The sequence below is a fragment of the Rahnella sp. BCC 1045 genome (genome assembly GCF_019049615.1).
In the GTDB taxonomy this organism is placed as follows: Bacteria; Pseudomonadota; Gammaproteobacteria; order Enterobacterales; family Enterobacteriaceae; genus Rahnella; species Rahnella contaminans.
Genome location: NZ_JAFMOZ010000104.1, coordinates 1 through 45,072 on the forward strand (window position 1 = coordinate 1; position 45,072 = coordinate 45,072).

Below are 45,072 nucleotides of genomic sequence, written 5' to 3' on the forward strand. Positions count from 1 at the left end.
TTATGATTCTGTGCAGACCCTTGCCTGGCAGGCTCTGCAGCGGAGTTTTAAGGCGTGGTAATCCGCTAAATCCCACGTGGTGAAGGGTTTTTCAGGATATTGACCATATTTATTTTTGTGAAAATCGTTAAGGTGCATTTTTAGGGTGAATATTTTACTTAGTGGTTTAGTTTCTTACATTATGCAATGTGTTGGTTAAAAGTATTTATTTATCGGAAACTGTTTTGATGGATAACAGGGGGAATAGGCATGCACCAAATGTTTATTTATTTGATGCAGATCAACGGGAGTTATTCGGTATTCATTGATAAGAATTATGCATTATCGTGTATGATTTCTGTATGTGATAATTGCGGGGCGCGCTGAGAGTAAAAGGCGATACTTCGTTATATCGTTGTTTAGGATTTACGTCGTACTATGGGTTTCTGTTCTGCTATGTTTGGACTATCCCTTTGAGCCCTGATAGACGCTTTTTAACCCAAAAGAGACCTGCCATCAAATTGAAAAAGCCTGTTTTCAGTGTCAGGAGGATCGTGATGTTCGTCCTTTTCCTGCTCATCTGTATCGGTCTGTACTTGCTTGCCCTCAACAGCTATTGCGATCAGGGCGGCAACTTTGACCTTGGTGTTTGCTCTATCACCTCCTTTATTCCTTTCTGAGTAATGCCTGCCAGACGAATCTGCGAGCTTTGGGATTTGCAAACCGGTAAGAAAACCCTGTTTTTTTGTGAATGGCTTCCCTGACCTGCCGGGGATGGTAAGATGCTTGCTCTGAACATTCAGTGGTAGGGTAGTCAATGTTTGATTTCGCAGTGGGCCAAAGCAGCCTGGCTTCATTGGTGCTGTGTGCACTCTCAGTGCTGTTATTCCTTCTGGTCTGGTTTTTCGTGAGCCGCGCCAGCGTCAGGGCAAATGAGCAAATTGCTTTGTTGCGCGAGATAGCTGAGCTGCAACGCCAGCAAACCGAGTTGCTCAAGGTTCTGGCTGCACAGGCAAGAGGCAATGCGCCCTCCGTTGAGGCAGACGATGATTCTGCTCTCAGCCTGCGCGGATTTATTCCTGAACGATAATTCCGTTTTGTTAACCCGCCAATTGGCGGGTTTTTCATTTACGCCATTCATTCACAAAAGTGTCTTATTCTTCCGGTAGTCTCCACGCATGTGCCCTGCAGGATGGAAGAACAGATGATCAAATGGTCTGAAGAAAACGACAGTGAAGTAAACCACAACATTGCCTTATTGACCGGAGAGGAGCCTGAGAAGTGGTATCCCTATGGCGGCATGAAAGGCAAAGATTATTGCAACAACCCCTCCGATGCGTGGCCGATTATTTGCGCCAACAAAATCAGCATAAATTTTAAAGAGTTGCAGAGCGATCCCCTCTGGCTGGCAGAAATCAGCAGCCCGCACGGTCAGTGGCAGGCGCAGAGCAAACGGCCGCTTCGTGCAGCAATGGTATGTTTCCTGCTTAGTAAAACTTGCGCATAATTAAAAGCGCAGAGATACTCAGATTGTGACAAGGTTTTGCAGAGAAGTGATTCGAATAAGCATCGCATAAAGCGATGCGTATCAAGTGATTAATGTTTCCTCATTTTGACAGTTGTGTCTAAGGCGGAGTCCATTATGAAGCGCATCATTAAAGGTGATAAAAATCTTTCCCATCTGGTGGTTGCTCATGCAGCTATCGACAGTCATGAAAAAGCCTACGGCAAACGTCGTCAGGGCTGGCCTTCTACCTACCTCATTAAATACAAAGATGCGCGTGTTGCGGTCGAAGTCGTGACCCGCAGACAATCCTATGTGGCAACTCTCATGATCGGCGCCAGAAATCTGACCAAACTTTGTGGTATGCCTGCCTGATAAGCAGAGCGACGAGTCTCAAACTTAAAACCGTGCCGGATTCTCCGACACGGTTTTTCTTTATACCGCCTTCGCTGGCAGGCGAACCTGATGCAAGCTGCCGCGAGGGAAGGGGCGTTTTATCAGCCTGAGCATCAGGGAGATGAGATCCATCATCAGCAGCAATGTGCCCGTAATAGCCAGAATCATAAACCCGGCCAATGTCAGGATGATGAGCTTTAGCGCCGGTGGCAGAGTGAACCGGCGAAAGCGAGAGCGCAGCCATAGACGTCCATATTGTGTTTGGATCTGCATAATGTGCGTCAGCCGCGCAGTAAACGACTTGCGGTTTTTCGTTGTGTTCATTGTCATAAAGCGTCTCCTTTCAGAACATCTTTAGTACAACATAGAGTTATTAAGATTTTCTTAATGTCCGCTAAACGCTCATTTGCCACATTATTTTGCACTTTCTGTCTGTGGTGTGACCGGCAATTATGATAATTATTCAATATTGCAGGCCTGAACTGCTCTCCGGAACCGTCGTCATCTCACAGGAGCCTTATGCCAGGTAAAAATCCCTATTACGATCCTTCAAAAGCACATCATACGCCTGAGGGGTTCACCAATGCCGAACCGCAAAACCGGCAGGAAGGCGACCTAAAACGCTGGAGGAAAGAACGCAAAGCGCAGGGTTTGCCGGTTCCTCCTGAAAAAGGGTATGAACATTTTGCCAGCCAGTGGTGGCAGGCGGCTGATTTCAGTGGAACCGATGACCGGTTATGGTTTTTAGGCCACGCCTGCCTGTTGCTTAGGGTGTCGGGTCGCTACATTCTGACCGATCCGGCGCTTTCTGACCGTGCTTCGCCGCTGAGTTTTTACGGACCGAAAAGGAAAACGCCCGTCGCGGCCTCCGTCGATAAGCTGCCAAAAATAGACGTCGTGCTGTTTTCGCACAACCACTACGATCATCTGGATCGTATGACGGTTCGTCGTCTCCTGCGCCGCTTCCCCGATGTGCAATTTATGGTGCCGCTGGGAATGAAATCCTGGCTGACGCGGCGTGGCGCAAAGCATGTTGAGGAACTCGACTGGTGGGAAGAACGAACGTTCGGCGAAATCACGATTTCTGCAGTACCGGCGCGTCACTGGAGTATGCGCACGCTATGGGATCGCAACCGGTCTCTGTGGTGCGGCTGGGTGGTGGCTCATCCTTTATTAAAATTCTACTTCTCCGGGGACAGTGGTTACAGCGACCAGTTTGAAAAAATTGGGCAGCGTCTGGGGCCATTTGATTTGGCAGCGATTCCGGTTGGCGCGTATGCACCAAGATGGTTCATGAGTGCGCAGCACATGGACCCGCAGCAGGCTGTCGAAGTGTTTAAAGAATTGCGTTGTCACAAAGCGGTGCCCATTCACTGGGGCGTTTTTGAATTAGCGGATGAATCACTCGATGAGCCTTTACGCGAATTATCTCAGGCTGTGAGTCAGAGCGACTTGCCTGAAATGGAATTCAAACCTTTAAAAATAGGTGCAAGCATATCTAAAGGTTGAATTTCATTTTTCAGGGCGCGAACAGAGGGTGAAAGTAAATGGCACGCCATTAAATGAGAAGTATTATCAGTTAAAGTGAATAATCCCTCTTAACACTCACAAAGATGAGGGGTTATAAAGTTGTTAATTACAATCCCGCTGACGCTTAATTCTCCTGTCAGCAGCGTGCATTTGTTCAGAATAATGGCTCGTCAGAATATCGCAAATGCGCTGTTTTGAGCGTTAACTGCAATTTTTTCAGGTTATACAGTGGATTATAGGGCGCTATACCAGAGACCCGCGTGCAGGAATCAGTAACCCTTTTTGTCGTTTTCCTGATGAAAGATCTAAAGAGTTATGTGACTCATATCTTTAAGTGATAAATCTAAGATGAGATTTCGATCACGGAATTTAATATTTATTTTTTATATCGATATTTAATATTTGAATAAGGCTGGGGGCGGATGTTTATTAACTGTTATCTCGGTTTAACCAACTCGCAAACTTTAATTCATTATAATGTCAAAATCGGGAATGTCGAAAAAATGGCTTTATATAGGTACCGGTGTGGAATTGAATTCTCCCGGGCTGCTGTGTTTCGTTGTATTATCTCCCGGAGATAAAGGCGCACAGTTTAGGTGCATTTATTCCTTTATCCTCCTTTGTTTTGCACCATTTTATCCGTCTATGGCGTAATTGATTATTGCATAACCAGTCATACCGTTCGGATATGTTCTTGTCGGGGTGCCCGTTCTGTCTGACAAGTGTGCAACTCACCCGCCAGACAGGCTATCACCCAAGTGTTGCCTGCCGGGAGGTGCCCGACTGTCACGAAGAATCCCTGCTTCCTGAAGAAGTCTGGAATGCGCACCGCAATAAAAATTCAAATAAACATGTGTTTTACGCTTACGGTTCTGCATTAAATGATCAATAATCGAAACAGGTCGTTATTGTTTTGTTTGATATGCAGGTAAAACTGCAAAGCAGAAAAAAGCATGTCTATCAACATATTTCAGCATAACTGAACACGAAGTGCCTTTAACCGGCTCAAATATGTGCGACATGTCCATCACTGATTAAAAATGGCTTGCCATCGAATTCAGAGTATGTGATAACGCATCTGGGTAAAACGAGGTACAGTTCTGTATATGTGTGGCATTTTCAGTATAGAAGTTCTGAGTAAAGACGTTCACGTTGAATACCGCTTCTCTGCCGATTCTAATCTTAGTGCCTCAAGCAGTAACGACTCTAGTTTGTCTATGTAACGCCCTCGGGCGGTTTAAACAATCCAAAGGAAATACTCAAGATGGCAAAGATCAAAGGTCAAGTTAAGTGGTTCAACGAGTCTAAAGGTTTCGGTTTCATTACTCCTGCTGACGGCAGCAAAGACGTGTTCGTACACTTCTCTGCAATCCAGGGTAACGGCTTCAAAACTCTGGCTGAAGGCCAGAACGTAGAGTTCGAAATCCAAGACGGCCAGAAAGGCCCGTCAGCAGTTAACGTAACTGCAATCTAAGCAGCGCTTAGCTGTAAAAAAACCCGCCATGCGCGGGTTTTTTTGTGCCTGTATATCCGGTGTTTCTCAGGTTTATAAGATCATAATGCCCGATTGTTGGTTGCGGCCACTGATCCCCGGATGCGTCGGGTCTTTCGCGCGCTGATGACTGTTGCGTCGAAAACTGGTGTATTTGAACCCGTTTCCGCCAGGCGCTTCGGTACAGATTGTACAACTACCGGCATGATCAATGCCCGCAAAGCCGAGGGAATATAGTTTGGTACTGGCGATTGCCGCCAGATCGAGATGCCGGTGCCGGGGCGAAATCAGTGAAGCAGGCAAATCGAGGCGTTGCATAAAATCATCGACCAATTCCTGGCTGACTTCATAACAGCAGTTTCCTGCCGCCGGACCAATCGCCGCAAACCAGTCTGACGTATCGCCGTTCTCATTAATCCGCTCAGCCATTTTTTCAAGAATGCCGTCGATAAGCCCGCGCCAGCCGGCATGTATCGCCGCGACTTGCTTACCATCCTTGCGGCAAAAAATAACCGGTAAACAGTCAGCCGTGAAAACCGCCAGCAGAATTCCGGGCGTTGACGTGATAAAACCATCGGCCTCGCCGCAGTCTTGTCCGGGCTGTACGACATCGACAATATGTGTGCCGTGAACCTGTTTCTTTTCAGGGCGGGTAGATTCATAAGCTTGCAGGTGTACGGGGAGCAGATTTTCTTTGTCGCCGAATCCATACAGGATCCCGGGGATAGGGCTGAGTAAAGCTGAGTTGTCACTCATCTCGTTTCTCGGTTAGAAAAATGTTATCGACTCAGTGTAGCCGTCTTTGAACCGGATTTTCCAGCAGTTGCAACAACAGTACGCCTTCTTTAGACTTAGCCTTGTTGCGAATTTTCGCCCTTTTCAGACTTTCCTTGCAGGTTTTCCGCATGACTTATCAATGTCCACTTTGTTTCCAGCCGCTTGAGCTGACAGGCCAGCAATGGCGGTGTGCCGCGAATCATCAGTTTGATAACGCCAGAGAAGGCTACGTTAATCTGATGCCGGTGCAGCATAAACGCTCGAAACAGCCCGGGGACAGCACTGAAATGATGGTTTCGCGCCGTGCATTTCTCGACGCCGGGCATTACCAGCCATTACGTGACCGGCTGGCGGATATTTTGGATAACGCACTGCCGGAAACCGCGGAAACGCTACTTGATATCGGCTGCGGAGAAGGGTATTACACAACCGCGCTGGCGGAACGCCTGTCTCAGCATCGCAAGATGAATGTCTTCGGGCTGGACGTGGCGAAAGTGGCGATCCGCTACGCGGCAAAACGCTATCACAATGCGTCATTTTGCGTCGCCTCCAGCCATCGTTTGCCGTTCGCCGACAACTCTCTGGACGCGGTGGTACGCATCTATGCGCCATGCAAAGCGCAGGAGCTTTACCGTGCTATTAAGCCCGGCGGCGTGGTGCTGACCGTCGCACCTGGTCCGCGTCATTTATATCAGCTGAAGGGCATGATTTATCAGGATGTTCAGCTCCATGCTGAACTGGATGAACAGCTTGAAGGTTTTGAGCGCGTCAGTACAGAAACGCTGGCTTACAATATGCGCCTGTCAGGCGCTGAAGCGTTTGATTTGCTGCAAATGACGCCGTTTGCATGGCGGGCGACGGAAGAGGTGATGGCGAATTTAAAATCTCAGCCTGCGTTCGAATGTGAGACTGATTTTGTGATCAGACTGCACCAGCGCCAGTCTGACTAACAGAGCCGGTTTTTGCTAAATCAGCCTAAGTAACCGAGATGTTCTAGCAGGATACTCAGGCCAATACCGATCAACACCACGCCTCCCAGCATTTCGGCCCATTTACCCAGCAACGGGCCGATAAACCGCCCCAGCATCATTCCCAGCGTAGACATGATCATCGTCGCCATACCGATAAAGATCGCGGTATGGATGATGTTCACTTCCAGAAACGCAAGACCGACCCCGATGGCTAACGCGTCCAGACTGGTGCCTACGGCCGTGGCTGCGAGGATCCAGAAACTGTGGCGGCTGGCCAAAGTGGTCTCTTCTTCAGGTTTTTTTTCCAGGCCCTGAATAATCATTCGTGAGCCGAGAATGAACAGCAGAATAAAGGCGACCCAGTGGTCCCATTCCATGATGTATCGGGTGGCAAATAAGCCCAGACACCAGCCAATAAGCGGGGTGATGGCTTCAATGACACCGAAAATGAGACCGGTACGCAAGGCTTCGCGAAAGCGCGGGCGATGAAGGGTTGCCCCTTTACCGATGGATGCGGCAAAAGCGTCCATAGACATGCCGAAAGCAAGAATCAGTGTGGCGGATAAGTTCACGAGAAGAGTCCCGGCCGGGTATTCCATATACACGTAACCCACCCCCAACCTCCCGGCAGCGCTACGTGTCTATGGTCTCGCCAACCTTACGGATGCCCGCACCACGTTTCAGAATATAAAACGAGTATGTTGATACGGGCGTTTTTGAATACACATTATTAAAACTGATTCAAAAACCGGCTACTCCCCAAATGACGGCGCAACCTTATCATAATATTTTTATTCGGGACAACAACAAATAAAATAAGGGTTTCAAATGGAGCCGAGAATTATTCCCACAAAGAATAAATAATTATCAATCTGACTGAAATAACAACGGCGTTGATGTGGAATTAAACAACATTGTTATTAATAAGGTTAAGCAATGTTATCGTCAATATGCATCAGGCTATAACTAATATACGAGTGTCAAAGATCAACTTACTGATTATTAACCATTAAATTATAAATTCTTTCAAGATCGTCCAGTTCATTGACGCGAATGAGTAACTTTTTCTGCTCTAACTCAAATACCAGTACCCCATCTTCGGAAAGATTCATGCTTCTGATCCTGTCGTAGGTGATGAATGTATTGGCGAAATAAAACCCCTGCGGTTTGAACAGCATTTTTGGCCAGCGAATAAACGACAAATAGAAGGCAATCAGGCCTAAACCAATTAATAGATAATTTGTTATCACCGTGCCGTTTGAATGGATATTGTTGTACAGAAGGATCGCCAGCAGGCCAATGAAAATGATGGAATCCAGTCTGTTGCGGCGTCGCAGGTTCACCCGCAGCTGTGTTTTGCCATTCCGGGTACCCATGATGAATTCGTCGTAGATGGCGTAGGCAAGCAACAGAAAGGTAAACAGGGCGAGGACAATATCGGTGACAGACATGAAAAACTCCAGCAAACAGCCATCAGGCAAAACAAGATAGAAACACAGCAACCGGCAAGCGACAGCGATAAAAAAACCGGGGGGTTGCTCCCCCGGTTTTCAAGGTTATCAGAGACCTAACAGCCCAATCCAGTAACCGAAGATTCCGATGGCGAAGAAGCCAACGATAATCCACAAGGCATTCACTTTCTTACGCAGCAGCCACATACAGCCGAAGGTCAGCAGTAATGGCACCAGACCTGGCATCAGCTGGTCCAGAATCGTCTGTACCGTAGTAACCGTGGTATGGCCCGTCTGGTCGGTGATTTTGGAGACCACCAGCGGAATGTTTACGTGCGTCCACTTGTTAACCAGGGCCCCCATGACAAAGAGGCCGAGAATTGACGCCCCCTCAGTCAGTTTTTGCAGGAAGCCGCCGCCCATATCGTTAACGATATCGACACCTTTTTTGTAGCCATAAGACACGCCGTAGTAACGGGTCAGCAGACGTACAAGGTTAAACAGAACGAAGAACAGCAGTGGCCCCAGCAGGCTGCCGGTCATCGCGATACCTGCGCCAAGTGCCGCAAATACAGGACGAACAGTACCCCAGAAAATCGGGTCACCCACACCGGCCAGCGGCCCCATCAGACCGACTTTCAGGCCGTTGATGGCCGCGTCGTCGATAGGTGCGCCGTTAGCACGCTGTTCTTCCATCGCCAGCGTTACACCCAGAACAGGCGCTGCAACGTAAGGATGGGTGTTGAAGAATTCCAGGTGGCGTTTGATAGCCGCTTTGCGATCGTCGTTATTTTCAGGATAGAGACGACGAATTGCAGGCACCATACAGAAGCAGAAGCCCAGAGCCTGCATACGTTCGAAGTTCCATGACCCCTGGAAAAGGTTGGAGCGCATAAACACACCGCGAATATCGCTGGCCGTGAGTTTTTTAACTGCAGTTTGATCAACCATGTCCTTCACCCTTAATCCAATTCGTTGTCGAGATCGTTAACACCCGGTGCAGCCGCTGCTTGCGCAGACTTGTTGTATTTCGGGCTCAACTGGATGTAAAGAACCGCCATCACCACACCAATCACACCCAGTGCAACCAGGTTGAAGTTGGTGAATGCAGCAGTTACGAAACCAAGGTAGAAGAACGGCATCAGGTAGCCAGCGCGCATCATGTTGATGACCATGGCGTAACCGACAACGACGATCATACCGCCGGCGATGTTCAGGCCGTTGGTGACCACTTCAGGGATAGACGCCAGCAAATCATGAACGATGGCAGTGCCCACAGAAACCGCAACGATGACGGCAGGGATTGCGATACGCATTGCCTGCAGAACCAGCGCTGAAACGTGGATCCAGCTGATCGCGTTCAGGTTACCTTTTTCAGCGGCCTTATCGGCAGCATGCTGGAAGGCAACGGTGATGGTACGAACGATGATAGTTAATACCTGGCCGGCCGCAGCCAACGGGATTGCCAGTGCGATACCTGCACCAACAGACTGTCCGCCTGCGATAACCAGAATGGTGGAAATAATGGAAGCCAGAGCGGCATCGGGTGCAACAGCAGCACCGATGTTCATCCAACCCAGAGCGATCATTTCCAGAGTACCCCCGATGATGATCCCGGTTTTAACATCACCCAGAACAAAACCGATTAAGGTACAAGCAACTAACGGACGGTGAAACTGGAATTCATCCAGGATCGAACCCATCCCCGCAATACATGCAACAATAAATATCAGCACAATTTGTAGTGTGGTGATCTCCATTGCACTTCTCCTATGACCAAAGGACGCTGAGTATAAACAGGCGCATCAGGCAGATAACGTTGAGGGAATCTGCACAAATTCGATGTGCTTATTAATTCATCTTATTAATGAGATCCATCATCTTGAGGCGCGAGTCAGTAGAGACTTTACGCACTTCAAGCTCGATACCTTTTTCATTCAATTTCTTGAATGCTTCGATATCTTTTTCGTCGACGGACACGGCGTTATTCACCTGCGTTTTGCCCTGACGGAAAGCCATACCACCGATGTTTACGGTCGTGATTTTCACGCCAGCCTCAACCAGACGCAACACGTCAGTTGGGTTGGTGAACAACAGCATGACGCGGTCGTTGGCATATTTCGGGTTGTCCCAGACGCGAATGGCTTTCGCGACGTCGACAACGTGTGCGGTAACACCAGGAGGAGCAACCTGAGTCAGTAGCGTTTTACGCACGGTATCGGCAGCGACTTCATCGCTGACAACAATAATGCGGGTTACGTTGGTTTCTTTGGTCCAGCGGGTCGCTACCTGGCCATGAATCAAACGGTCATCGATACGGGCAAGGCCGATTTTCATATGGTCGTTCGGACCGGCAGGTTTCGCCGGGGCTGCTGCTTTTGGCACAGGCGCGGCAGCAGGGGCTTGAGGCGCAGCTTCCGGCGCTTTCAGTGCTTTCACACCGATTCGGCCAGTTTCTACTGCGATGGCAACCAACTCTGCGAAAGAGGGGTTATCATCACGTGCCATGAAAGTCTCTGCCAGCATCGGGATGTTAACACCGGTGACAACTTCGTAATTTTCTTTATCGACAACAATGCGGCTGGCGGCGTTGAACGGGCTGCCGCCCCATGTATCGACCAGGAAAAGAACGCCGCTGCTGGTGTCTAAACCACCCAACTTTGCCGTGTACTTTTCGATCAGGGTTTCGGCGTTTTCGCCGGGAACGAAATCAATGAAGGCGACATTATCCTGTTCACCTAAAATCATTTCCGCTGTTTTCAGCAACTGCTCAGCTGCTGACCCGTGCGTGCCGATGATAATAGCAATACTCACTCGCTACCTCCTCTGTTAACTCTGGGAAAGAGTTATGCACATAAGTAATGGTGCTGATGATGTCCGCCCGTTTTTATTCCTGAGGCGAACAGGGCACTCCCTGCGTAACTAATCTTTCCTTAATTTCTGATAAGACTGCTAAACAGTAAAACAGCAGAACCTCAACAGGTTGTGCGACGTGATTTATTTTAGTGTGCGAAAAAATAATTTTTGTGACGACTGTCCGTTATTCAACGACGTAATGTGAATACGCTTTCACGTGGGCAATAAAACAGCATAGTTGTTACAGGATGATGCTGAAGGTAAAAAATCATACTTTCTTCATATAATCATTCCTGATAGAGTAATTTTCCCAATAATTGAACAGGAGTACCGGGCCTCAGCCCTCCCTATGGACTGTCACCGACGTCACTATTCTTCGCTTTTTCACCTCATGATCACCGGCAAATCCGCCCCAATGGGCCTGATTTTTGCCGCACTGAAACCGCTTTCATCTGTTAATTTTGCAGTAAAAAAAGTTTGCCGGGCCCCTGAAAGCTCAGCGAATTGCGTTTCTTTGCGTCTTTTTTCTTTAACTCATTGCGGAGTCTGACATGGAATTTCTGATGGACCCTTCAATATGGGTCGGTTTATTGACGCTTGTTGTCCTGGAAATTGTTCTGGGTATCGACAACCTTGTTTTTATCGCCATCCTTGCCGATAAACTGCCGCCTAAACAGCGAGATAAAGCCCGAATCATCGGCCTGTCGCTGGCGCTGATTATGCGTTTAGGCCTGCTGTCGTTGATCTCGTGGATGGTCAAACTGACCACGCCGCTGTTTAGCATCGCACAGTTCAGTTTCTCGGGGCGTGACCTGATCCTGCTGGTCGGTGGCCTGTTCCTGCTGTTTAAAGCCACAACCGAGCTGCATGAAAGGCTGGAAGGGCACGATGAACAGGGAGCGCCAAACCGCGGCTACGCCAGTTTCTGGTCAGTAGTGGCGCAGATTGTTGTACTTGATGCGGTATTCTCGCTCGATGCGGTGATTACGGCAGTCGGCATGGTGAACAACCTGGCTGTCATGATGACGGCGGTGGTAATCGCCATGGGTGTGATGTTGCTGGCGTCTAAATCGCTGACGCGTTTCGTGAATAACCATCCGACGGTTGTCGTCCTGTGTCTGAGCTTCCTGCTGATGATCGGCCTGAGCCTGATTGCAGAAGGATTTGGCTTCCATATTCCGAAAGGCTATCTGTACGCTGCGATTGGTTTCTCGATTCTGATTGAGTTGTTCAACCAGATTGCGCGCCGCAACTTCCTGAAAAGCCAGTCGAACCGTCCTATGCGTGAACGTACCGCCGAGGCGATTCAGCGTCTGATGGGCGGGAAACGTCAGAGTCAGAATGAAGATGAACCGGCGGGCGATGTGTTACCGGCGGGTGAGACGTTTGCTGAAGAAGAACGGCATATGATCACCGGCGTACTGACGCTGGCCTCGCGTACGCTGCGCAGTGTAATGACGCCGCGAACTGAAATTTCCTGGGTCGATTGTGAAAAGTCACCCACCGAAATTCGCAGCCAGCTGCTCGACACGCCGCACAGTTTATTCCCTATCTGCCGCCATTCTCTGGATGATGTCATCGGGGTCGTTCGTGCGAAGGACCTGCTGGTTGCGCTGGAAAACGGTGAAAACATCGTGGCGTTTGCAGAAAAAACGCCGCCGATTGTGGTGCCTGAAACCATGGACGTCATCAATCTGCTTGCCGTTCTGCGTAAAGCGAAAGGCCGCCTGGTCGTGGTGAGTAATGAATTTGGTGTGATTCAGGGACTGGTGACGCCGCTCGACGTGCTCGAAGCCATTGCTGGCGAGTTCCCGGACGAAGATGAAACGCCGGACGTTATTGCTGACGGTGAATCATGGATAGCCAAAGGCGGGACGGATTTGCATTTGCTACAGCAAATTCTCGACGTGAACACGCTGGTCAGCACTGACGATGATTTCGCTTCGCTGGCGGGGTTACTGCTGTCGAAGTCCGGGCAGATGCCGGTGGCGGGTGAGGTGATTGAAATGGCTTCGCTGCGCTTTGAAATTCTGGACGTGTCGGAATACCGCATCGAGCGCGTTCGCATTACACGGTTGAAGTCAGAGAATGACTGGGAACAGGAACAGTAACCGGTTCTGCTTCAGTGAAAACGGCGACTCCGGTCGCCGTTTTTTATGGTTTGAATTCAGTGGCAGGCTATCAGGCCGGTTTGGTTTCGTTCGGCGGCGTGATGATTTGAGTCGATTTTTTATAGCGCTCAAGCCAGACAGGGAACACTTCAATCGGCATTGGCCGGGCAAAATAGTAACCCTGCAAAGAATCAACCTTGCGCTGCCGCAGGTATTCCACCTGTTCACGCGTTTCCACCCCTTCGGCAATCAGCTTCAGATTCAGGCGTTGCGCCAGCGTAATGATGGTGTCGGTGACCGTCGCGTTAATCGCGTCCGTACCAATCGACGCTGTGAAGGCCTGATCAATTTTGAGTACGTCAGGGTTCAGTGTCTTGAGATAACTCAGCGAACTGTGACCGGTGCCGAAATCGTCAATGGCCAGCAGGATCCCCATTTCTTTCAGCTGTGAAATTTCTGCCGCGCGTAATTCCTGCAAACGTGTTCGTTCGGTCAGTTCCAGCATCAGGGATACCGAAGGCTGCGCCGGAAGCCAGATTTTGCGGATGTCATCCACAATTTCCATGTTATTAAAATGCTGCGCTGCGACATTAATACTGACGTAAAAACCCGGTGTGGCAGGGAACACTTCCAGGTTATTCGCAACCGTCTGAATCAGATATCGCGTGAGCGAAATGATCAACCCGTGCTGTTCAGCAAGCGGAATAAAGACATCGGGCGACACCCATTCCTGACGGCGATTTTTCCAGCGCATCAGGGTTTCTACGCCGATACAGCGGCCATCGGTACTGTTAATGATGGGCTGGCAGTAGACCTTAAATTCGCGGTGCGAAATCCCGTGACTGATCGGATAAGCCAGACTGATCCGGCTGCCGGAAAGCAGATAAACCGCGGTGGCGGTCAGCAGGCTGATTAATACAGAAAGGGGCAGATGAGATAACAGTTCACTCCAGGCTAAATCGCTGGCTTCTTCGCCATAGAGCGATACGGAAAAATCGTATTTATCAGAACTGACGCTCAGCAAAGCGGGCTGCGGGAGGTGGCTGCTTTCCACAATCTCGTCACTGCCGTATTCGAGATTTTGTCTTCCGACATTTAATACGATGTGGCTGGCGTAGGGGGGTTGCGGCTCAAGCAGAAAGTTCGAGAGGACACCGATGTTATAAACAAACAGCTCGCCGTTGAGATTATCCGGCGTGGTCGGTTGCCAGAGAACCAGCGTGGGCGCATCCACCTTGCTCCATTTTGACGCACGCAGATCTAGCTGAGTTTTACCCTGAGCCAGATTAGGCAGTGTTTTGTTGAAATTAAGATCTAAAGCCCCGATCAGGCTCGAACAGATGATGGTGCCATTACTGACCAGGCTGATGGATCGCAGCGTTTGCATACGGGCGACAGTTTGTTGCATGACCGGTTGCAGCGCGTTGCAGCTTAGCGTCTGGTCGATAGGAATCGCTCTTCCTGCGGGTGACGCAGGTTCAAGTAATTTCTCCAATTTTTCAACGGTGTGGATAGCCACGCGTTGTTGATCTTCTGCGATGACCTGAGCTTGTTCGTAAATGCGAATGCCAAGAGTCAGAAGCAATGTACATATCCCCATTGCGCAGGCAAGCGCAATGCGATAGTAACGATACTTCGCAAGACCGGTCTGGGAGAACAGCATCGTTCTAATCCTTTTATCCCGTGTTAAATGCAGGCTCAAAATTATTATTATTAAAGGTTTACCGATGCGTAACAGCCGTGTTGTTATTATTGATAGTAGCTGTAAATCGCCGGACGCTCTCCCTGAGTTATGGAAAACTCCCTATTTTTCCCGGCAAAAATCAAAGAAAATCCGTATCGGTGACGTTGTCACGTATGTTTTTCTGTACATTTTTGCATGTATCTTCAGTGTATAAAGAGGTTCTCTGAACGGGAAAATCAGGCGGAAATCAGCATGCCGTACCTGCAGGGTATAATGCAAGTGTCACTACCATTATGTATTGATAATACAACAGGTTGTTGTTAGCGAAGGTTTTATTGCTACCGGCTCCCACCGGAGTGGTATTTCCTGCGGCAAGCGGGCCAAAAATGATGCAACCCGCCAGCCGCCTGGAGACGAAAAATCCTGCAAATGATTAGTCGCACTGAACCTTAATGGCTAAACCGCCGCGGGACGTTTCGCGGTACTTCGAGTTCATATCTTTGCCCGTTTCGTACATGGTCTCGATCACTTTATCCAGCGAAACGCGTGGCTCACTGGTCCGGCGCAAGGCCATGCGTGCGGCGTTGATGGCTTTTACGGAAGCAATCGCGTTACGTTCGATGCACGGAACCTGAACCTGCCCGGCAACCGGGTCGCAGGTTAAGCCCAGATTGTGTTCCATGCCAATTTCCGCTGCCACGCACACCTGCTCCGGGCTGCCGCCCAGCAGTTCTGTCAGGCCCGCCGCGGCCATAGAACAGGCCACCCCGACTTCGCCCTGACAGCCGACTTCCGCACCCGAAATCGACGCATTCATCTTGTAAAGAATGCCAATCGCGCCGGAGGTCAGGAAATAACGCAGGTAAATATCCGGGCTGACTGACTGAATAAACTGGTCATAATACGCCAGCACCGCCGGAACAATCCCGCAGGCGCCGTTCGTCGGCGCCGTCACCACACGCCCGCCGGCCGCATTTTCTTCGTTCACGGCCAGGGCAAACATGTTCACCCAGTCGATCACGTTCATCGGGTCATTAGACAGTTTATCGTTGGACACCAGCATTCTGCGCAAGGCAGACGCTCGACGCGGAACGCGAAGCGGGCCAGGCAGAACGCCTTCCGTATTCAGACCACGGTCGATACAGGCCTGCATGGTGTGCCAGATTTTCTCGAAATACTGTTCGATGTCCTGTTTGCTGTGCTGGGCGAGCTCATTTTTCATCATCAAACCTGACAACGAAAGGCCGGTTTCCTTGCATTTGGCCAGCATTTCACTCGCGGAATTGAAGCTGTAAGGGACCGTCACTTCATCAAGTACCGGCTGACCGAAATGCTCGTCATCGACAATAAAACCCCCACCGACGGAGTAGTAGGTTTTGCTGTAAATCATTTTGTCGCCCGCAAAGGCATGAATTTGCATCGCATTTTCATGGCGCGGTAAATTCTCACCGCGAAACACCATGCCGGTGTCACGGGGGAAATCGACTTCATGCTGAGTTTCACCCAGCGGCAGGCGCTGACGCTGCTCAACGTCGCGAATAAAATGGGGAATGCCGTCGATGTCGACGGTATCTGGCTGGTTACCCGCCAGACCTAAAATAATGGCGATATCTGTGTGGTGGCCCTTGCCTGTGAGAGACAGGGAACCAAAAACGTCCACGGCGACACGCGTAACGGCAGGCATCATGCCCTTTTCGAGCAGGTCATCAGCGAACTGTTTCCCGGCTTTCATCGGGCCCAAAGTATGGGAACTGGAAGGGCCAATCCCGACCTTGAACATGTCGAAAACGCTAATCACGTCGAATACTCCTGTAATGAATTACGGCAGGGAACGGGATCCCTGACAGCCACAACTCAACTTGTGGCTCAATCTATAGTTTAAAAGGCCTGAGGGGCAAAAGTTTCATTTTTCGCATGAAATAAACTTATTTGATGCAAAAGTGTGATCGGAATGTAATCAGCGGGCTCAAGCTTCAACCTGCCGGGCGAGCTGGCGGATGATCGCCGCCGTGAGTCCCCAGACAAATTGCTGCTGATACCAGGATAAATACACCCGGTGATGGATGCCTCTGCGATGAATATCCAGAGTGTGATAGCGGGCAAGATCAAACGCTTCCTGCAAGGGCATTTCAAACAGCTCGGCGACTTCATCCTCAGCCGGATGGAACGTCACATCGACCGGCAACAGCCCGACAACCGGCGTCACCTGAAAACCGCTGCTGCTGTCCTGCGGTGAAAGCGTGCCTAAAACGTGTACCTGTTCCGGCTCAATGGCGACTTCTTCCTGAGCTTCCCGCAATGCGGTGGCAATAATTGAGGTATCCGTTGCATCGGCCGCACCGCCGGGAAAGGCGACCTGACCGGGGTGTTTGCGCAGCTGATCGGAACGGCGCGTCAGTAAGATTGTCGGCTCTTTCCGGCAGATAATCGGAATTAAGACGGCGGCGTGACGGGTTCCGCGCAATGCGGGGGCAGGCATACGCGGTTGCTGCAACTGAAAGCGCAGGATGAAATCTTCCACCGCGGGGGAAAAAGTCTGCACGGGTGCGTGTTGTTCCAGCAAAGTCACGGCTGAACGTCTCCTAACTGAGGCAGTATGCGGGCAATTTTATCGAACGTTTCCTGATATTCTGCCTGTTCCTGGCTGTCGGCCACAATCCCGCCGCCTGCCCAGCAGTAAATTTTCCCTTTCGCCGTCAGCAGCGTGCGGATGGTGATATTACTGTCCATCGTGCCGCAGCAACTGATGTATGCAATGCTGCCGCAGTAACCGTTGCGTCGCTGTGGCTCAAGCTCTTCGATGATTTCCATTGCGCGGACTTTAGGTGCACCGGTAATTGAGCCGCCAGGAAAACAGGCGCGCAGCAACGCACTGGCGTGGCACGCTTCCGGCAGTTCTGCGGTGATGGTACTTACAAGATGATGAACCGCAGGGAAAGGCTCGACTTTGAATAATTCGGGAACGCGCACGCTGCCCGGCGTGGCAACGCGGCCAATGTCATTTCGCAATAAATCGACGATCATCAGATTTTCCGCACGATCTTTTTCCGATGCCGCCAGACGCTCAGCCTGACGCACATCTTCTGCGGGATCCTCGCTGCGCGGCAACGTCCCTTTAATCGGGCGCGTCTGGATCTGATGGTCTTTCAGCCAGATGAAGCGTTCAGGCGACAGACTGATCACCGTATTTTCAGGTAAACGCAGAAACGCCGAGAAGGGGGCTCGATTTGCACTATTCAGCTGCAAAAATGCCTGCCACTCGTCGCCGGAATAGTGTGTCGAAAATCGCTGCGCGAGGTTAATCTGATAGCAATCACCACTGTGAATGTATTCCTGAATCTGGCGGAATTTTTCACCGTATGCCCCGCGGCTCATGTTGGACTGCCACGGCGCTTTCAGCCGGAAAGGTTGCGCGGCGGTGGCCTTCTGTTGAGCCAGCCAGTGCAGGCGGACGGAAACGTCATGGTGGCAAATCAGCGTCACACGTTGCAGATGGTGATCGGCGATCAGTGCCCAGTCATAAATACCCACCGCCATATCCGGCAGGGCGATGTCCTGTTCTGCCGTGTCGGGCAGTGCCTCAATACGCCGTCCTAAATCATAGCCAAACAACCCGAGCGCGCCGCCCAGAAACGGAAAATCAGGCGAGCTTTCCGCCTGCAAACCGGATGCCGATAGGTATTCCTCCAGCAGGGCAAACGGATCTTCTTTGCGCAACGTCACTTCACCGTTTTGCTCAACCTGCGTGATCTCATCGCGCGTCGTCAGTGTGATCAGCGGATCCGCCACCAGAATATCAAAGCGGTTATGCTGATGCTGCGCAGAGCCGGAATGCAAAAGCATGGCCCACGGCAAAGCTGAGAGCGCAGAAAATTGTTCGGACAGCGCATCGGGATGATAAGGCAAAGTATGAAAATTTACGGAACGGGTGGGTTGCATGGCAGGTAAGAGCTTCCGGGCGCAATTAAAACGTATTATAGCGCCGATCCTAACATAGATTCGGCTGCCTGAAAGCAGCACAGGCGATTTGCAGCAATAAGGCGTATACTGTGCAACCCCGCAGCCTGCGGGCCGATTTAACGTACAACAGGAATCTCCCATGCTGACAGGTATGCCTTCATTATCACATTCCGAACAAGAACAGGCCGCCGATCGTATCCGCCAGTTAATGGAAACCGGAATGAGCAGCGGCGAAGCCATTGCAACCGTTGCGGAAGAAATCCGTGAAACGCACAAAGGCGATCGCGTGACCGTTATCTTTGATGACGAAGACGAGTAAATTTCCGCCCTGATAAGCACATATCAGGCATAAAAAACCGGACCCTTTGCGGAGTCCGGTTTTTTTTCATCTTTATTCAGGCTTCAGCCTTGAACGGTAACCGCCGCTGCGGCTTGTTTCGCCTGCTCAACCGCGTCTTCAACGTTCTCGGCAATCGCCAGCGCCACGCCCAGACGGCGTTTGCCGCTGATTTCCGGTTTACCGAACAGACGGATCTGATTGAAACCCGTCAGCGCGTTTTCCAGCCCGCTGAAAGAAACGTTGTTGCTGGTCAGTTCCGGCAGGATAACCGCGGAAGCCGACGGGCCGAACTGGCGGATTTTCCCGACCGGCAGACCTAAGAATGCGCGAACGTGCAGGGCGAACTCGGACAGATCCTGAGAAATCAGTGTGACCATTCCGGTATCGTGCGGACGCGGTGACACTTCGCTGAAAATCACTTCATCGCCACAGACAAACAGCTCAACGCCAAACAGCCCTTTGCCGCCCAGCGCCTTCACCACTTTTTCTGCGATATCTTTCGCGCGCTGCAATGCCAGTTCGGTCATTTGCTGTGGCTGCCAGGATTCACGGTAATCGCCATCTTCCTGACGGTGCCCGATTGGCGCGCAGAAATGAATGCCGTCAATGGCGCTGATAGTCAGCAGCGTAATTTCAAAATCAAACTTCACCAGACCTTCAACAATGACGCGTCCGCCACCGGCACGGCCACCTTGCTGGGCATAATCCCAGGCTGTCTGTAACTGCTCAGCGCTGCGGATCAGGCTCTGGCCTTTACCGGATGAACTCATCACCGGTTTGATGATGCACGGGTAACCGATTGCGTCTACGGCCTGACGGAAAGACGCTTCGTCGTCAGCAAACTGATACGTCGATGTCGGAAGCTTGAGGGTTTCCGCGGCCAGACGACGGATGCCTTCACGGTTCATGGTCAGACGCGTCGCTTCGGCGCACGGCACCACGTTATGGCCCTGTTTTTCCAGCTCGACCAGCATGCTGGTGGCAATAGCTTCAATTTCCGGCACGATAAAATCAGGGCGTTCGTTTTCAATAACGGCTTTCAGGGCATCGCCATCGAGCATGTTAATAACATGGCTGCGGTGAGCGACCTGCATGGCGGGTGCATCCGCGTAGCGATCGATAGCGATCACTTCCAGACCCAGGCGCTGACATTCGATCGCCACTTCCTTACCCAGCTCGCCAGAGCCTAACAACATGACGCGGGTGGCGCCGGTGCGCAGTGCAGTACCAATGGTTAACATAGCTTCGTACCCAGATCTTTGATGAAGGAAAGTAAGAATTTCGGGCCGCAGTATATCTGAAATTATCGGGGACGAAAACGATTGCGCAGTGTGTTTGAAAAATTCCCTGCGTACGTCAGAAGGGGATTTACAGGATTTTTTAAGCCGGTTTTCTGCTGTTTAAGGCAGTCTGCGGGCGTCTCTGTTATCATTTAGCAAACCATGGCGCCAGATCTTCTGCCGCTGCCCCGATTTTTGCCTCACATAAAGAGTTATCGCCTTGAGCACGCATTCCTTTTCTGTCCTGACATTGCCCGCTGAGCAACTTTCCAACCTGAATGAACTGGGTTACACCGAAATGACCCCGATTCAGGAAGCCTCTTTGCCCGCTATCCTGCAAGGTCAGGACGTCCGCGCCAAAGCCAAAACCGGCAGTGGTAAAACAGCCGCTTTCGGCATTGGTTTGCTGAACAGCATCACCGTTTCACAGTTTGTGGCGCAGGCGCTGGTGCTTTGTCCGACGCGCGAACTGGCCGATCAGGTCAGTAAAGAATTACGTCGTCTGGCGCGTTTTACCCAGAACATCAAAATCCTGACCCTTTGCGGTGGCCAGTCAATCGGCCCTCAGAACGAATCGCTGGTCCGTCAGCCACACATCGTGGTCGGCACGCCGGGCCGTATTCAGGAACACCTGCGCAAAGGCACGCTGAAGCTGGATGATCTGAAAGTGCTGGTACTCGATGAAGCCGACCGCATGCTGGACATGGGTTTTAGTGAAGATATCGAAGATGTGGTCAGCTATACGCCGCAAACACGCCAGACGCTGCTGTTCTCCGCGACGTATCCGGACGGCATTGAACGCATCAGCTCCAAATTCCAGCGCGAACCGCTGAAAGTGGAAATTGAAGGCGAAGATGATGTGGCAGACATCAAGCAGGTGTTTATCGAAGCGGATAAACATCAGCGTTTATCCCTGCTGGCGGCGGTATTGTACCAGCATCAGCCGACATCGTGCGTGGTGTTCTGTAATACCAAGCGTGACTGCCAGGAAGTGTGTGACGCGCTGGCGGCCAAAGGGATCAGTGCGCTGGCGCTGAACGGCGACCTCGAGCAGCGTGACCGTGACCGTGTACTGGTGCGTTTCTCCAATGGCAGCTGCCGTGTGCTGGTCGCAACCGACGTTGCGGCGCGCGGGCTGGACATCAAACAGTTAGGTCTGGTCATCAACTATGAACTGTCTTTCGACCCGGAAGTTCACGTTCACCGTGTAGGCCGTACAGGGCGTGCGGGAACCAGCGGTCTGGCGGTCAGTCTGGTGACTCCGCAGGAAATGCCACGTGTGACGGCGCTGGAAGATTACACCCGTCAGCGGTTCACCTGGCAACCTGCCGCGCAGGCGCTGGCGGCAACGCCGGTGGCGCTGGATGCTGAAATGGCCACGCTGTGTATCGACGGTGGTCGTAAAGCCAAAATCCGTCCCGGCGATATTCTCGGCGCGCTGACCGGCGATGCCGGGCTGACCGCGGCAGAAGTCGGTAAAATTGATATGTTCCCGATCCACGCTTACGTTGCTATCCGTCAGAAGAGTGCGAAGAAAGCCCTGCAACGCCTGCTGGAAGGGAAAATTAAAGGCAAAAACTGCAAAGCGATTATTTTACGCTAAAACAGTTATGTCGCGTTTTACATTGTTCGTCTGATTGTTAATGTTGTGTTATTGGCTTGTTGATGATTATATTGTCTGACACAAGTGATGACCTTTCGGTGTGTGTGGTTATTGTTCCGGCAAGGTCAGCGTAATAAAAGACAAAGACTGGGAAGACGAACGATGAAAAAGATAATCTTGAGCGCGGTAATGGCAGTCGCAGGAATGAGCGGTCTGGTCCAGACTGCTCAGGCCGATGAGCCTGAAGTGAGAACGGCGACGGTCACACCTTGCGCGAATGCGACGAAAGATGAACTCGCGGCGCTGGTGAAACGCGATTTTCTGCAAAACCGCATTCCGCGCTGGGATGCTGATAAAAAAGCGCTCGGCACCTCAACGCCGGTTGCATGGGTTGATGCCGGCAGCATCACCGGTGATAACAAGAAATGGGATATCCCGCTGAAAGTCCGCGGTGATCATGCCGACAAGACGTACGACGTCACGCTTAACTGCCAGCTCGGTGAAATCAGTTACAGCACGCCGGTCTGAGTTTTTCCCCTGCGCCCGTAACCCCTGACGGGCGCACATTCCCGCTAATTCCCGCACATTCCGTCTCTTGGTTTCCCCGTCTAAACCTGTCACTCTTGTCACACCATAAAGAGGACAAAGAGATCCGAGATGATGACACCTCCAAAGGCTGAAAAACGCCCGCAAACACTGAGCGTACACGGGGATGACCGTGTCGATAATTACTATTGGCTGCGTGACGATGACCGCGCCGATCCTCAGGTTCTGGCGTATCTGACGGCAGAAAACGAATACACCGATCTGGCGATGCAGCCCCATCAGGCGCTGCGTGAAATGCTTTACGGGGAAATGGTCGCGCGCATTGCGCAGCAGGATCACTCCGTTCCTTACGTCAAACACGGCTACCGTTATCAGACCCGCTACGAGCCGGGCAACGAATACGCAATTTATCTGCGTCAGCCCGCCGCCGAACATGAACAATGGCAGACGCTGATCGACGGAAATGAGCGTGCCAGCGATGGCGAGTTTTATACGCTGGGCGGCTTAGACATTAGCCCGGACAATAAACTCATGGCCGTGGCCGAAGATTTCCTGTCCCGCCGCCAGTACGACATTCGCATTAAAAATCTGGATGATGAAACCTGGACTGACGATCTGCTGAAAAACACTTCCGGCAGCAGCGAATGGGCAAACGATTCTCAGACGCTGTATTACGTTCGTAAGCATAAGAAAACGTTGCTGCCGTATCAGGTTTACCGCCACGTCGTCGGCACAGATCCGAAAACGGACAAACTGGTTTACGAAGAAAAAGACGACACGTTTTACGTCGGGCTGGATAAAACCACCTCAGAAAAATACATCCTGATCCACCTCGACAGCACCACGACGTCCGAGATCCTGCTGCTGGATGCCGATGATCCGCAGGCGACGCCGAAAGTGTTCCTGTCGCGCCGTAAAGATCATGAATACGCGCTCGATCATTATCTGGGCCACTTCTATATCCGTTCGAACAAAGACGGTAAAAACTTTGGTCTCTATAAAAGTGTAAACGCCACCGAGGCGCAGTGGCAGACGCTGATTGCACCGCGCATTGAAGTCATGCTCGAAGGTTTTAGTTTGTTCCGCGACTGGCTGGTGGTAGAAGAACGCCATCAGGGGCTGACGCAGCTACGCCAGATCCACTGGACCAGCGGTGAGGAAAAATCACTGGCATTTGATGACCCTACGTATACCACCTGGTTGGCGTACAACCCGGAACCGGATACGTCGTTGCTGCGTTACGGCTACTCGTCGATGACCATGCCAAGTTCGCTCTTTGAGCTGGATCTCGACACGCATGACCGTACGTTGCTCAAACAGCAGGAAGTGAAAGATTTTGATGCGACGAATTACCGCAGCGAACGCGTCTGGGTCACAGCGCGCGACGGCGTGAAAGTCCCGGTTTCACTGGTTTACCGCCGTGAATTGTTCAAGCCAAACACAAATCCGTTACTGGTTTACGGCTACGGCTCCTACGGCAGCAGCATGGATCCGGCTTTCAGCGGCAGCCGCCTGAGCCTTCTCGACAGAGGCTTTGTTTTCGCACTGGCCCATATCCGTGGCGGCGCAGAACTGGGCCAGCAATGGTATGACGATGGCAAACTGTTTAACAAACTCAACACGTTCCACGATTTCATCGATGTAACAAAAGAACTGGTGGCTGAAGGTTACGGCGATGCAGGGCAGGTTTACGCGATGGGCGGCAGCGCCGGTGGTTTGCTGATGGGCGCGGTAATTAATCAGGCTCCAGATTTATTCCACGGCATCGTTGCACAGGTTCCTTTTGTTGACGTTGTCACCACCATGCTCGATGAGTCTATTCCGCTGACGACTGGCGAGTATGACGAGTGGGGTAATCCTAACGACAAAGCGTATTACGACTATATGTTGCAATACAGCCCGTATGATCAGGTGCGTGCGCAGGCTTATCCGCACATGCTGGTGACTACCGGTTTGCATGATTCACAGGTGCAATACTGGGAACCGGCGAAGTGGGTTGCGAAACTGCGTGATGTCAAAACTGACGACAATCAGCTGCTGATGCACACGGATATGGATTCCGGCCACGGTGGTAAATCTGGGCGCTTCAAGGCTTACGAAGATATCGCGCTTGAATATGCCTTTGTTCTGTCGCTGGCAGCGAAAAAATAACAGGTTCCCCCGAAATAATTCAAGTCGCAGGAAGGCGGCAAGTGAGCGAATCCCGATGAGCTGACATGGGTCAGTGATTCGGGTGAGTGAGCGCAGCTAACGCATCTGCGGCTTGAAGTATGACGGGGGAATAAAAAAACCCGCGTTCAGCGGGTTTATTCTACGAAGGAACTTTATCAGGCAGCTGCTTTCTTGGCTTTTTTCTCAGCCTTCTTCTCAGCAGGGGTCTTCAGTGGCTTTTTCTTCGCATTTTTTTTGCTATCCATTCCTTTACTCATAATCGCCTCTCTTTAAAGCTGGTGGATTGGGTTGCTCAGCTATTTACTGCCTATTTCGTGTCAGTTGCAAGCAGCTTTGCACGTTTTTCTTTTGTCATCTTCGCCGTTTTCGTTTCACGGGCAGCAAGCTTGCAAGCTAAATTGCGTGATAAGTATGCGAACAGCATATGAAATAACGATTTTTGGTCATAACAACTTGTCGCGGCGGAACCGATGCGCTGTTATTAACAGGCGAGCACATCAATCAATACACTGGCCGAATAGAACAGGAAATGTCATGCCAAAATTAAAAGGGTTGTATCCGCCTCTGGAAGCGTATGCCAGCGGCATGCTTGATACGGGCGATGGACACCAGATTTACTGGGAACGCAGCGGAAACCCGGAAGGTAAACCAGCGGTATTTCTGCACGGCGGGCCGGGCGGGGGCTGCTCATCGGTTCACCGGCAACTTTTTGATCCCAATGATTATGACGTCATGCTGTTTGACCAGCGTGGCTGCGGGCGTTCAAAACCTCACGCCAGTCTTGACAACAACACGACCTGGCATCTGGTCGAAGACATTGAACGCTTGCGTAAATTAGCGGGTGTCGAGAAATGGCTGGTGTTTGGCGGTTCGTGGGGATCAACGCTCGCACTTGCTTATGCTGAAACGCATCCTGAACGTGTCAGCGAAATGGTTCTGCGCGGCATTTTTACCCTGCGTAAGCAGGAACTGACCTGGTATTACCAGGATGGCGCATCCCGTTTCTTCCCTGAAAAATGGCAGCGTATTTTGTCGATTTTAGATGATGAGGAACGCAAGGATGTCATCGCCGCCTATCGTGCACGCCTGACGTCGGCAGATCTCGCCGTTCAGCTGGAAGCCGCGAAAATCTGGAGCTTGTGGGAAGGGGAGACTGTGACGCTTCTGCCTGCGGAAGGTTCGTCATCTTTCGGCGAGGATGACTTCGCGCTGGCGTTTGCCCGCATCGAAAACCATTACTTCACGCATCTGGGTTTTCTGGACAGCGACGATCAGCTTTTGCGCAATGTAGATCGCATCCGCCATATTCCCGCCGTTATTGTCCACGGCCGCTACGATATGGCCTGTCAGGTGCAAAACGCCTGGGACCTGGCACAGATCTGGCCGGAAGCGGAACTGCACATCATCGAAGGGGCAGGGCATTCGTTTGACGAGCCTGGGATCCTCGATCAATTGATCCGTACTAACCAGCGTTTCGCCACCCGGCGTTAACGTTTTCTGTGCTCCCGTTTACCCGCAAAGCCGTCGCTTATTTTTGCTTAGGTTCGTAAGGTAAACGGGAAAATTTATGTGATTCCCCGCGATAAAACATGACCCGTTCACGAAAGTAAGTGCGCAAATGCGCAGGTTGCTCGCGTTCAGCCATCTCAGCCACAACAGGCATATTGTAACGTTCCTTAAAAGCGACAGCTGATGCGGCGAGATCGACGTTAATGCGGTCCATCTCGTCTTTGCTGATTTCGGCCAGATTGATGCTCATTGTTGTTTCCTGCTAAACCATTTCGCCGCATTGTACCCGACACCCTGCGCAGGGTGAATGTTGTCTTTAGAATTTTATTATCCCCTGTGTTGTTGGCGCGATTCCCTGGTGTTAATGAGTAAATAAGAATTATTCCCGAAACCTAAGTGATAATTATATTCAACGGAAAGAGTAAAGCAGGGTATTTAAATAAGAATGATTCTTTTTAATAACATCCTTTATGTTAATGATTATCATTAGTGCATAATTTAATGAAAATAAATTTCATTAAATTCAATGTGTTAATTTATATTGTTGCCTGCATGATTAATAATGTGAATCGGGTGTTTTTATTTTGTATTGATGCGGGCATAATGCGGGTAAATAACCCCATTCATCTGCCTTAATTTATTTTATGGAGCCGCATCATGCTTAAAAAAGAAATGATCGACCAGCTGAACGAACAGCTGAACCTCGAGTTTTACTCTGCCAATTTATATTTGCAGATGAGTGCATGGTGCAGCGATAAAGGCTACGAAGGCGCAGCGGCGTTCCTGAAACAGCACTCCATGGAGGAAATGGATCACATGCATCGCCTGTTCAAATACGTCAGCGATACCGGCGCATTACCTCTGCTGGGCGCGATTGCTGCTCCGCCGGTGTCGTTTGAATCTCTGACTGATTTGTTCAAACAAACCTATGAGCATGAGCAACTGATCACCCAGAAAATCAACGAACTGGCCGATTTGTCCATGACGCTGAAAGACTATTCTTCTTTCAACTTCCTGCAATGGTATGTTGCTGAACAGCATGAAGAAGAAACGTTGTTCAAATCCGTTCTCGATAAACTGGCTCTGGTCAGCAACACCGGCAACGGCCTGTTCTTCGTGGACAAAGATCTGAAGAACATGGTGGCACAGGCTCCGGCAGGCTAATTTTCCTGTGGTTGTGGTTCATAAAAACGCAGAGTGCTCAGGCCTCTGCGTTTTTTTATGTTTTTTTGACAAACGTTTTGGAGCGGTTTGCGATAAAGTGACGGCGTTATAAATTCATCGTTAAGCAAGCCAAGGAATTATCGTGTTCAAAAAAACCACTTCTCTTTGCCGTGCACTGGCAGTCTCAGCTGTTTTGCTGGGCGGATTTATCTCACAGCAGGCTTCTGCCCACGCACACCTGAAAACAGAAACGCCCGCCGCCGACACCGTTGTCACCGTCAGCCCGTCCGAATTGTCACTGGGCTTTAGCGAAGGCATCGAACCTAATTTCAGCAAAATTACGCTGACCGACGCAGAAAATAAAACCGTTAAAACCGGTTCTATGACGCTCGCGGCGAATGACAAAACTCAGGCGGTTCTCCCGCTTACGGAAACGCTGAAGTCGGGTAAATACCTGGTAACGTGGAGCGTTGTCTCCGTTGATGGTCATAAAACACACGGTCAGTACAGCTTCACCGTTAAATAAACGATGAGCCTGACTGCCATGTTTGTCCTGTGCCGGTTTGTCCACTTTGCTTCACTGATGCAAATTTTTGGCTTGAGCGTCTTTTGCTCCTTACTGGCACCGCAGGGCTTTTCTGCCGTATTGCTGCGTAAAAATCAGTCTCTGATGATGTGGTCCGGCATTCTGGCGGCGGTGACGTCGGTGGGAATGCTCGCAATTCAGGCCGCGCAGATGGGAAACGGTTGGGGTGACGGGCTGAACCTGAACGTCTGGCTGCTGGTGCTCACGACGTCGTTTGGTGACGTCTGGCGGTGGCATCTTTTACTGACGGCAGCATTATTGCTGGTCATGCTGATGGACTGGTTGCCGGGACGCAACGTGATCATCTTTTTGTGTGCCCTCGGTTTACTGATGAGCCAGGCGCTGATCGGCCATGCGGCGATGCATGACGGCGCGCTGGGGCTGTTACATCGGACTAATCATGTCGTGCATCTGCTCAGCGCGGCTTACTGGTTCGGATGCTTATACCCGCTGCTGACCTGCATGTTATATACGCGACAACCTGCGACACGCCCTTATGCGATTGCCACGCTTATCCGGTTTTCGGTCTGGGGCCACGCCGCCGTCGCGCTGGTTATCCTGACCGGTATTCTGAATACCGCGATTATTTTGCAACGCTGGCCGGTCGATATGACCTCGCTTTATCAGCGTCTTCTGGTCATTAAAGTGGCGCTGGTCGGGATCATGTGCGGCATCGCCATTTTCAACCGTTACCGGCTGGTGCCGTTAATGGGTAAACAGCCGGAGCTGGCCCAGCGCCATTTCATCATGATGACGTGGCTCGAATGGGGGCTGGCGTTATTGGTTTTACTGGCGGTGAGCTGGTTTGCAACACTTGCACCGGGCTGAAAAGCATGAAGAATTTACTATTTACTGAGGAAAAATCATGAGGAAAACACTGCTCGCCTGCGTGTTGCTAACCTTATCTGCCAGCAGTTTTGCGGCGCCGCAGGTTGAAACGATCAGTCGCCTGCAATATGGCAAAGCCTGGGCTTTTACGCGTGAAGAAGTCATGCTGCAATGCCGTCCCGGTAACGCGCTATATATCATTAACGACAGTACACTGGCGCAATATCCTCTGAACGACGTCGCCAAAGAGCAGGTTAAAAACCGCCAGGTTCAGGCCGTGCCGCTGGAGAAAATCTGGCTAGACGATCCGGCTGATCCGGGGCAAAAAATGAGCCTCGCGCCGTTTATCGCCAAAGCCGAGACGCTTTGCTGAATCGCCGTGCAGCCGGTAACTGCCTGATGTTAATCCTATGTTTTGCGTATGTTGTCACACAATGAGAATAATACATCATTGTTATTATCACTATGTTTCAAACTGAGTGGAAAATAGTCAGGCCTCGGCTACTCTTAAAGTTGTACGGCTTAACCGCCTGCATTAATGCCAACTTTTAGCGCACGGCTCTCTCCCAAGAGCCATTTCCCTAGACCGAATATAGGAATCGTATTCGGTCTTTTTTTTTGCCTGTTTTTTGAATCAACGACTTATAGTAAAAACAACCACTTAAACCACTTCCCGTTGCCCTCAATGTGACTTACTAGGACTTTCTGCCGCCACTTTGTCGCCAAAGATTGTTGTATTAAAACGCATGGAACAAAAGGCAAGTTTAGGTAAGGGCACAGACCTGCTATTCGCCGGTTTTAACCATCACGCATTGTAAAAACTACAGAGCGTTTCAAAGTTAATGCCATAGGCCTGAAGAACATGAGCTTTTTTGTTATAAAGTACCCCTAGCATATTTCTTTTATCTTCTGCCAAGCCGAGATGGATCTTTTTGTGACAAGTTGGGCAAAGAGAAACAACGTTACCAACATCATCAAGAGAATATTGAGTGAAATGTTGATGGGACATTGGTATCAGATGATGAGCCTCCATATATTGCCTTGAAGTAACCGGGGAGATAAATGACATATGGTTACTATCAAAGTCACATTGATAATTGCTGTTCTCAAGTACCTGCTTTGCAATCCTTGGATCCCTTGGCTGTAACATACGTGTTTGTTGTATGAGTCCTCCGGCCTGAGTAAGGAGTACTTCTTGCTGATAGACCACATCATCAGGATCCTGATTTTGAATCGAGAAACGTTGGTCTGCAATTCTTGAGCGGGCTAGCCAAAAGTTATCCCAGCTCCCGGATGGGATAAATCCAACAATCGAATAGGGATCCGCCTGGCGATTAAAAATAATAAAATAATCGTTTGGGTTGCACCCGAACCCGTTAGAAGTCTGCATATACAGACGAAGCTCATTTCCCTCGGCTTTTGGATAAACTATTGGAAGTTCCTGAGTTCCGAAATTCATCACATTAGACGGGTCCAGCACATAGAAAGGCCAGCGCTCAGGAAGACCATCCTCAATAGAACCTCCACGGCGTTTGAAATTTTCTGGGCGATATTTCTGCGATAAAACAGCCTTTTCAAACTGGTCAAGCGTGATACTGCGGTCTCCAGTAGCTTCCCTATGGGTTACAACTGAATAAGCACCTGAGGTAGCCCCTAACAGGTTTAGTTGATTTTGCGTTAATGCTGGCATTTTAGAATTCCTTCATACGAATATTGAGTTATTGTCCGCTACACCCTGTAGTACAGGGCTAATCTACCCTGTAGTACAGGGCTAATCTACCCTGTGGTACAGGGCTAATCTACCCTGTGGTACAGGGTAGCGTCAACCCTGAATTACAGGGTAATAAATTGTCGACATTATTTTTCCATTAATTGAGCCAGCGGATTCAGGTAAATAGCGTCTTCCAGGTGATCCGGAGCGAAGTGCGCGTAACGCATTGTGACACGGATATCTGAGTGCCCGAGGATGCGCTGCAGCACGATGATGTTGCCACCAGCCATCATGAAATGACTGGCGAACGTATGCCGGAGAACGTGCGTCATCTGACCTTCCGGCAGCTCGATGCCGGCCAGCCTGATCACCCGATAAAACTGCTTATAGCAGGGCGAGAAGGGCGCGCCCCTACGGGCGATCAGTTCGTCATAAAGCGGGCGGGAGAGGGGAACGGTACGGTTCTTTTTACCTTTGGTATTGATGAAGGTGAGTTTATAGGGGGAAATCTGCGAGCTTTTGATTTTTGCTGCCTCGTTCCAGCGTGCGCCGGTCGAAAGGCAGACTTTAACGATAAGCGTTAATTCGTCATTTCCATGCTGCTCACAAGCTGCCATGAGCAGCAGAATTTGTTCCTGAGTCAGCCATGCCATTTCACGTTCCGGCTGATCAAACTCGCGGATATTTTCCAGCGGGTTAGGTAACGACCATTCCCCCAGGCGTTTCAGCTCATTGAACACCGCCCGTAAAAAAGCGTGCTCACAGTTCACCGTACCGGTGGAAACTTTACGGGTAGCCAGACTGGTACTGTAGCCGTTATTAATTTCGCCGCGCAGCCGCTGATCGCGATAGTGCGCCCAGTCTTTCGGTGTGATCATGCTGGCTATCGGGTCACCCATGCCCGCGCTGATAATCTTCAGTTTGCCCAGCCGTCCCTTTTTATCATTCAGAGAGCAGCCGTGCAGGCTGTACCAGAGATCGACCAGTTCGCTCAGCTTACGCCGGTCTTCCTTCTCACCCAGCCAGGGTTTGTTCTTCGCCTGTTCCATGGTGTAGGTCTCAAAGGCTAAGGCCTCACCCTTGGAATCAAACTGCCTGCGGCACCGCTTACCTTCGCGCCCGTTCGGGTAGCACTCGCATAACCATTTGCCGGTAGACAGCTTTCTAACACTCATCACATTCTCCTTTTTGAGAATGTGAATTTTACTGTATATAAAACCAGTGTAAATGTTTGATTTAGTCAGTCGTATACATGTAAGTTGATTAATACACTGAATCAATAAAAGAAAAACCCGCTTTCGCGGGCTTAGTTTTAGTGCATTTGCAGTGACTGCTGACTGTGCTTGTCAGGATGCAACTGCACAGCGTGAACTGTTCCTGGCTCAACAATGATGTCAGCAATCGACTCATGAGTTTTAAACGTGCAACTGCAATTAATGTTCTGACACTGGTGATAACGCTCTTTGGTATTGATGCTCAGATAACGACTGGATCGTGCGTGTGCTGCGTGTTGGCATTTAGGGCAGTGCATCATAATAATCACCATGTAATCATTTTTAATCAGATGAAGTCATTGTATGTTATTTCGAAAATCATACACGCTGTATTACATTGATTTACAGAGCCTTCTATCCCACGCTGTCGATGCGCTAGTAACAACCATTCATGTGCATTATTATCTGAAATATGGACATAAATTTATCAGGTTTCATCCCTGCATTACTTCCCATCGCACTTTCCCCAGGAGCCAGCTTTACGCTTGCGATGAACAGTGCGCTCTCAGGCGGGCAGAGAGGACTACTAAAAACACTCACCGGCACGGCGCTTGGCATTTATACACATGCAATCCTTATCGGGTTTGGCATCACCTCTTTGCTTGTGGCGTCGCCAGCACTTTTTCATATGCTGAAAATTGCCGGAACAGCCTACCTGCTTTGGTTGGGTATACAGCTCATTCGCAGTGGTCTGAAAGCGCGTGAAATGGTATTCGACTCTGGTGGTGCTCCTGTCACAATGAAAGATGCATGGCTGGCTAATGTTTTGAATCCAAAAGCCATCATGTTTTACCTCACGGTAGTTTCACAATTTGCTGGCAGCAAAGGGGAGATCGGGCATTACATGATCCTTGCCACGGTGCATATTGCTGTTATGACTCTTTGGCTAATCGCGATTAGTAAAGTTCTCATTTTTTCTGCCAATAAGATGAACACCATGACTTTGAAAAAATATGTGAATGTCGCGGGTGGTGGCTTACTTATACTTTTCGCATTTATGAGCATACTGCATTAGAAAGCAGGGTCTCCCTTCTCACTGGCTTACTTCGCCACTTTCCGTCGCCTCATAACTCACATCAGACAGCAGCACCTCCAGATTCAACGTCGTCACAAATCCGCTGCCGCCCAGGCTGTGCGTCACCTTACTGATTATCCATGGCTGCGCGTCGATCACGGATTTAAAGCCGGACACGGCCACCGGCGTCTCAGGAAATAAATCAGCCCGCCCGCGAGCCAGGGAGATCGAGAACTCCGCGACGCCGCGCTGGAGTTTGTCCCACTTTGCCTGGGCTGCCCGCATGGCCGCTTTCTGCGTGGCGTAAATGGTGGTCAGGTTAAACACGTTGTCTTCACTGCCCGCCAGGTATTCCCCTTCCTTTGCCTCCGGCGTTTTCTGCACCTTCGCGCTGGTCTTCTTTGCCTTTGGATGTTGCAGGGCGCGCAGGTACTGCACTTTCGGTTTCCGCTGCACCTTCACCTTTTTCGGTTTCGGGTCTTTGGTATGCAGCCAGCTTGCAGACACGCCGGTGTAGGCTCCACGGTCAGCAATATTAAACGTGTGTCCGTCGCCGTCGCTGCGGACAATCGTCATCTGCGGGATCGGCTTCCCGCTTGCCGTCTTTGCTGCCCCAGGCTTGATAAACAGCAAATTACCGGCCTTGATGGCAACAACCGCGCCGTTCAGCTCCGCCAGGCGGGTGATAAACTTCGCGTCGGTTTCTTGGGTCTGATCGATATGCGACACCTTCACGCCCCTGAACGGCTTGGCGATGGCGGGCTTGAGGTTATTGCGCGCCGCCACGGCGGACACCACCGCTTCCAGCGTCGTGTCGTGATAGGAGTTGTCGCGGCGGGAATTCAGGCTGCCGCGATAGTCCGCACTGCGGGCGCGGATGGTCAGCGTGTCCGGCGTTCCGCGATGCTCCACCTCGTCCACCGTGAAATCGCCCTTGTTCGTCAGCGCCTGGCCTTCCCAGCCCAACGCGATATTAATCACCGCGCCGCGTAGCGGCATCTCCAGCAGGCCGTCGGTGTCGCTCAGCTCGATGTCGAGCTGGTCAGCCTCAAAGCCGCGGTTATCAGTGAGCGTTAGCGATATCAGCCGGTTGCCGACGTCCTGAGTGATGTCCTTACCACCGACGGTCACCGTGAAGTCCGGCGCAAACTGCGCACCGGCACCGATGGTCATATCCGTAATCACAGCAGTCCCCCAAGCTGACCGGTTAAACTACCGGCCTGATTTAGCAGCCCGTCAGCCTGGGCTTTCATGTCGCCGAACATCGCCGCCAGTGATTCATCCACGCGGGTCAGCGTCAGAGTAAATTCAATCCGGCGGGCGGCACCGTTGGAAAAATGCTCCGTGTGGGTTTCGCTGACGCTGTTCACCACGAACATCCCGTAAATGGTGCCGCTGCCTTCCAGCAGCGGCCACGCCTTGCCTTCGTCAGCCATCAGGTTCAGTGCGAGCAGTGACAACTTCCCGCCGGTGATTTCCGGCATCAGCACGCCGGACAGGGTAATTTTCTCCTCATTCACGCCGAGGAACTGCGGCAACGGGCGCAGGCCAACGCGGTTGTTTACCGGCCAGCGGTAATCGACATCACGCTGCAAGCTTTGATAGGGGACGGTCTGCAACTGAAACACAAACAATCCGAGGGTTAACATCATGCGCCTACCTCCTTAATCGTTATCCATGCGGGAACGTTGCTGTGCTACGCGGGCGCGGTCACGGGCTTCCAGCTCGGCGCGGATCTGACGACTGGTGTCCTGGACACCCAGACCGGCGCCGGCAGAAATCTGATAAGTGTGCGTGCTGCGGTCGATATAACTGCGCCCGCCGCCGACGGACACCGGCGCATAACCGCCGCCCGGCAGGCCGCCCGACGGCGGTACAATCGGGGCGGGGTTATCCAGCGGATGACCTGCCGGATCCGCATCGCTGTTTTGCTTCGTGCGCCGGTCAGCTTTGTCGGCTGCTTTATCAATGTCTGCGGATTCATCTTTGATGATGCCGAGCTTCTCCAGCAGCCAGACCACGCTGCTGCGCAGCTTATTTGCCACCTGCAACGGCGCGGTCAGTGCGTTCGCGACCAGGTGACCAAACGACACCCCCGCATCTTTGCAGCTGTTCAGCGTTTCCTGGGTGGATTTCACCGGTTGGATCAGGTCTTTGAACCACTGCCACAAAACTTTGAGCTTGTCCCCAAGCCAGTCAAACACCGGCTTAAGCGGCGCAAACATCTCTTTCACCGGTTCGAAAGCGATCCCCAGCCCTTCAATGACGCCCGCAAAGAACGCGCTGATCGGCTCCCAGTACTTACGGATAAGCAGGGCACCGGCGACAATCGCCACGCCAATCGCCACTATTGGCAGCGTAAGCCCGCCGATCACCGTCGCAATCGCACCGCCCACCGTGCCGAGGATTGTCCAGAGCACACCGGCGGCGGCGACGATCAGATTGATGCCGCTGATCACCGGACCCGCCACCAGGCCAAACACGCCGAGCGCACCGGTAATCAGCAGCGCACCGCCTGCCACCTTGCCGAGCGTGGTCGCCAGGGCTTTATTGTTCACAATCCACTTATCCAGTTTCAGTACGTAGCCGGTGGCGTTCTGCACCAGTTTGCGCAGTGACGAATCCTGCTGATCAAACAGGTCAGTCCCGACGGCTTCATAGGCGGACTGAAATTCCTTAAAGTCGCCGCCGAGGTTGTTCTGCATCACCTCCACCAGTGCCTCGGTTTTGCCGTCCGAGGTTTTGAATGCCTGGGTAAGTTTGTCGAGCTTGCCCGACGTTGCCCCATCCATCAGCACCATCGCCGCCGAACTGGCTTCCTCGCCAAAGACGGCTTTCATGTACTGCGCCCGCTGTGCATCACCGAGCTTGTTTTTCTCAAAGCTCTTTTGCATTTCCTTCAGGATGGTAAACAGCGGGCGCATGTTGCCTTTGCTGTCCGCCGTCTTTACCTTCAGCTCACCGAGCGCGGCGGCGGCGGTGCCCGTCGGTGCCTGCAAGCGGGTAATAACGGCGCGGGCACCGGTGCCCGCCATCGAGCCGGTAATTTTGGCATCGGCCAGCGCGGCCGCCATCGCGGCGGTTTCTTCGACGCTGATACCGGCCTGTTTCGCTACCGGTGCGGCGTAGGTCATGGTGTCAGACAGGCCTTCAAAGGTGGCGGCAGATTTATTCATGGCCGTTGAAAGGACATCCCCGATGTGTGACACGGTGTCATTGGTCATGCCGAACGCCGATTTCACGCCCATCAGCAGCGTGGCGTTTTCTTCCATGGTGCGTTTGTTTGCCAGGGACAGATTCAGGATGGTCGGCGTTGCCGCCAGAATCCCGTCCTTGTCCGCGCCGGATTTGGCGACAATGATTTGCGCGGCGGCGGCATCGTCAGCAGAGGCGGCGGTGTTGTCGCCGAGCTGCCGCGCCTGGGTGCGCAGCGCGGTCATATCGGCAGAGTCTTTTTCCAGGCCAAGCGTCGCCTGCAACTCTGAGTTTTTCAGGGCAAAGTCATAGCCGGGCTTGAGCATCCCGGCACCGGCTACCGTGCTCGCCGTCGCTATCGCGACACCCGCAGCTCCCGCGCCCGTGACGCTGCCGGCCAGTTGTTTACCCGCCTGATACCGGCCTTTCACGGCGTTGAGTTTGGCCTGCTGCGCGCTGACGCGTGCCAGGGATTCACGCTGGCGGTTGAGCTGCGCGGTGGTTTCGCTAATGGAGGTTTTCAGGCGGCGCTCAGAGTCAGACAGCGTGCGCGTGCTGATGCCCGCCTGAGAGAGTTCGGTGCGCTGACGCTGCACCGACTGCCGCAGCCCGTTGAACTGGGTTTGCAACTGCGCGGCGGTGCGCTTCGCGGACTCCATGACCTGCGCCTGGGCGCGGGTCGGGTTGGTGGTGTTTTTGAACCCGATAGCCAGCGCCGCCGCCTCCGCTTTGGCTTCTTTGAGTTTCTGGCTGGTGACGGCCAGTTGCGCGCTGGACTTGCGGAACCCGTCAATTTTCCCCGCCTGTGCGTTCAGGTCTTTGAGGCTGTTCTGCGAGTTTTTAATGTCTCCGGCCAGCGCCTTACTGGCGTTCTCCACCGATTTAAACGGGCGGGTCGCCTGGTCAACCGCCTTTAACAGCACCTCTACTTTTAAATTACTCACTGTCGGCTCCGCTGCGCTGCATGGCCTTATGACGCCACGCGCAAAGCTCGGTCAGCGTCATCAGGTTCATTTCTGACGGCGGCCAGTGAAAGATCACCGCGATGTCCGCCATCAGGTCATCGTCCGTCAGGGTCGGGGGAAGTTTTACTGTTCCGATTTCGGCGATAAAAAACCAATCACCTTACCCGCCAGGGCAATCAGGTCGGGCAGGTTCAGGCTTTTGCAGTCCTGGGCGGTCAGGTTCGGGGCGGTAATGCGCGGCAGGATCACGGTCAGCGCGTCAACGTCGGCATTCGCCAGCGCGGCCAGGCCAATTCCTCGCAGGTGTCCGGCATTGGGTTTGATGACTTCAATTTCGCTGATCAGCGTGTCGCCGCGTTTGATTGGTTCTTCCAGGATAACGATGTTTTCATTGTGTTCTGACATAGCGGTATCTCTTATTCAAAGGGGAGTTTTCGCGCCGGAGTCCGGCGCGGGGTTCGGGTTACAGGCCGATGTTTTTGCGGTGCTGCGCCACGCGGTCAACGCCGCCGACGATTTCCACCATGTTCACGGTATCGACTTCAATCATGTCTTTGCCGTCAATCACCAGCTTGAAATAGGTGCACTGGGTGGTGATTTTGGTTTCGGTATCTTCGCCCTGTTTGTACTCGCCGAAATCCATTTCCTTGTGGCGTCCGCGCATCGTGACTTCCACGGCGGAGGTTTCGCCGGTGTCGTCGCGCTGGAAGGAACCGGCAAAGCGCAGCGGCACGGCATCGACCGCACCCCACTGCTGCAATACCAGCTCATCCAGCCCGCCCACCGTCCACTCAAAGCTCAGCGCGTCGTCGTCCAGGCCAAAATCAATCGAGGCCGAACCGGTCATGCCGCCGCCGCGATAGTTCTCCAGCTTGCGGGTCAGTTTTGGCAGCGTCAGCGCGCTGACCATGCCGAGGTAGCTGTTCCCGTCGTTAAACAGGTTCAGGTATTTCAGTTTCTTAGGCAGTGCCATGTTTTAGCGCCTCTTAGCTGTTAACGGACGTGGCGAACGTCGCCAGGTACTGATCGGTGATGCGCTGACGCAGGGTTAAATCTTCCAGCGGCGGCACCGGCGTATAGTCGTAATCAATGAATAATTTGCCCGCCTTGAGGGTTTCGACGGTGTTGGCGTCGGGGTCATACCAGCAGTTGCCATCGATGATCAGACCGGCGGTTTTCATTTCGCGCAGTTTGGCGTTAATGCCCGCAATCATGTCTTTGATAAGGGTCGGGGTAACGGGCTTATCTGATGCCCACATATGCCCTTCGGCGATGGTGTCCGCCAGCACCTGCGCGGTGCGGGTGTAGTTCTCAAACAGGAACAATGGATCGTCAGAGCAGGTGCGCTGCCCCCAGAATTTAAAGCCATCCTTGCGGATAAGGGTGGTGACGCACGCCTGGTTCAGCAGGTCGGCATCGGTGCCGGTGGTTTGCAAATCCCAGTACACGCTGGCAGACAGGCCGGTCACGCCGTTGATGCCGACGTTAGATAGCGTTTTATGCCAGCCGGTTTCGGCGTCGATTTTGGCACGCAGGCCGAGCGCGTAAGCCGTCGCGGGGGCGGTGTCGCTGGCGTTGGTGGTGGTGTTCCAGGACACGAAATCAGGCCAGACCACCATCAGCTCACGCTGGCTGAAATTGTCGCGGTACCTGATGGCATCGGACACGGTTTTGCATCCGTAGGCGCTGATGTAGCCAAAGGCGCGGAGCTGCTGACAGACGGCGGCCAGCGCAGTGGCGACGTCCTGATTGTCCAGCCCTGGCACGCCGAGAATGCGCGGCTTTACGCCGAGTTCCGTTTGCGCAGACAGCAGGGCTTTCATGCCGGTATACATGCCGGTTTCATCCGACCCGCCGATGATGTTGGAGGTGGTTTCTGCGTCGTCTTTGCCTTCGGCAACGCGCACGACGACGACAACCGGTTTAGCCTGGTTGGCAATCGCCATCAGGGACTGATAAAGCGTGCCTTTCTTTCCGGCCTTGCCTGCGGCGGTCAGGACGTTGGTAATGAGTACGGGCGTATCCAGCGGGAACGCGTCGGCATCAGCATCTTCGCCGGTGCAAACCATCCCGATGATGGCGGTGGAAACGGTGGAGATAACGCGGGTGCCGTCATTGATTTCAACAACGCGCACACCGTGATGATAATCAGCCATGGTGTTTTTCCTGTGATTAATAAGCCAGTCAATCATCGCTGGTTGTGTACGCGCAGGCACGGCGGGATCGGAGTGTGGGAAATGGCACAACGTGGCAGAGCAGAAACAAAAAAGCCCCTTTCGGGGCGAGGGTCAGGCGGGGATTTCAGGCCAGGTGATATTCGGCGCGGCGTTCGCATCCAGCCGGTTAAGCAGCACGCGGTATTTTTTCCAGCCGACAATTTGCGCCTTTTCGTCCTCTGAAGCCATATCTAAATCGATGGCGTCCTGAAGCGTATCAATTTGCAAAACGGCCTGCTGCATCAGCGTTTTCTTCTGCACTTCGGCTTCCTGAACCTGCTGAATACGCTCCGCCGCATCATCCTTCACCCAGGCCGCGCCGTCCCAGCGGTCAAAGCGGGTGGCAGGGGCGATATCCGTCGTATTCTCAGGCAACGCGCCCAGCTCCGTGATGGTTGTCTGCTGACCCGTCTGTGTGCTGTAAACCACCTTACCCCGAAAGTCTGCCACCACGTCCCAAGCCTCACCGGTGAAAACCGCCACAAAGCCTTTTTCTATCTGCGGGGGCACAATGTCCGTGCAGCGGGCAGGCAGGCCGGTATCCGGCGGGATCATGGCGTCGCTTTTGCCAATCAGTTCGCCGGTGATAGCCGAAAAGTCATACACCTTAATTGTCTGTGTCTTATCTGAATATCTGAACATTATGCGAGTCTCACAAGGTAATTAAAGGCCACGTTTTTCACGGTGTTTTCCGTGTTACCGGCGGCGTTTACGGTGATGGTGTGCCCGTGGGCGCCCATGTCGATGTAATGATCGTGTGCCCCGATATCGACATAGTGATCGTGCGCGCCGATGTAGGTGTTATGTCCGTGGTTGCCGTCCACGCTGGTCACCGGCATTTCTGTCTGATTGGCATTATTGGAACCGCTAAACCCGTAGTCTTTCGCCACGCCAATCGCACCAAAGCGGTTATTAGCACCGGCGACCCCCATCTGATGCTGGTGTGCGCCCTGGCCGTCTGACCCTTTGGTGCCGTAGTCAAAGCCGGATGTTCCTTTACGTCCGTAATCAAACGCACTCGTCGTTTTCCGTCCGAGGTCGGTATTGCTGGCTGTGGCGGTATGGTTGTGACTTTTGACCCCGTCCTGCTCCAGGGAAAGCACGGCGCGCCCGCTGGCCGGTTTGCCTTTGAGGGTCTGACCGCGCATGTCAGGAATAACGCCGGAAGGGTAAGCGATAGCCAGAGACGGGTACGTTGTCTTGTTAAATGTCTGCCCGACCATCAGCGCAAAACCGGCGGGCACGGTGTCAGAAGGCCAGGGCACCGGCATACCGACAAGCACGTCGCCGGTGGCTAATGCGCCGATTTCTGCGGGACTGGGCTTATTGGCCTGGCAGTAAATTTCATTCCAGGCAGACCATGGACCATCAACGCCGTTCCACGCCCCCGTCATGGAGCGGGTAAATTGCCGACCGTTGCTATTGAATGCAATCTGCTGCGTCGCATTCGGACCCCAGGTAACAAAAATCGCCCCGACGAAACCGTTCATCGGATAACCTTTGTCCGTGGTCGCCGCAGCGACACCTGGCACGCCGTAATGCCCAAACATGCCGCTGCCGCGCAGGGTGTTCGGGGTATCCGCGGCGGTTAAGTTCGTGCGGATTTTAAACGCCGTCGCAATTTCATCAGACAGCGCCTTTTCACTGGCGGCGCTTTGCGCTGCCGTCCATGCGCCCACGTCTGCGGCGGTGGGCTTATTGTTGGTGCCGTAAATCGAAATCCAGTCCTTCCACGGACCATCTGTCCCGTTCCATACGCTGGAAAGACCACGGATATAAATCCGCCCCTCAAACGTCACATACATCTGTTGCCCGCCGTAGGCGCTGCCCGTGACATACAGAGTTCCCGCTTTGGCTTCGGGATAATGTCTGTCAGCGGCGGCTGAAGCGTTAGCCGTCTGGTGATAGACAGCGGCCTGCACCGCCGTCAGGCCAAAGCCCACGGTGTTCAGGTCTGCTGAGCCAAGGGCAGTATTTGCTGCAACAGAACCGGCGGTGCTGGCCTGTACCCAGTCGCGCCATGGTCCATCGGTGCCATTCCAGGACGCATTCAGCGCACGCGTCCACACCATGCCGGTGTTTTGCACCGTGTAACGCTGGAGTACTCCACCCGTCCAGGAGGCAGGGATAATCTCCAGCACGCCCGCCGCCTGCGAGCCTGGCGGATAGCCGTTTGCTACCGTGGCATTCGCGCCTGTGCTTTGCACGTAAAGGCCAATTTTTGCCAGGTTAAACGTGTTGATGTTGACGGTGCCCAGAACGGCAGAAGCGACGGGCAAGGCACCGACTTCTGAGGCCGTCGGCTTCTGGGCTGAATCATAGACTGTTCGCCAGCCGTTAACGTCACCGGATAAGCTTGTGCCATGCCATGTAATAACGCCTGATGAGACAGCTGCGGTTCGGACATAGACTGCGCCGCCGGTCATGTAGAGATATTGAATTAAGGAACAACCGGCATCATAAGCACGGCGGATATTATGCAAAACACCCGTAGGGCTGGTATTGCCCGCCGGGGCATCGGTATAACCGCTGGTCACTGTCCACGTCGATTCAAAACCAATAATCGACGGGTCAGCCAGCAACGTAATGGTTGAAGGCATTACCGGCGCTTTACCCCCCAGGCCAAATTCGGCGGGGGCAATTGCGCCTACGTCAGCCGACGTCAGCGTGATATCAGCGCTCAGGGCTTTATTGTTTACCTTGCGGGTGGCAGGCACGCGGGTATTGGCGTTGTCGTTGGCGGCCTTGACCGCTTTCGGCGTCGCAGCCAGAACTTCGCTGGTATTGCTGACCGAGCTGCTGAGCTGGACAAAACCTTTTGCCGTCAGCGTGCCGTCGGGATGGTTGCGGGATTTTTCATGCGCGGCCAGCAGGTCATTCACATACTGCTCCGTTGCCATAATCACCGAGTCGTCGATCAGCAGGCTGATAGCCTCGGTGTTACTGACGGCAATCACCATCCGCAGCGTCTGCGTGCGGCCTGAACCTTCCGCCAGGGTCGGCTTGTAAGTGTCCGCCATGTTGCAGACGGCAATCAGCACGCCGTCGTCAGCAAACAATCCCATTTCGCGCATCCAGAAACCGCCGACGCTGGCAGAAATCACGGCCTCGGCAATCACCCAGTTGCCGTGAGTGGGATCCAGCTTTAAGGAATTGAGCGGCGTGCGGTACACCTCTTTAACCAGTTTGGTCTGGGTGGCGACGGGCGTGGTCGCCTTGCCGTCGCCGTCACCGACGGCAAGCTGCGTGATGTTGATGTCAGTCCCCGCCGCGATGGCGGCCGCAATACGCGACTGGCCGAGCGTGGTGACGACGGATTTAAATGTGCTCATAGCGTCCTCTTATGCGGGGTAAACGGTCAGCAGCTCGCCGGTGTACTGCGCTGCGCCAATGTAAACATCACCTTTAATATCCTGGGTGATGGTCAGGCCGATCAGATGGCGGCTGGCCGGTTTAGCGTCAGCAATCAGCCTTTCCATCTCTAAATACATTTCTTCGGTAATGCCGGTTTCCAGCACCCCGATATCCAGGCGAAACGTCCCAGGCTCGTCATTGGTTTCCCACCACTCGGTCACGTTAATCAGGTAGCCAAGCGGCTCCACCACGCGCCGGATGGCACCAATAGTTCCCTTGTGGCAGTGAATGAACCACGCCGACTGAATAACGCGGCGCTTGGTGGCAACCGGCCAGTTTTCATCCCAGCGGTCAACCGACAGCGCCCACGCCAGGTACGGTAAAAACCTGGCCGGACAGGTCAGCGGATCCCAAAGCTGCCGCAGCGGCACCGGCACGTTTTCAAGCGCGGCGCAGGCATCGGCGGCGGCGACTTCCAGCGCGGAGGAACCGACGGGCAGCAGGCGATCACTCATCGTAACCGCCCACTTTCAGGGTGTACGCGGTGCAGAATGACGCCTGCGTTTTATCCAGCTCGATGTCAGCGGCGGGGCTTTTCAGCTCCACCCGTTGTACGCCTTCAACGTGCAGCGCTGCATAGATGGCGGACAGCCGGATGTCGCGGCCTAAACGGTGCTGCGCGGTGGTGTAAGCAATCAGTTTTGCCTCAGAGGCTTCGCGAATGGGTTCGGCTTCCGGACCAGGGAATAAATACAGCACCGCATCAATGGTGTAATTCACCACCGTAGCCGACTGAACGGTCACGCGGTCAGCCACGGGGCGCACGTTCTCGTCATTGAGCGCGGCCTGAACCACGGCCAGCAGGTCAGCGGGGGCGGTGCCGTTGCCGGTCTGTGCCAGCACGGAAATCGTCACACAGGCAGGCGACGGACTGATGACTGAAATATCCGCCACCCGCCCGTCAGCCGAGCGCCCGTGATACTCATAGGAGCCGACCGGACCGGCCACGCTCAGCCCTTCGAACGCCTGCTGCGCACGGATACGCAAATCCGCATCGCTTTCCATTACTGCCGCCACGGCGGGCACGCTGACCGTATCCGCAGACGTGATCGTCAGGCGTTCCACGCTGAACGTGGCGGCGATATTGTCCAGGTCTGTTCCGGCGGCATAGGCCAGCATGACCGCCTGCGCCGCCTCGTTAACCCGCTGACGCAGGATCACTTCGCGGTAGGCGTTTTCCTCCAGCAGCTTCACAATCGGCTCTGACTCCAGAGTCAGCGTGCGGGCGATGGCGGCCTGCTGGTCTTTGGGGTACAGCGATACCAGCGTGGCTTTGCGTTCTGCCAGCAGGGTTTCGTAATCCAGCACCTCCACCACGTCGGGGGCGGGTAACTGGCTCAGGTCGATAGTTGCCATGGTTAGCTCACGGGTAAGGTTAAGGAAATGGCGGCGGACGTGTCTTTGCGGGTGCCGGTGAGTTCCACCACCATTTTTCCGTCAAAGGTCGTTTCAAAGGTGATGCCGGTCAGGCTGACGCGCGGCTCCCATTTGAGGATCGCGCTGTAGCAGGCCGCCATGATTTGCAGCCGCAGCGCCGCATTCTGCGGGCGGTCAGTCAGTTCCGACAGCAATGAACCATAGTCACGGCGCATGACGCGGGAACCGACGGGCGTGCGCAAAATGTCGCTGACCGACTGCTGAATGTGCGCCAGGTCTTCGACGCTGCGCCCCGTGTCGCGGGCCAGGCCGATGTATTTGGCATTGGTCATGAAGGCACCTGCGTCTGACCGCCGCCCGTCTGGACGCCGCCGTGTTTATGGGTATGCACAACAACGCCGTTTGACGTGATGCTGCCGCCCGAATGGGTGAGGTTGCCGGTCATCGTGCCGCCCTGTTTGATCTCGATGGTGGCGGTGGTGAGCTTGTTGGTGCAGATCACCTCCGGCGTATCGAGCGTGATGCGCGTTTTCGCCGTGCAGGTAATCAGCGGAGCAGTCACGGTCACCTTATCCGCAGCGTTCACCGTGGCGGACTTAATGCCGGATGCCAGCAGCGCGCCGGTTTTGGGTTCGTACTCGATCACCGCGCCGTCTGGGAAAGTGACGTGCAGCGCATCGGCGGACGCCGACGGCGCAGGAAATACATCAGAGAAAACGCCGGGCATCACAAAGGCGGTATCCAGCTCTCCGCCCAGGCAGAACAGCAAAACCTGTTCACCGGCTGACGGTGCCCACCAGGAACGGGAACGCCCAGCGCGGGAGGTCAGCCAGTGCAGCCAGTCCGTGACGTTGCCGCCGGTATTGACGCGACAAGTTGCCGTCTCTAAATCCACCTCGGCAACGGTGCCAATGCGGATCAGATTGCGCAGCAGGCGCGGAATGTCGTTGTTGGGGATGGATGTATTCATGGATAAAAGAATGCCGATTATGCAGTTATGACGGCAATTGATGTAGATTGTGTCCGAGATGGCACAACGGACACAATCTGATAAGGGAATCGATAAGAGCTTATATTTAATGTGTAATATACAAAGTTATGAGTTATTTTGAGGGGTATTGAGATATGTAATTATATATTTTAGATAAAAGAAAAACCATTTTAGC

At 52.7% G+C, this 45,072-nt stretch carries 48 protein-coding genes and 1 riboswitch; of the genes, 19 read left to right on the plus strand and 29 right to left on the minus strand.

The window, feature by feature from the left end; genetic code table 11:
* Nucleotides 1-530 precede the first annotated feature (530 nt).
* From mgrB to J1782_RS05075, 4 genes are all read left to right on the plus strand, one after another.
* Complete coding sequence (gene mgrB / locus J1782_RS05060) at nt 531-659, plus strand: PhoP/PhoQ regulator MgrB (RefSeq protein WP_370530260.1); 129 nt, start codon at nt 531-533, stop codon at nt 657-659.
* Between the two features lie 137 nt (nt 660-796).
* Entirely contained in the window at nt 797-1,069 is a 273-nt protein-coding gene (locus tag J1782_RS05065) for a YebO family protein (protein ID WP_152325642.1), read from the plus strand.
* A 114-nt stretch (nt 1,070-1,183) separates the two neighbouring features.
* Nucleotides 1,184-1,486: a phage protein NinX family protein gene (locus J1782_RS05070; protein WP_112291072.1), complete on the plus strand. Its 303-nt coding sequence runs from the start codon at nt 1,184-1,186 to the stop codon at nt 1,484-1,486.
* Between the two features lie 135 nt (nt 1,487-1,621).
* A complete protein-coding gene (locus J1782_RS05075; protein WP_104922655.1) occupies nt 1,622-1,858 on the plus strand; it encodes a DUF4060 family protein in 237 nt (78 codons plus the stop codon).
* A gap of 60 nt (nt 1,859-1,918) precedes the next feature.
* Here the strand turns inward: J1782_RS05075 and J1782_RS05080 are convergent, their stop codons facing one another.
* Nucleotides 1,919-2,209: a hypothetical protein gene (locus J1782_RS05080; RefSeq protein WP_152325643.1), complete on the minus strand. Its 291-nt coding sequence runs from the start codon at nt 2,207-2,209 to the stop codon at nt 1,919-1,921.
* Between the two features lie 189 nt (nt 2,210-2,398).
* Here J1782_RS05080 and J1782_RS05085 point away from each other — a divergent pair, with 189 nt between their 5' ends.
* The 3 genes from J1782_RS05085 (at nt 2,399) to cspE (ending at nt 4,883) form a co-directional block, all read left to right on the plus strand.
* Nucleotides 2,399-3,388: an MBL fold metallo-hydrolase gene (locus J1782_RS05085; protein WP_217152572.1), complete on the plus strand. Its 990-nt coding sequence runs from the start codon at nt 2,399-2,401 to the stop codon at nt 3,386-3,388.
* 1,127 nt (nt 3,389-4,515) lie between these two features.
* Entirely contained in the window at nt 4,516-4,632 is a 117-nt protein-coding gene (locus J1782_RS05090; protein ID WP_071823629.1) for a DUF2627 domain-containing protein, read from the plus strand.
* Nucleotides 4,633-4,673: 41 nt separating this feature from the next.
* Nucleotides 4,674-4,883, plus strand: a complete 210-nt coding sequence (gene cspE / locus J1782_RS05095; RefSeq protein ID WP_002221949.1) for a transcription antiterminator/RNA stability regulator CspE — start codon at nt 4,674-4,676, stop codon at nt 4,881-4,883.
* A 72-nt stretch (nt 4,884-4,955) separates the two neighbouring features.
* Here the strand turns inward: cspE and pgeF are convergent, their stop codons facing one another.
* The gene (gene pgeF / locus J1782_RS05100; protein ID WP_217152573.1) at nt 4,956-5,657 is read right to left on the minus strand and encodes a peptidoglycan editing factor PgeF; all 702 of its coding nucleotides are present in this window, start codon (nt 5,655-5,657) and stop codon (nt 4,956-4,958) included.
* A gap of 149 nt (nt 5,658-5,806) precedes the next feature.
* Between pgeF and rlmA the strand changes: the two genes are divergently transcribed.
* On the plus strand, nt 5,807-6,628 hold the full coding sequence (gene rlmA, locus J1782_RS05105; RefSeq protein WP_217152574.1) for a 23S rRNA (guanine(745)-N(1))-methyltransferase: 822 nt from the start codon (nt 5,807-5,809) through the stop codon (nt 6,626-6,628).
* Nucleotides 6,629-6,648: 20 nt separating this feature from the next.
* Here rlmA and mntP read toward each other — a convergent pair whose 3' ends face one another.
* The 5 genes from mntP to manX all read right to left on the minus strand — a co-directional run bounded on the left by mntP (nt 6,649) and on the right by manX (nt 10,914).
* Nucleotides 6,649-7,221 carry a manganese efflux pump MntP gene (gene mntP / locus J1782_RS05110; RefSeq protein WP_217152594.1) on the minus strand — a complete coding sequence of 191 codons (573 nt, stop codon included), beginning with the start codon at nt 7,219-7,221 and terminating at the stop codon, nt 6,649-6,651.
* A 7-nt stretch (nt 7,222-7,228) separates the two neighbouring features.
* Nucleotides 7,229-7,423: riboswitch (yybP-ykoY riboswitch) on the minus strand.
* Between the two features lie 218 nt (nt 7,424-7,641).
* Nucleotides 7,642-8,100 carry a DUF986 family protein gene (locus tag J1782_RS05115; protein WP_217152575.1) on the minus strand — a complete coding sequence of 153 codons (459 nt, stop codon included), beginning with the start codon at nt 8,098-8,100 and terminating at the stop codon, nt 7,642-7,644.
* 108 nt (nt 8,101-8,208) lie between these two features.
* Complete coding sequence (locus J1782_RS05120; protein ID WP_120506051.1) at nt 8,209-9,051, minus strand: PTS mannose transporter subunit IID; 843 nt, start codon at nt 9,049-9,051, stop codon at nt 8,209-8,211.
* A gap of 11 nt (nt 9,052-9,062) precedes the next feature.
* A complete protein-coding gene (locus J1782_RS05125; RefSeq protein WP_101077145.1) occupies nt 9,063-9,860 on the minus strand; it encodes a PTS mannose/fructose/sorbose transporter subunit IIC in 798 nt (265 codons plus the stop codon).
* A 91-nt stretch (nt 9,861-9,951) separates the two neighbouring features.
* Complete coding sequence (manX, locus tag J1782_RS05130; protein ID WP_152325649.1) at nt 9,952-10,914, minus strand: PTS mannose transporter subunit IIAB; 963 nt, start codon at nt 10,912-10,914, stop codon at nt 9,952-9,954.
* A gap of 593 nt (nt 10,915-11,507) precedes the next feature.
* Here manX and J1782_RS05135 point away from each other — a divergent pair.
* Nucleotides 11,508-13,067, plus strand: coding sequence for a TerC family protein (locus tag J1782_RS05135; RefSeq protein WP_217152576.1), 1,560 nt, complete (start codon nt 11,508-11,510; stop codon nt 13,065-13,067).
* 70 nt (nt 13,068-13,137) lie between these two features.
* Here J1782_RS05135 and J1782_RS05140 read toward each other — a convergent pair whose 3' ends face one another.
* The 4 genes from J1782_RS05140 to pabB form a co-directional block, all read right to left on the minus strand.
* The gene (locus J1782_RS05140) at nt 13,138-14,730 is read right to left on the minus strand and encodes an EAL domain-containing protein (protein ID WP_152325651.1); all 1,593 of its coding nucleotides are present in this window, start codon (nt 14,728-14,730) and stop codon (nt 13,138-13,140) included.
* Between the two features lie 454 nt (nt 14,731-15,184).
* Nucleotides 15,185-16,549, minus strand: a complete 1,365-nt coding sequence (locus J1782_RS05145) for an L-serine ammonia-lyase (protein WP_152325652.1) — start codon at nt 16,547-16,549, stop codon at nt 15,185-15,187.
* 168 nt (nt 16,550-16,717) lie between these two features.
* Nucleotides 16,718-17,320, minus strand: coding sequence for a CoA pyrophosphatase (locus tag J1782_RS05150; RefSeq protein WP_208951454.1), 603 nt, complete (start codon nt 17,318-17,320; stop codon nt 16,718-16,720).
* The gene (gene pabB, locus J1782_RS05155; RefSeq protein ID WP_217152577.1) at nt 17,317-18,690 is read right to left on the minus strand and encodes an aminodeoxychorismate synthase component 1; all 1,374 of its coding nucleotides are present in this window, start codon (nt 18,688-18,690) and stop codon (nt 17,317-17,319) included. The genes J1782_RS05150 and pabB overlap by 4 nt, the downstream gene beginning before the upstream one ends.
* Nucleotides 18,691-18,850: 160 nt before the next feature.
* Here pabB and J1782_RS05160 point away from each other — a divergent pair, with 160 nt between their 5' ends.
* Nucleotides 18,851-19,030: a YoaH family protein gene (locus J1782_RS05160; protein WP_101077138.1), complete on the plus strand. Its 180-nt coding sequence runs from the start codon at nt 18,851-18,853 to the stop codon at nt 19,028-19,030.
* 83 nt (nt 19,031-19,113) lie between these two features.
* On the opposite strand, the gene purT is transcribed toward J1782_RS05160, so the two are convergent.
* Nucleotides 19,114-20,292, minus strand: a complete 1,179-nt coding sequence (gene purT / locus J1782_RS05165; RefSeq protein ID WP_217152578.1) for a formate-dependent phosphoribosylglycinamide formyltransferase — start codon at nt 20,290-20,292, stop codon at nt 19,114-19,116.
* A gap of 259 nt (nt 20,293-20,551) precedes the next feature.
* Between purT and dbpA the strand changes: the two genes are divergently transcribed.
* From dbpA to pip, 4 genes are all read left to right on the plus strand, one after another.
* Nucleotides 20,552-21,934 (plus strand): ATP-dependent RNA helicase DbpA, encoded by a 1,383-nt coding sequence (dbpA, locus tag J1782_RS05170; RefSeq protein WP_152325656.1) that lies wholly within the window; start codon nt 20,552-20,554, stop codon nt 21,932-21,934.
* A 162-nt stretch (nt 21,935-22,096) separates the two neighbouring features.
* The gene (gene yebF, locus J1782_RS05175; RefSeq protein WP_152325657.1) at nt 22,097-22,462 is read left to right on the plus strand and encodes a protein YebF; all 366 of its coding nucleotides are present in this window, start codon (nt 22,097-22,099) and stop codon (nt 22,460-22,462) included.
* Between the two features lie 129 nt (nt 22,463-22,591).
* Nucleotides 22,592-24,631: a S9 family peptidase gene (locus J1782_RS05180; RefSeq protein WP_217152579.1), complete on the plus strand. Its 2,040-nt coding sequence runs from the start codon at nt 22,592-22,594 to the stop codon at nt 24,629-24,631.
* Nucleotides 24,632-25,186: 555 nt separating this feature from the next.
* Complete coding sequence (pip, locus tag J1782_RS05185) at nt 25,187-26,143, plus strand: prolyl aminopeptidase (protein ID WP_152325659.1); 957 nt, start codon at nt 25,187-25,189, stop codon at nt 26,141-26,143.
* A 37-nt stretch (nt 26,144-26,180) separates the two neighbouring features.
* On the opposite strand, the gene J1782_RS05190 is transcribed toward pip, so the two are convergent.
* Entirely contained in the window at nt 26,181-26,411 is a 231-nt protein-coding gene (locus J1782_RS05190) for a DNA polymerase III subunit theta (protein ID WP_152325660.1), read from the minus strand.
* 407 nt (nt 26,412-26,818) lie between these two features.
* Here J1782_RS05190 and ftnA point away from each other — a divergent pair, with 407 nt between their 5' ends.
* The 4 genes from ftnA to J1782_RS05210 all read left to right on the plus strand — a co-directional run bounded on the left by ftnA (nt 26,819) and on the right by J1782_RS05210 (nt 29,112).
* On the plus strand, nt 26,819-27,325 hold the full coding sequence (gene ftnA, locus J1782_RS05195; protein ID WP_095921401.1) for a non-heme ferritin: 507 nt from the start codon (nt 26,819-26,821) through the stop codon (nt 27,323-27,325).
* Nucleotides 27,326-27,464: 139 nt separating this feature from the next.
* Nucleotides 27,465-27,851 (plus strand): copper homeostasis periplasmic binding protein CopC, encoded by a 387-nt coding sequence (gene copC, locus J1782_RS05200; RefSeq protein ID WP_371819742.1) that lies wholly within the window; start codon nt 27,465-27,467, stop codon nt 27,849-27,851.
* 3 nt (nt 27,852-27,854) lie between these two features.
* Nucleotides 27,855-28,739, plus strand: coding sequence for a copper homeostasis membrane protein CopD (gene copD / locus J1782_RS05205; protein ID WP_152325662.1), 885 nt, complete (start codon nt 27,855-27,857; stop codon nt 28,737-28,739).
* Nucleotides 28,740-28,776: 37 nt separating this feature from the next.
* Entirely contained in the window at nt 28,777-29,112 is a 336-nt protein-coding gene (locus J1782_RS05210) for a YebY family protein (protein ID WP_217152581.1), read from the plus strand.
* A gap of 432 nt (nt 29,113-29,544) precedes the next feature.
* On the opposite strand, the gene J1782_RS05215 is transcribed toward J1782_RS05210, so the two are convergent.
* The 3 genes from J1782_RS05215 to J1782_RS05225 form a co-directional block, all read right to left on the minus strand.
* Entirely contained in the window at nt 29,545-30,429 is an 885-nt protein-coding gene (locus tag J1782_RS05215) for an HNH endonuclease (protein WP_217152582.1), read from the minus strand.
* 167 nt (nt 30,430-30,596) lie between these two features.
* Nucleotides 30,597-31,625: a tyrosine-type recombinase/integrase gene (locus tag J1782_RS05220; protein ID WP_217152583.1), complete on the minus strand. Its 1,029-nt coding sequence runs from the start codon at nt 31,623-31,625 to the stop codon at nt 30,597-30,599.
* A 137-nt stretch (nt 31,626-31,762) separates the two neighbouring features.
* Entirely contained in the window at nt 31,763-31,984 is a 222-nt protein-coding gene (locus J1782_RS05225) for a DNA-binding transcriptional regulator (protein WP_112151099.1), read from the minus strand.
* A gap of 152 nt (nt 31,985-32,136) precedes the next feature.
* Between J1782_RS05225 and J1782_RS05230 the strand changes: the two genes are divergently transcribed.
* Nucleotides 32,137-32,739 (plus strand): LysE family translocator, encoded by a 603-nt coding sequence (locus J1782_RS05230; RefSeq protein ID WP_217152584.1) that lies wholly within the window; start codon nt 32,137-32,139, stop codon nt 32,737-32,739.
* An 18-nt stretch (nt 32,740-32,757) separates the two neighbouring features.
* On the opposite strand, the gene J1782_RS05235 is transcribed toward J1782_RS05230, so the two are convergent.
* The 13 genes from J1782_RS05235 to J1782_RS05300 form a co-directional block, all read right to left on the minus strand.
* Nucleotides 32,758-33,912, minus strand: coding sequence for a phage late control D family protein (locus tag J1782_RS05235; protein ID WP_254302931.1), 1,155 nt, complete (start codon nt 33,910-33,912; stop codon nt 32,758-32,760).
* 8 nt (nt 33,913-33,920) lie between these two features.
* On the minus strand, nt 33,921-34,391 hold the full coding sequence (locus J1782_RS05240) for a phage tail protein (RefSeq protein WP_217152586.1): 471 nt from the start codon (nt 34,389-34,391) through the stop codon (nt 33,921-33,923).
* 12 nt (nt 34,392-34,403) lie between these two features.
* The gene (locus tag J1782_RS05245) at nt 34,404-36,878 is read right to left on the minus strand and encodes a phage tail tape measure protein (RefSeq protein WP_217152587.1); all 2,475 of its coding nucleotides are present in this window, start codon (nt 36,876-36,878) and stop codon (nt 34,404-34,406) included.
* On the minus strand, nt 36,871-36,990 hold the full coding sequence (locus tag J1782_RS05250) for a GpE family phage tail protein (protein ID WP_195814379.1): 120 nt from the start codon (nt 36,988-36,990) through the stop codon (nt 36,871-36,873). The genes J1782_RS05245 and J1782_RS05250 overlap by 8 nt, the downstream gene beginning before the upstream one ends.
* 32 nt (nt 36,991-37,022) lie before the next feature.
* Nucleotides 37,023-37,304 carry a phage tail assembly protein gene (locus tag J1782_RS05255; RefSeq protein ID WP_217152588.1) on the minus strand — a complete coding sequence of 94 codons (282 nt, stop codon included), beginning with the start codon at nt 37,302-37,304 and terminating at the stop codon, nt 37,023-37,025.
* A gap of 58 nt (nt 37,305-37,362) precedes the next feature.
* Nucleotides 37,363-37,872 carry a phage major tail tube protein gene (locus J1782_RS05260; RefSeq protein WP_217152589.1) on the minus strand — a complete coding sequence of 170 codons (510 nt, stop codon included), beginning with the start codon at nt 37,870-37,872 and terminating at the stop codon, nt 37,363-37,365.
* A gap of 13 nt (nt 37,873-37,885) precedes the next feature.
* The gene (locus J1782_RS05265) at nt 37,886-39,055 is read right to left on the minus strand and encodes a phage tail sheath protein (protein ID WP_217152590.1); all 1,170 of its coding nucleotides are present in this window, start codon (nt 39,053-39,055) and stop codon (nt 37,886-37,888) included.
* A 132-nt stretch (nt 39,056-39,187) separates the two neighbouring features.
* Nucleotides 39,188-39,760, minus strand: a complete 573-nt coding sequence (locus J1782_RS05270; protein WP_217152595.1) for a tail fiber assembly protein — start codon at nt 39,758-39,760, stop codon at nt 39,188-39,190.
* Nucleotides 39,757-42,447 carry a phage tail protein gene (locus tag J1782_RS05280; RefSeq protein WP_254302928.1) on the minus strand — a complete coding sequence of 897 codons (2,691 nt, stop codon included), beginning with the start codon at nt 42,445-42,447 and terminating at the stop codon, nt 39,757-39,759. The genes J1782_RS05270 and J1782_RS05280 overlap by 4 nt, the downstream gene beginning before the upstream one ends.
* Nucleotides 42,448-42,456: 9 nt before the next feature.
* Nucleotides 42,457-42,984, minus strand: coding sequence for a phage tail protein I (locus J1782_RS05285; RefSeq protein ID WP_217152591.1), 528 nt, complete (start codon nt 42,982-42,984; stop codon nt 42,457-42,459).
* Complete coding sequence (locus J1782_RS05290) at nt 42,977-43,885, minus strand: baseplate assembly protein (RefSeq protein WP_217152592.1); 909 nt, start codon at nt 43,883-43,885, stop codon at nt 42,977-42,979. Before J1782_RS05290 ends, J1782_RS05285 begins: the two co-directional genes overlap by 8 nt.
* Nucleotides 43,886-43,887: 2 nt before the next feature.
* Nucleotides 43,888-44,238 carry a GPW/gp25 family protein gene (locus J1782_RS05295; protein ID WP_152327230.1) on the minus strand — a complete coding sequence of 117 codons (351 nt, stop codon included), beginning with the start codon at nt 44,236-44,238 and terminating at the stop codon, nt 43,888-43,890.
* Nucleotides 44,235-44,876, minus strand: a complete 642-nt coding sequence (locus tag J1782_RS05300) for a phage baseplate assembly protein V (RefSeq protein ID WP_217152593.1) — start codon at nt 44,874-44,876, stop codon at nt 44,235-44,237. The genes J1782_RS05295 and J1782_RS05300 overlap by 4 nt, the downstream gene beginning before the upstream one ends.
* Nucleotides 44,877-45,072: the final 196 nt, after the last annotated feature.

Excerpts from the sequence above, each read along its gene's own strand:
- J1782_RS05065 (WP_152325642.1), top strand. The coding sequence starts at position 797 with ATGTTTGATTTCGCAGTGGGCCAAAGCAGCCTGGCTTCATTGGTGCTG.
- J1782_RS05070 (WP_112291072.1), top strand. The coding sequence starts at position 1,184 with ATGATCAAATGGTCTGAAGAAAACGACAGTGAAGTAAACCACAACATT.
- J1782_RS05075 (WP_104922655.1), top strand. The coding sequence starts at position 1,622 with ATGAAGCGCATCATTAAAGGTGATAAAAATCTTTCCCATCTGGTGGTT.
- J1782_RS05080 (WP_152325643.1), bottom strand. The coding sequence starts at position 2,209 with ATGACAATGAACACAACGAAAAACCGCAAGTCGTTTACTGCGCGGCTG.
- J1782_RS05085 (WP_217152572.1), top strand. The coding sequence starts at position 2,399 with ATGCCAGGTAAAAATCCCTATTACGATCCTTCAAAAGCACATCATACG.
- J1782_RS05090 (WP_071823629.1), top strand. The coding sequence starts at position 4,516 with ATGTGTGGCATTTTCAGTATAGAAGTTCTGAGTAAAGACGTTCACGTT.
- cspE (WP_002221949.1), top strand. The coding sequence starts at position 4,674 with ATGGCAAAGATCAAAGGTCAAGTTAAGTGGTTCAACGAGTCTAAAGGT.
- pgeF (WP_217152573.1), bottom strand. The coding sequence starts at position 5,657 with ATGAGTGACAACTCAGCTTTACTCAGCCCTATCCCCGGGATCCTGTAT.
- rlmA (WP_217152574.1), top strand. The coding sequence starts at position 5,807 with ATGACTTATCAATGTCCACTTTGTTTCCAGCCGCTTGAGCTGACAGGC.
- J1782_RS05115 (WP_217152575.1), bottom strand. The coding sequence starts at position 8,100 with ATGTCTGTCACCGATATTGTCCTCGCCCTGTTTACCTTTCTGTTGCTT.
- J1782_RS05120 (WP_120506051.1), bottom strand. The coding sequence starts at position 9,051 with ATGGTTGATCAAACTGCAGTTAAAAAACTCACGGCCAGCGATATTCGC.
- J1782_RS05125 (WP_101077145.1), bottom strand. The coding sequence starts at position 9,860 with ATGGAGATCACCACACTACAAATTGTGCTGATATTTATTGTTGCATGT.
- J1782_RS05135 (WP_217152576.1), top strand. The coding sequence starts at position 11,508 with ATGGAATTTCTGATGGACCCTTCAATATGGGTCGGTTTATTGACGCTT.
- J1782_RS05140 (WP_152325651.1), bottom strand. The coding sequence starts at position 14,730 with ATGCTGTTCTCCCAGACCGGTCTTGCGAAGTATCGTTACTATCGCATT.
- pabB (WP_217152577.1), bottom strand. The coding sequence starts at position 18,690 with ATGCAACCCACCCGTTCCGTAAATTTTCATACTTTGCCTTATCATCCC.
- J1782_RS05160 (WP_101077138.1), top strand. The coding sequence starts at position 18,851 with ATGCTGACAGGTATGCCTTCATTATCACATTCCGAACAAGAACAGGCC.
- purT (WP_217152578.1), bottom strand. The coding sequence starts at position 20,292 with ATGTTAACCATTGGTACTGCACTGCGCACCGGCGCCACCCGCGTCATG.
- yebF (WP_152325657.1), top strand. The coding sequence starts at position 22,097 with ATGAAAAAGATAATCTTGAGCGCGGTAATGGCAGTCGCAGGAATGAGC.
- J1782_RS05180 (WP_217152579.1), top strand. The coding sequence starts at position 22,592 with ATGATGACACCTCCAAAGGCTGAAAAACGCCCGCAAACACTGAGCGTA.
- pip (WP_152325659.1), top strand. The coding sequence starts at position 25,187 with ATGCCAAAATTAAAAGGGTTGTATCCGCCTCTGGAAGCGTATGCCAGC.
- J1782_RS05190 (WP_152325660.1), bottom strand. The coding sequence starts at position 26,411 with ATGAGCATCAATCTGGCCGAAATCAGCAAAGACGAGATGGACCGCATT.
- ftnA (WP_095921401.1), top strand. The coding sequence starts at position 26,819 with ATGCTTAAAAAAGAAATGATCGACCAGCTGAACGAACAGCTGAACCTC.
- copD (WP_152325662.1), top strand. The coding sequence starts at position 27,855 with ATGAGCCTGACTGCCATGTTTGTCCTGTGCCGGTTTGTCCACTTTGCT.
- J1782_RS05210 (WP_217152581.1), top strand. The coding sequence starts at position 28,777 with ATGAGGAAAACACTGCTCGCCTGCGTGTTGCTAACCTTATCTGCCAGC.
- J1782_RS05215 (WP_217152582.1), bottom strand. The coding sequence starts at position 30,429 with ATGCCAGCATTAACGCAAAATCAACTAAACCTGTTAGGGGCTACCTCA.
- J1782_RS05220 (WP_217152583.1), bottom strand. The coding sequence starts at position 31,625 with ATGAGTGTTAGAAAGCTGTCTACCGGCAAATGGTTATGCGAGTGCTAC.
- J1782_RS05225 (WP_112151099.1), bottom strand. The coding sequence starts at position 31,984 with ATGATGCACTGCCCTAAATGCCAACACGCAGCACACGCACGATCCAGT.
- J1782_RS05230 (WP_217152584.1), top strand. The coding sequence starts at position 32,137 with ATGGACATAAATTTATCAGGTTTCATCCCTGCATTACTTCCCATCGCA.
- J1782_RS05235 (WP_254302931.1), bottom strand. The coding sequence starts at position 33,912 with ATGACCATCGGTGCCGGTGCGCAGTTTGCGCCGGACTTCACGGTGACC.
- J1782_RS05240 (WP_217152586.1), bottom strand. The coding sequence starts at position 34,391 with ATGATGTTAACCCTCGGATTGTTTGTGTTTCAGTTGCAGACCGTCCCC.
- J1782_RS05250 (WP_195814379.1), bottom strand. The coding sequence starts at position 36,990 with ATGGCGGACATCGCGGTGATCTTTCACTGGCCGCCGTCAGAAATGAAC.
- J1782_RS05255 (WP_217152588.1), bottom strand. The coding sequence starts at position 37,304 with ATGTCAGAACACAATGAAAACATCGTTATCCTGGAAGAACCAATCAAA.
- J1782_RS05260 (WP_217152589.1), bottom strand. The coding sequence starts at position 37,872 with ATGGCACTGCCTAAGAAACTGAAATACCTGAACCTGTTTAACGACGGG.
- J1782_RS05265 (WP_217152590.1), bottom strand. The coding sequence starts at position 39,055 with ATGGCTGATTATCATCACGGTGTGCGCGTTGTTGAAATCAATGACGGC.
- J1782_RS05280 (WP_254302928.1), bottom strand. The coding sequence starts at position 42,447 with ATGAGCACATTTAAATCCGTCGTCACCACGCTCGGCCAGTCGCGTATT.
- J1782_RS05285 (WP_217152591.1), bottom strand. The coding sequence starts at position 42,984 with ATGAGTGATCGCCTGCTGCCCGTCGGTTCCTCCGCGCTGGAAGTCGCC.
- J1782_RS05290 (WP_217152592.1), bottom strand. The coding sequence starts at position 43,885 with ATGGCAACTATCGACCTGAGCCAGTTACCCGCCCCCGACGTGGTGGAG.
- J1782_RS05295 (WP_152327230.1), bottom strand. The coding sequence starts at position 44,238 with ATGACCAATGCCAAATACATCGGCCTGGCCCGCGACACGGGGCGCAGC.
- J1782_RS05300 (WP_217152593.1), bottom strand. The coding sequence starts at position 44,876 with ATGAATACATCCATCCCCAACAACGACATTCCGCGCCTGCTGCGCAAT.